Source organism: Streptomyces sp. NPDC044061, from assembly GCF_056434305.1.
Window position 1 is genome coordinate 1 of sequence record NZ_JBWKFL010000037.1, and the last position, 57,671, is coordinate 57,671.

At 70.1% G+C, this 57,671-nt stretch carries 37 protein-coding genes and 2 pseudogenes (1 of these 39 running past the window's edge); 20 read left to right on the top strand and 19 right to left on the bottom strand.

Annotation, left to right across the window (positions count from 1 at the left end):
- On the top strand, nt 1–2,496 hold a 2,496-nt coding region (locus AC07CM_RS39375), incomplete at its 5' end, for an FG-GAP-like repeat-containing protein (protein ID WP_478881337.1).
- Nucleotides 2,497–2,722: 226 nt separating this feature from the next.
- A pseudogene (locus tag AC07CM_RS39380) lies at nt 2,723–2,998 on the top strand (transposase); the annotation flags it as partial.
- A 1,369-nt stretch (nt 2,999–4,367) separates the two neighbouring features.
- On the opposite strand, the gene ribA reads toward AC07CM_RS39380, so the two are convergent.
- The gene (ribA, locus tag AC07CM_RS39385; protein WP_478881338.1) at nt 4,368–5,027 is read right to left on the bottom strand and encodes a GTP cyclohydrolase II; all 660 of its coding nucleotides are present in this window, start codon (nt 5,025–5,027) and stop codon (nt 4,368–4,370) included.
- Between the two features lie 38 nt (nt 5,028–5,065).
- Here ribA and AC07CM_RS39390 point away from each other — a divergent pair, with 38 nt between their 5' ends.
- Nucleotides 5,066–5,842, top strand: coding sequence for a creatininase family protein (locus tag AC07CM_RS39390; protein ID WP_478881339.1), 777 nt, complete (start codon nt 5,066–5,068; stop codon nt 5,840–5,842).
- A gap of 101 nt (nt 5,843–5,943) precedes the next feature.
- Here the strand turns inward: AC07CM_RS39390 and AC07CM_RS39395 are convergent.
- The 5 genes and pseudogenes from AC07CM_RS39395 to AC07CM_RS39415 form a co-directional block, all read right to left on the bottom strand.
- Nucleotides 5,944–7,017 (bottom strand): annotated as a pseudogene (locus AC07CM_RS39395) (lysylphosphatidylglycerol synthase transmembrane domain-containing protein); the annotation flags it as partial.
- A complete protein-coding gene (locus tag AC07CM_RS39400; RefSeq protein WP_478881340.1) occupies nt 7,014–8,135 on the bottom strand; it encodes a class I SAM-dependent methyltransferase in 1,122 nt (373 codons plus the stop codon). The pseudogene AC07CM_RS39395 and the gene AC07CM_RS39400, both read right to left, overlap by 4 nt.
- Nucleotides 8,132–9,298: a glycosyltransferase family 4 protein gene (locus AC07CM_RS39405; protein WP_478881341.1), complete on the bottom strand. Its 1,167-nt coding sequence runs from the start codon at nt 9,296–9,298 to the stop codon at nt 8,132–8,134. Before AC07CM_RS39405 ends, AC07CM_RS39400 begins: the two co-directional genes overlap by 4 nt.
- Before the next feature lie 20 nt (nt 9,299–9,318).
- Complete coding sequence (locus AC07CM_RS39410) at nt 9,319–9,717, bottom strand: 6-pyruvoyl trahydropterin synthase family protein (RefSeq protein WP_391321786.1); 399 nt, start codon at nt 9,715–9,717, stop codon at nt 9,319–9,321.
- A gap of 136 nt (nt 9,718–9,853) precedes the next feature.
- Nucleotides 9,854–10,843 (bottom strand): zinc-dependent alcohol dehydrogenase, encoded by a 990-nt coding sequence (locus tag AC07CM_RS39415; RefSeq protein WP_478881342.1) that lies wholly within the window; start codon nt 10,841–10,843, stop codon nt 9,854–9,856.
- A 108-nt stretch (nt 10,844–10,951) separates the two neighbouring features.
- Here AC07CM_RS39415 and AC07CM_RS39420 point away from each other — a divergent pair, with 108 nt between their 5' ends.
- Nucleotides 10,952–11,722, top strand: coding sequence for a CDP-alcohol phosphatidyltransferase family protein (locus AC07CM_RS39420; protein ID WP_478881343.1), 771 nt, complete (start codon nt 10,952–10,954; stop codon nt 11,720–11,722).
- Between the two features lie 169 nt (nt 11,723–11,891).
- On the opposite strand, the gene AC07CM_RS39425 is transcribed toward AC07CM_RS39420, so the two are convergent.
- The 8 genes from AC07CM_RS39425 to AC07CM_RS39460 form a co-directional block, all read right to left on the bottom strand.
- Nucleotides 11,892–12,980 (bottom strand): protein kinase family protein, encoded by a 1,089-nt coding sequence (locus AC07CM_RS39425; RefSeq protein ID WP_478881344.1) that lies wholly within the window; start codon nt 12,978–12,980, stop codon nt 11,892–11,894.
- A 57-nt stretch (nt 12,981–13,037) separates the two neighbouring features.
- Nucleotides 13,038–13,622, bottom strand: coding sequence for a GNAT family N-acetyltransferase (locus tag AC07CM_RS39430; RefSeq protein WP_478881345.1), 585 nt, complete (start codon nt 13,620–13,622; stop codon nt 13,038–13,040).
- Nucleotides 13,623–13,769: 147 nt separating this feature from the next.
- Nucleotides 13,770–14,489, bottom strand: coding sequence for a YcnI family copper-binding membrane protein (locus AC07CM_RS39435; protein WP_478881346.1), 720 nt, complete (start codon nt 14,487–14,489; stop codon nt 13,770–13,772).
- A 38-nt stretch (nt 14,490–14,527) separates the two neighbouring features.
- On the bottom strand, nt 14,528–15,142 hold the full coding sequence (locus AC07CM_RS39440; RefSeq protein ID WP_478881347.1) for a hypothetical protein: 615 nt from the start codon (nt 15,140–15,142) through the stop codon (nt 14,528–14,530).
- 83 nt (nt 15,143–15,225) lie between these two features.
- Nucleotides 15,226–16,311 carry a DEAD/DEAH box helicase gene (locus tag AC07CM_RS39445; RefSeq protein ID WP_478881348.1) on the bottom strand — a complete coding sequence of 362 codons (1,086 nt, stop codon included), beginning with the start codon at nt 16,309–16,311 and terminating at the stop codon, nt 15,226–15,228.
- Nucleotides 16,308–18,161 (bottom strand): DrmB family protein, encoded by a 1,854-nt coding sequence (gene drmB, locus AC07CM_RS39450; RefSeq protein ID WP_478881349.1) that lies wholly within the window; start codon nt 18,159–18,161, stop codon nt 16,308–16,310. Before drmB ends, AC07CM_RS39445 begins: the two co-directional genes overlap by 4 nt.
- On the bottom strand, nt 18,158–21,292 hold the full coding sequence (locus tag AC07CM_RS39455) for a helicase-related protein (protein WP_478881350.1): 3,135 nt from the start codon (nt 21,290–21,292) through the stop codon (nt 18,158–18,160). The genes drmB and AC07CM_RS39455 overlap by 4 nt, the downstream gene beginning before the upstream one ends.
- Nucleotides 21,293–21,348: 56 nt before the next feature.
- Nucleotides 21,349–24,573, bottom strand: a complete 3,225-nt coding sequence (locus AC07CM_RS39460; protein WP_478881351.1) for a sigma-70 family RNA polymerase sigma factor — start codon at nt 24,571–24,573, stop codon at nt 21,349–21,351.
- Between the two features lie 756 nt (nt 24,574–25,329).
- Between AC07CM_RS39460 and AC07CM_RS39465 the strand changes: the two genes are divergently transcribed.
- From AC07CM_RS39465 to AC07CM_RS39480, 4 genes are all read left to right on the top strand, one after another.
- Nucleotides 25,330–31,623 (top strand): protein kinase domain-containing protein, encoded by a 6,294-nt coding sequence (locus AC07CM_RS39465; protein WP_478881352.1) that lies wholly within the window; start codon nt 25,330–25,332, stop codon nt 31,621–31,623.
- A gap of 68 nt (nt 31,624–31,691) precedes the next feature.
- On the top strand, nt 31,692–34,658 hold the full coding sequence (locus AC07CM_RS39470; RefSeq protein ID WP_478881353.1) for a helicase-related protein: 2,967 nt from the start codon (nt 31,692–31,694) through the stop codon (nt 34,656–34,658).
- Nucleotides 34,658–38,692 (top strand): Eco57I restriction-modification methylase domain-containing protein, encoded by a 4,035-nt coding sequence (locus AC07CM_RS39475; RefSeq protein ID WP_478881354.1) that lies wholly within the window; start codon nt 34,658–34,660, stop codon nt 38,690–38,692. The genes AC07CM_RS39470 and AC07CM_RS39475 overlap by 1 nt, the downstream gene beginning before the upstream one ends.
- A 33-nt stretch (nt 38,693–38,725) precedes the next feature.
- Complete coding sequence (locus AC07CM_RS39480; RefSeq protein ID WP_478881355.1) at nt 38,726–39,868, top strand: EcsC family protein; 1,143 nt, start codon at nt 38,726–38,728, stop codon at nt 39,866–39,868.
- 53 nt (nt 39,869–39,921) lie between these two features.
- Here AC07CM_RS39480 and AC07CM_RS39485 read toward each other — a convergent pair whose 3' ends face one another.
- Together AC07CM_RS39485 and AC07CM_RS39490 are read right to left on the bottom strand one after the other, a co-directional pair.
- On the bottom strand, nt 39,922–40,107 hold the full coding sequence (locus tag AC07CM_RS39485) for a DUF397 domain-containing protein (protein ID WP_478881356.1): 186 nt from the start codon (nt 40,105–40,107) through the stop codon (nt 39,922–39,924).
- Nucleotides 40,104–40,970: a helix-turn-helix domain-containing protein gene (locus AC07CM_RS39490; protein WP_478881357.1), complete on the bottom strand. Its 867-nt coding sequence runs from the start codon at nt 40,968–40,970 to the stop codon at nt 40,104–40,106. Before AC07CM_RS39490 ends, AC07CM_RS39485 begins: the two co-directional genes overlap by 4 nt.
- A 184-nt stretch (nt 40,971–41,154) precedes the next feature.
- Here AC07CM_RS39490 and AC07CM_RS39495 point away from each other — a divergent pair, with 184 nt between their 5' ends.
- Together AC07CM_RS39495 and AC07CM_RS39500 are read left to right on the top strand one after the other, a co-directional pair.
- Nucleotides 41,155–41,631 carry an ATP-binding protein gene (locus AC07CM_RS39495; RefSeq protein ID WP_478881358.1) on the top strand — a complete coding sequence of 159 codons (477 nt, stop codon included), beginning with the start codon at nt 41,155–41,157 and terminating at the stop codon, nt 41,629–41,631.
- A gap of 456 nt (nt 41,632–42,087) precedes the next feature.
- Nucleotides 42,088–42,993 (top strand): YceI family protein, encoded by a 906-nt coding sequence (locus AC07CM_RS39500; RefSeq protein WP_478881359.1) that lies wholly within the window; start codon nt 42,088–42,090, stop codon nt 42,991–42,993.
- Between the two features lie 61 nt (nt 42,994–43,054).
- On the opposite strand, the gene AC07CM_RS39505 is transcribed toward AC07CM_RS39500, so the two are convergent.
- Complete coding sequence (locus AC07CM_RS39505) at nt 43,055–43,558, bottom strand: hypothetical protein (protein ID WP_478881360.1); 504 nt, start codon at nt 43,556–43,558, stop codon at nt 43,055–43,057.
- A gap of 33 nt (nt 43,559–43,591) precedes the next feature.
- Nucleotides 43,592–43,990, bottom strand: coding sequence for a hypothetical protein (locus tag AC07CM_RS39510; protein WP_478881361.1), 399 nt, complete (start codon nt 43,988–43,990; stop codon nt 43,592–43,594).
- Between the two features lie 184 nt (nt 43,991–44,174).
- On the opposite strand from AC07CM_RS39510, the gene AC07CM_RS39515 reads away from it, so the two are divergent.
- Nucleotides 44,175–46,283, top strand: coding sequence for an AAA family ATPase (locus tag AC07CM_RS39515; RefSeq protein WP_478881362.1), 2,109 nt, complete (start codon nt 44,175–44,177; stop codon nt 46,281–46,283).
- Nucleotides 46,276–47,514: an McrC family protein gene (locus AC07CM_RS39520; RefSeq protein ID WP_478881363.1), complete on the top strand. Its 1,239-nt coding sequence runs from the start codon at nt 46,276–46,278 to the stop codon at nt 47,512–47,514. Before AC07CM_RS39515 ends, AC07CM_RS39520 begins: the two co-directional genes overlap by 8 nt.
- A 51-nt stretch (nt 47,515–47,565) precedes the next feature.
- On the opposite strand, the gene AC07CM_RS39525 is transcribed toward AC07CM_RS39520, so the two are convergent.
- On the bottom strand, nt 47,566–48,132 hold the full coding sequence (locus AC07CM_RS39525; protein WP_478881364.1) for a tellurium resistance protein: 567 nt from the start codon (nt 48,130–48,132) through the stop codon (nt 47,566–47,568).
- 325 nt (nt 48,133–48,457) lie between these two features.
- Between AC07CM_RS39525 and AC07CM_RS39530 the strand changes: the two genes are divergently transcribed.
- From AC07CM_RS39530 to AC07CM_RS39565, 8 genes are all read left to right on the top strand, one after another.
- Nucleotides 48,458–49,948 carry a hypothetical protein gene (locus tag AC07CM_RS39530; protein WP_478881365.1) on the top strand — a complete coding sequence of 497 codons (1,491 nt, stop codon included), beginning with the start codon at nt 48,458–48,460 and terminating at the stop codon, nt 49,946–49,948.
- Nucleotides 49,945–50,439 carry a hypothetical protein gene (locus tag AC07CM_RS39535; protein ID WP_478881366.1) on the top strand — a complete coding sequence of 165 codons (495 nt, stop codon included), beginning with the start codon at nt 49,945–49,947 and terminating at the stop codon, nt 50,437–50,439. Before AC07CM_RS39530 ends, AC07CM_RS39535 begins: the two co-directional genes overlap by 4 nt.
- A gap of 45 nt (nt 50,440–50,484) precedes the next feature.
- The gene (locus AC07CM_RS39540) at nt 50,485–51,150 is read left to right on the top strand and encodes a vWA domain-containing protein (RefSeq protein ID WP_478881367.1); all 666 of its coding nucleotides are present in this window, start codon (nt 50,485–50,487) and stop codon (nt 51,148–51,150) included.
- 272 nt (nt 51,151–51,422) lie between these two features.
- Nucleotides 51,423–52,238 (top strand): protein phosphatase 2C domain-containing protein, encoded by an 816-nt coding sequence (locus AC07CM_RS39545; RefSeq protein WP_478881368.1) that lies wholly within the window; start codon nt 51,423–51,425, stop codon nt 52,236–52,238.
- A complete protein-coding gene (locus AC07CM_RS39550; protein ID WP_478881369.1) occupies nt 52,235–53,188 on the top strand; it encodes a hypothetical protein in 954 nt (317 codons plus the stop codon). The genes AC07CM_RS39545 and AC07CM_RS39550 overlap by 4 nt, the downstream gene beginning before the upstream one ends.
- Before the next feature lie 92 nt (nt 53,189–53,280).
- The gene (locus AC07CM_RS39555; protein WP_478881370.1) at nt 53,281–55,098 is read left to right on the top strand and encodes a DUF4357 domain-containing protein; all 1,818 of its coding nucleotides are present in this window, start codon (nt 53,281–53,283) and stop codon (nt 55,096–55,098) included.
- Nucleotides 55,095–56,306: an McrC family protein gene (locus AC07CM_RS39560; protein ID WP_478881371.1), complete on the top strand. Its 1,212-nt coding sequence runs from the start codon at nt 55,095–55,097 to the stop codon at nt 56,304–56,306. The genes AC07CM_RS39555 and AC07CM_RS39560 overlap by 4 nt, the downstream gene beginning before the upstream one ends.
- 40 nt (nt 56,307–56,346) lie before the next feature.
- Nucleotides 56,347–57,671, top strand: partial view of a UvrD-helicase domain-containing protein gene (locus AC07CM_RS39565; RefSeq protein WP_478881372.1) — the 5' portion only. Its footprint extends 808 nt past the window's final position; only the first 1,325 of its 2,133 coding nucleotides appear in the window; the start codon lies at nt 56,347–56,349; its stop codon lies beyond the right edge, outside the window.

Here is a 57,671-nt window from a genome sequence, read left to right on the forward strand (position 1 = left end):
GGAACTGCCCTCGGCGACGCCGGGGCAGGCGGAGGCCGCCGGATGAGCCCGCTGCGCCGGACCGCGAGCCGACTCGTGCTCGCCACCGCCGTCGTCCTGAGTGTCGTGGCCCTGGCGGGCAGGCCCACGACATCAACCGCCGCTGCCGGCAAACCGATCCCGCGCGGGAGCCTGCACACCGTCCCCGTGCCCGCCGGCCCCGATCCGGGCCGCCGCGTCCTGACCACTCGCAGCACCGCCCCCTTCCGCCTCGTCGGGATCACCTGGTCCGACGCGCGGGCCGAGCTCGGCGGTACGGCCCAGGTGCGCACCCGTGACGCGGCGACCGGCCGCTGGTCGGCCTGGCGCACGCTCGACCTGGAGCTGCACGCTCCCGAGGCGGGGCCCGACAACGCTGCCGAGGGGCTGCGCGGCGGCACCCAGCCGCTGTGGGTCGGCCCGTCGGACGGCGTGCAGGCACGGATCACCGGCACTCGGCTCCCGGGCGGCCTGCGGGTCGATCTGGTGGATCCCGCGGCCGGGGCCGAGGCCCCGGAAACCCCGGTGGACTCGGCCTTCTCACCCACGGCCGCCGGTCAGCCCGACATCGTGCCGCGCTCCGGCTGGGGCGCCGACGAGTCGCTGGTTCAGGACCCGCCGACGTATACGACCGACACGAAGGCGGTGTTCGTGCACCACACCGCGGGCACCAACGACTACACATGCGCCGAGTCCGCGTCGATCATCCGCGGGATCTTCGTCTACCACGTGCAGAGCAACGGCTGGAACGACGTCGGCTACAACTTCCTCGTCGACAAGTGCGGGACGGTCTTCGAGGGCCGCGCGGGCGGGGTGGACAGGCCGGTGCTGGGCGCGCACACCTACGGCTTCAACACCGACACCAGCGGGGTCGCGGTCCTCGGCGACTACAACACGGCGACCGCGTCGGACGCCGTGCGGGCCTCGCTCTCGAAGCTCGCCGCGTGGAAGCTCGGCCTCTACGGCGTCAATCCGTCCGGGACCGTGGTGATGGCCGCCGCGGCCGACAACGGGAAGTTCACCAAGGGTCAATTGGTGATGCTGAACCGCATCTCCGGTCACCGCGACGGCTATCCGACCGAGTGCCCGGGCGACAACCTCTACGCCGACCTGCCCGCCATCCGGACGCTGGCGACTGCGGCCGACTCCCCCGCCCCGACAGGGGACACGAACCGCGACGGACACGCCGACCTCGCAGCGGGCGTCCCGGACGCCACCGCCAACAGTCAGGCGGGAGCCGGGCAGGTCACCGTCGTGCCGGGGGCGCGCTCGGTGCCGTACACCGGCAACCGGACAGTGGTCACTCAGGAGTCGGACGGGGTGCCTGGCGGCTCGGAGGCCGGTGACGGGTTCGGTTCCGCGATCGCGTACGGCGACTTCGACCACGACGGCTACGAGGACTTGGTCGTCTCCTCGCCCGGCGAGGAAGTCACCTCCGGTGCGAGCGACGAGGGAGCGCTGAGCCTGCTGCGCGGCACGGCGAACGGGCTCGCCGGACAGGCCGGGATGATCAACGAGCCAACCGGTTCGCGCGCGAGCGGCGCCCGCTTCGGTGCCACCGTGACCACCGGCGACTTCAACGGCGACGGCGGCGACGACATCCTCGCGGTGGCGCCGGGCGCGGGGCGCGCATGGGCGATCGACGGCGCGGACCGTACGTTCTCCGCGGCCGTGCCGCTGTCCCAACTCGGCGGTGACAGCGGGGCGGTGACCGGTGCTGCCGTGGCGACCGGTGACTTCGACAAGGACGGGTACGCGGACGCCGCCCTGACCTTCCGCACCTCCGGCGGCGCCACGCCGCTCGTGGTGCTGCGTGGTTCGGCCAACGGGCTGCGCACCGACGCGCCCGCCGTGCTGCCCGGCGCGGGCGGCGAGGCGCTCGCCGCCGGAGACCTGAACGGCGACGGCTACGCCGACCTCGCCGTCGGACGCCCCGAGGCGGGTGACGGCGGTGAGATCGCCACGTTCCACGGCTCGGCCGACGGACTCACCGACACCGGCGCGCCCGTCGTCGGCCTCGGGTCCGCAGGTGACCGTTTCGGAGCCTCCCTCGCCGTGGCCGACGTCAACGGCGACGGCTACGCGGACGTCCTCGCCGGGGCGCCCGGCACGGATGTGACCGCCGCCGGTACACCGAACGCCGACGCGGGAACCGCAGTGCTGCTGCGCGGCGGTTCCAGTGGGCTCACGGCCACCGGGGCTCAGGTGTACGACGCCGAGCGCGCCGGAGTGCCCGGTGCCGCCGAGGCGGGTGACCGGCTCGGCTCGGCGGTGTCACTCGCCGACCTCACCGGCGACGGGGCCCCTGACCTCGCGGTGGGCTCCGACGGCGAGAACGCGGGCGACGGCACCGTCCTCACGTTGAACAGCGGCCCGGACGGGACGCCGGTGCCGGAGAGCGGCACGTACTACGGGCCCGTGGCGCTCGGCCTGGCCAGTGGTTCCGGTCTTGGCGTGGGCGATGTGCTGGCCAAGTGATGTTGACAGACCGTGGAGTCGACGTTCACGTCCCCGACGATCAGGCCCTTCGCGGCCACCTCCTGGAGCCGAGCGAGGATCCTCACCCAGGTCACCTCGCCATCGAGCAGGGGAAGAAGTCCTTGTCGGTGGTGATCACGGCCGGGCAGCGGGGCCGTCGTACGACGCCGATTCCCCATCCGCGACGTGACTCTCCCACGCGCCCACGTCACCAGTGGAACATCAGAAAGCCGCCGCCGGTACGACCACCGTCATCGCGGACGGCGGCTACCGAGGCACCGGGCTGGTCATCCCACACCGTCGAGAGAAAGGTCAGAGCGAACTACCGGCTTGGAAAGAGGAACACCACGCCTCCCACCGCAAGGTCCGCGCCCGCGTCGAGCACGTCTTCGCCCGCATGAAGACCTGGACGATCCTGCGCGACTGCCGACTCAAGGGCGACGGTGTCCACCACGCAATGCTCGGCATCGCCCGCCTGCACAGCCTCGCCCTCGCCAAGTAACCGAGAAGGCGTGCAGGACAGCCAGGACGCCGTAGATCATTTACGGGACAAGGCTCAGCCACGATCCTCGGAGACAACGCCCGCTGTCGCACGGTCGCTGTGGCCCGCGAAGTCATGCGATCCGTGCTGCAACCACTTCTCCATCCCTGGTGCCGGACTGGCCCGGCATGGAGCGCGGAGGCCCGCCGACGCGCAACACCAGCTACAGGGCGCCCGATCCCCCGTCACGCCGAACGCTGCCCAGTCCGCTCCCACTCTCACTTTTCCTAGGTCCGGGAAGGCTGCGAGAGGCGCATAGGGGGACCTACTTCAGGAGATGGCGCCATCCATCCAGGTCGGGAAGCGCCAACCCGTCTGCGCCTCGCCGAGTGCCACGGTCTGCCTGATACTGGGTTTCGGACCACGGGCGTGTCCCTGTCCCGGCTCCGACAATCTCGTAGCACTTGGTAGGCGACGCCCGCTGCCAGCCCTCTGTTGTGTCCTGCCGGTCGGCCAGATTGCTGCCCAATGTGCCGCAAAGGACTCCCGACCATGGTCTGGGACCGACGACGAGCTCTACCCCTCCGCCTGGCCGACGCGCCCCGCCCTCGGCAGGTCGGCCCACGACGCAGCCCGCCGCCTGATTGCGCAATCCGCCGGCAAGAGCGCAGGCTCTGTTCTTCGACACAGGGCTTGCGCAGCGATTCCAAACAGGATCCGCAGCCTGGTGCAGCTGACCATGGGCACGGCCAAGGCCATTGCGAGCCCCAACCACGGCGGGTAACCGGACTGCGCAGGATGGCTCTCCCAAGGCTGTGCAGCGTGCGCAGCGTCGTTCGGGGGGACGCTGCGCGAGCCCGCTGCTCGAGACGGTGCAAGCATGCGTACTGATCCTTGCCGCCACGCTTCTCGTCGTCGCCGTCGCCCTGTGGCATCAGCTCCGCGAGCGCGACCAACGCCGCCACCAACGGTCCCTGTCAGCACAGGCGGCCTGTGCCCAAGCCGCAGCCGCATTTCGCGCCCGCCTCGACCACGCCCGCTCAAGCACCGGTGGACCGGTGCATCGGCCACATCCGCCGGCGTGTGCCCGAGAACGTGGAGCAGATGCTCGAAGGCCGCGCCCTTCGACGCACGCCCTCACCGCCACACGCACCGACGCTGGACTGCAGGTCACGCCCGAGCGACTTCCTGAGCAGGCCGCCGAACAGCGTGCCTTCCACAGCCGCCGGCAGCCCCTGCACGGCGGCGCTAGCCGGAGAGACGTGGCCGAATGCTGTCTTCGAGGCGACTTGGCTCCACGACCTTCTCAAGCGCCCCTTGATCCTCTCCGGACGGACGCCCTCAGATGCAGAAGCGACGGAACAGGACCCGACGCATCGAGGCCGGCGAATCAGGATCCGTGGGCGACCGCGTCCAGATGGGGCAGGACGTGGTCCATCCGCTCGCGCTTGGTCCGCAGATACGTGATGTTGCTCTCGCACGGCTCGATCAGCAGCGGCACCTGTTCGGCGACCTGGATGCCGTGCCGCACCAGCGCCTCGCGCTTGCGCGGGTTGTTGGACATCAGCCGGACCGAGCGCACCCCGAGGTCGTGCAGGATCTCGGCGGCGACCCCGTAGTCGCGGGCGTCGACCGGCAGACCGAGCGCCAGGTTCGCCTCGACGGTGTCCAGGCCCTCCGCCTGCAGGGCCATCGCGCGCAGCTTGGCCAGCAGTCCGATGCCCCGGCCCTCGTGGCCCCTCAAGTAGACGACGATGCCGCTGCCTTCGGCGACCACCGCACGCAGCGCCGAGGCCAGCTGGTCGCCGCACTCGCAGTGCTGCGAGCCGAACGCGTCCCCGGTCAGGCACTCCGAGTGCAGCCGGACCAGAACGTTCTCGGTGCCGATCTCGCCGTGCACGAGGGCGACTTGCTCGTCACCGCGGTCGTGGTCCAGGTAGCCGATCGCCTGGAATTTCCCGTACACGGTCGGCAACGGGGTATTCACGACGCGTTCCGCGCCCGAACGCCGCGGGGACTTCTTGCCGAGGACGCCGATGTTTTCTGTCATGATCTGATTCCTAAGCAGAGACGAAAGGCCGGGAAAAGATGAGTGGTTCGGGCGCGCGTACGGTGGCATACGGGGTGGTGCCGGCGGACACTACGGAAGACGTACGGATGCGGGGGGCGGGCGTTTCAACACAGGTCGCCGTCCTTCCCGTCGGCAGCTTCGAACAGCACGGCCCCTTCCTTCCGCTGGCGACCGACACGCTCGTCGCCTGTGCCGTGGCGCGGGAGATCGCCGTCGCGTACCCGGTGCACCTCCTTCCTCCGGTGACGGTGTCCTGCTCGCACGAGCACGCGGCCTGGCCGGGGACCGTCAGCATCTCCGCGGCGACCCTCCATGCGGTGGTCCGGGACATCGCGGCGTCGCTGCGCCACTCCGGTGTCGACGCGCTGGTCGTGGTCAACGGGCACGGCGGCAATTATGTGTTGGGCAACGTCGTCCAGGAGGCCTCCGCGCGCGGCGAGAGGATGGGGCTCTTCCCTGCCGCCGAGGACTGGGAGACGGCACGGCAGCGGGCGGGGGTGTCCACCTCGCTGCTGACCGACATGCACGCGGGAGAAATCGAGACCTCGATTCTGCTGCACTCTCACCCCGAATTCGTCCGCCCTGGATACGAGTCCGCCGATTTCACCGCGGACGACCGTCGTCATCTGCTCACCGTGGGAATGTCCGCCTACACCGAATCGGGCGTCATCGGCCGTCCTTCCCTGGGTTCGGCGGAAAAGGGGAAGGAACTGCTGTCCAGCCTGGTGGAATCCTTCGGCGCGCTTTTCGCGCTGCTCACGTCCACCGACGACGCCGGAGAGGTACCGGAGTAGCCGCGCAGCCCGCTGTACCAGCGGGCGACGAGAACGACGGCGCCGGGCAGGCTCGCCACGAAGCTGAGCACGCCGTACACGACGGCGACGGCCACTCCGCTGCTCGCGCCGAGCCCGGCGGCGCCGAACGCCCAGGCGGTCACGCCCTCGCGGGGGCCGAAGCCGCCGACGTTCAGCGGCAGGCCCATGGCGACCAGGGCGAGGACCGCGAGCGGGAGCAGCACCGCGACGGAGGCGGCGGAGCCGGCCACCCGGGCCGCCACCACGAACATCGCGACGTGACCGGCCAGGACGACGGCCGAGGACAGCGCGACCCCGGGCCCGGCCTGACGGGACAGCAGCCCCTGGCGTGCCTCGCCGAGGACGGACCGCAGTCGCCCACCGCGGCGTGCGGCGGCGCGGTTCATCCGGACGGCGAGGGCAACGGCGAGAGCGCCCGCGGCGGCCAGGGCCACCGGCAGGGCGAAGGTGCGAACGTCGTCCCGGACGGGCGACGGCAGGCTCAGCAGCACCGCCGCGCCGAACACCGTCAGCGCGATCTGCCCGGCGACCCGCTCCAGGACGACCGCCTTCACCCCGCGCCGGAGGTCACCGGCGCTCTGCCCGTGCCGGACCGCCCGGTGCACATCGCCCAACACCCCGCCGGGCAGGGCCGCGTTCAGGAACAGCGCCCGGTAGTAGTCGGCCACCGCCGGGCCCAGCGGCAGCCGGATGCGCAGGCCGCGGGCCACCAACTGCCAGCGCCACGCGCTGAACACGGTGGTGACGACTCCGATGCCCAGGGCCGCCACCAGGGTCATGGTGTCGATCCGCCGCAGCCCGTCCAGCAGCACGCCGGTGCCGAGCCGCCACAGCAGGGCGGCGAGGATGGCCGCCCCGGCGACGGTACCGAAGTGGGTCCGCAGCGCACGGGACTTGAGACGGGCCCTGAGGGAGCGGGGGACGTTGCGCTCGGCCGGCTCGGGGGCGATGGGCTCCTCGATGCGCTCCGTCGCCTCAGAGGCGAAGGACTCCTCGATGCGCTCCGTCGTCTCGGGAACGGTGCGTTCCGAAATGCTTTCCCGCTGCCCGGGGACGCCCGCCCGGAGGGCCTCGCCCACGGGCGGTTCCAGCAACGCCGTCACGTCGTCCTGGGCGGCGACCGCGGCCGCTCCTCCCGCCGCCCTTCCGCTCATGACGCCCCTCCCGTCGGCCGGGGCAGTGCCAGCAGGTCGCTGTGGTGGACGACCACCTGCAACTCGCCTGCCTCGCAGGCGGCCAGGCGCTCACGCAGGTAGCGCTCGGCGCTCTCGCGCAGCTCGGGCCGCTGCTCTACGGCCGCGCCCACCCAGCCGCGCAGCCACTGGGCGGTCAGCGCGGACTCGTCGGGGCCGAACCGCCACGGGCTCGGGTGCACCCGTACCGTCGCGCCGCGCTCGGCGAACGCCTCGCAGGCCACGGTGGCCGCGTCCGGCCCGAGCAGACCCGTACGGCGCTGATGGGCGTTGAACGCCTCCGCGATCTCGGCGTCCAGCGGGTCGGACGGGGTGAGTTCGACGCGTCCGGCGACGGACAGCGTGAGCAGGGCCGGGCAGTCGGCGCCGACGCAGGCGGCGGCGAGGGCGTCGATCTCCTCGCGGGTGAGGACGTCCAGCAGTGCCGAGGCCGTCACCAGGGAGGCTCCGGCCAGCGCGTCCGGGGTGAGCCGGGCGACGTCGCCGCGGCGCGTCTCGACCGAGACCCCGCTGCCGTCGGCGGCGGAGCGCGGGGAGGCGACGGCGGCGAAGTGCAGCAGGTACGGGTCGCGGTCGTGCAGGACCCAGTGCTGGGCGCCGTCCAGGCGTGGCGCGAGCCAGCGGCCCATCGAGCCGGTGCCGCAGCCCAGGTCGTGAATGACGATGCTGCCCGTCCGGCCCGGCAGATCGGCCAGCCGTATCCGCAGCGGGTCCAGCAGCTCCTGCGCGCGGGCGGCCGCGTCGGCCGGTTCCCGCAACTGCAGCCACTCGGGCGCGTACCGGGGCGGCTCCTCCTGCCCGCCGTCGCGCAGCCGTACGGTGGCCCGCTCACCGGGGCGGACGACGGGGCCGGCACCGGCGATCACAGCGGACGGCTCGCCCGGCCCGGTATCGGCAGCGGCATCGGCATCGGCATCCGCAGGGACGTCCTGCGGCACGGCGGCCGCACCGGACGGCTCGCCCGTCCGCCTTCCGGCATCCACCCCAAGCCCCTCACTCCCGGTCTCCCGCGCGTACTCCGCCTCGCGCGGCCCCGGCTGCGCGGGAATCCCACCGGTCACCGTCGTAGTCTCCGTCATGCCGCCCTCCCAGGCGCCTCGGGCAGCCTGCCGAGGACCCCGGCCAGGCTGCGGGCGGTCGTCGCCCAGCCGTCGAGGGCCGCGCGGCGACCGCGGGCGGCGGCCTTCAGGCGACGCCGTACGTCGGGTTCGCCGAACCAGCCGCGCAGTTCGGATGCGAGCGCGACGGGGTCCTCCGGCGGGACGAGGATGCCGGGGACGCCGCCGTCGGGTGCGCGGCCGACCGCCTCGGGCACACCGCCGACATCGGTGGCCAGCACCGGGACACCTCGGGCGAGCGCCTCGGTGATGGCCATGCCGTACGTCTCCGCGTACGAGGTGAGGACCATCAGGTCGGCAGCGGCGTAGCTGGCGTCGAGTTCGGCGCCGGCCTGCGGGCCGACGAGACGCAGGCGGTCCTCGAGGCCGTGCTCGCGGATCAGGTCGCGCAGGTGGGCGACGTACTCCGGGTCGTTGGTGAGCCCGCCGACGCACACACAGCTCCACGGCAGGTCGGTCACCGTGGCCAGCGCCTCCACCAGCCGGTGCTGGCCCTTGCGCGGGGTGACCGCGGCGACGCACAGCAGGCGGGAGACGCCGTCGGTGCCGGGGGCGAGAGGTGCGATGTCGGCGCCGGGGGCGGCGACGTGCACCCGCTCCGGGGCGAGGCCGTGGTGGGAGACGAGGCGGCGCACCGCCCAGTCGCTGGTGGCGATCACGGCGGGCACCGCGCGCAGCACCGCCCGCTCGCGGGCGTCGAGGTCGGCGGCCACCATCGCGTCCAGGCCCGTCTCGTCGCCGAGGGGCAGGTGCACCAGCACCGCGAGCCGCAGCCGTTCGGCCTCGGGGACGACGACCTCGGGGACGCCGCAGGCCACCAGCCCGTCCAGCAGCACGACGGTGTCGTCCGGCAGCTCGCGCAGCGTGCGGGCGAGCACGTCACGGTCGGCCCGGGCGGGGCGCGGCCAACTGCCGGGCACGGCGTGCCGCACGGCCTGCCAGCCGAAGCCCGGCAGGTCCAGGCAGACCCGGCGGTCGTAGGCGTTGCCGCCGCTCGGCGAGGCCGGGTCGTCGACGCCGCCCGGCATGACGAAGTGCACGGTGCGCAGGGACATGGGGATGATCCCGGGCTTCTCGGAAGGGATGACCTGCGCGGGCACGTACGCGAGCCGTGTCTTGGTCACGGGCGTCACGGTCGTCTCGGTCACAGGCCACGCTCGTAACTCGCCCAGGCGATGTGCGACTCGTGCAGGGTGACCGAGATGGTCTTCAGGCCCTTGGCACCCTCGCCCAGGGCGCCCTTGTGGACGCGTTCGGCGAGCCGGTCGGCGATGACCTTGGCGAGGAACTCGGTGGAGGTGTTGATCCCGGCGAACTCGGGCTCGTCGTCGAGGTTGCGGTAGTTCAGCTCGGCGACGACGGCGCCGAGTTCCTGGGTGGCCAGGCCGATGTCCACGACGATGTTGTCCTCGTCCAGCTGCTCGCGGCGGAAGGTGGCGTCCACGAGGAACGTGGCGCCGTGCAGTCGCTGCGCGGGCCCGAAGACCTCGCCGCGGAAGCTGTGGGCGATCATGATGTGATCGCGGACGGTGATGCTGAACAACGGACGACCCTCCAGGTGCGGCGCGTCTGGTGCCCCCCGCGGTTCCCTGCCGGGGGATGCCGAGTAGTACGGCTCTTCGCTTCCCCGTGTTCAGCCTCCTCTCACCCTTTTCTCAGGTCAGACCGTCTGCCTTCGCTCAGGTCAGGCCATCCGCGCCGTAGGTGATGCGATGGCACAGGGCCGGGACCTCGCCGGAGGCGAGCCGCGGCATCAGTTCGGGCAGCTCCTCGAAGGCGTTTTCCCCGGTGACGAGGGCGTCGAGCGCCGGGTCGGCGAGCAGGTCGAGGGCGAGGGCCATCCGCTCGGCGTAGCCGCGGCCGGCGCGGGCGGCCGGGGAGACGGTGCCGACCTGGCTGCTGCGCACGGTGAGCCGGCGCGAGTGGAAGGCCTCGCCGAGCGGCAGGGCGACGCGCCGGTCGCCGTACCAGCTCAGTTCGACGACCGTGCCCTCGGCGGCGAGGAGTTCCAGGGAGCGGGTCAGGCCCTGCTCGGTGGCGCTGGCGTGGACGACGAGGTCGCAGTCGCCGAGGGCGTCTCCGGGCGCGGCGAAGTCCACACCGAGGGCCTCGGCGGTCTTCGCGCGGGCCGGGTCGGCGTCGACCAGTTGCAGCCGTACGCCGGGGAAGCGCGCGAGCAGCGCGGCCACCGAGCAGCCGACCATGCCGCCGCCGACCACCGCGATCCGGTCGCCGATCAGCGGCGCCGCGTCCCACAGGGCGTTCACGGCGGTCTCCACGGTCCCGGCGAGCACGGCCCGCTCGGCGGGCACCCGCTCGGGCACGACGGTCACGGCACTCACCGGAACGACGTAACGGCTCTGATGCGGATGAAGACAGAACACCGTACGGCCGACCAGCTCCCCCGGCCCCTCCTCGACGACTCCGACGTTCAGATACCCGTACTTCACCGGCCCGGGGAAGTCGCCCTCCTGGAACGGCGCCCGCATCACGGCGTGTTGGGACTCGGGCACCCCGCCACGGAAGACCAGGGTCTCCGTGCCACGGCTCACTCCGGAGTACAGCGCTCGGACCAGCACCTCACCCTCGGCCGGCCCCGCGAGAGTGACGTCGCGGATCTCGCCGTGCCCCGGCGAGCGGAGCCAGAACGCGCGGGCCGAGTGGTTCATCGGCATCCTCCTGAACGATCGGGAAGTTGTTCACGTACCGAGATGTGCACAGGCCGCGCACAGTACGCGGCGTTGATCGACTCTGTCACTCGGCCGGAGGAATGTGCGGTGGCCCTGAACAACACGTTTGACGCAAGGCTTCAGCAGGAGACCGCTGTGGGGGCGGGCGTGCAGATCCTGCTGCTGGCCCTGCTCGGCACGGCGATCGGCATGGGGCCGGCCGGCTGGCTGACAGGGCTGGTCTTCGCGTTCGCCACCTGGGCGGTTCTCTCCCGCGCCCTGCACCGCTCCCGGCTCAGCTCCTTCGGTCCCGCCAACCGGGTCACCCTCGGCCGGGCCACCCTGGTCGGCGGGGTGACCGCGCTGGTCGCGGACTCCTTCGAGAGTTCCCCGCCGGTCACCCTGCTGGTGGGCCTGACCGCCGTCGCCCTCATCCTGGACGGCGTGGACGGCAAGGTGGCCCGCCGCACCGGCACCTCCAGCGCACTCGGCGCCCGCTTCGACATGGAGGTCGACGCGTTCCTGATCCTGGTGCTGAGCGTCTACGTGTCCATGCAGCTGGGCCCCTGGGTGCTGCTGATCGGCGGCATGCGCTACGCGTTCGTCGCGGCGGCCCGCGTCGCCCCCTGGCTGAACGCCCCGCTCCCCCCGTCCTTCGCCCGCAAGACGGTCGCCGCGCTCCAGGGCATCTGTCTGCTGCTGGCAGGCGCGGAACTGCTGCCGCAGCCGGCCAACCTGGGCATCGTCCTGCTGTCCCTCGGCTCGCTGGTGTGGTCCTTCGGCCGGGACGTGCTGTGGCTGCGGCGGAACTCGCGCATGCCGCTTCACGTCCCGACGGAGCAGCCGCAGGTGCTGGAGCTGGAGCTGGCGGCACGCTGAACGGGCAGTGCCGGTGGGCCGTGAGCGGCGGTGCCGGTAGGCCGTGAGCGCCGATACCGGTGCCAGGTGCGCCGATACCGGTGCTCAGCGCCCCGACGCCCGGTACTCAGCGCCCTGCCGCCGGAACTCAGCACCCCGACGCAGGCACTCGGCACCCCTACGCCGGTACTCAGGGCCCAGCCCCCGGCACGGCGGCCAGTGCCCGCCGGACCTCGGCCGCGGGGAAGGGGGTGCGCTTGCTCTGGGTGAGCAGCCGGCGGTGGAAGTCGTCCAGGACGAGCGCGTGCGCGGCGTGCCGGTCGATGATCGCGGCGAGGCCGGGCGGAACACTGCCGGGCCGATGACCCGCGACCCACGTACGCAGGAAGTCCCCGGGTTCCGCACCACCCCGCACACTGTCGGGCAGATGATGGCGCAGCAGATGGGTGGGTACGTAGGAGCGGTCGTACACCAGGTGGTCGGCGAGGAAGCGGCCCTCGCGCACGGAGAGTTCGAAGTCGCGGCTCAGCGCCAGCCCCAAGTCCGCGAAATACACCTGCCGACCGTCGGTAAGCAGGTTACGGAAGTGGGCGTCGAAGTGCACCAGTCCACGGCCGCTCATGAACTCGGTGCCCCTCACCAACGCGTCCTCGACCCACTGGTACGGCGACGAGCCGTCCGCCGACCCGAACCCCACCGCCTCACGGGCATCACTGAGCCACTCGGCGAGCGTATGGGGCACATGCTCCAGGAAGAGAACCAGGCTGCAGGAAGCCCTTCCGATGGCCTCCAGCCGACGCCGGACAGCCGCTGATCCGTCCCAGTGCGCTACGGCTTTCTCGACGCCGCCGAGCGCATCGGCGAAGCCGGTCGGGGGACTGTCCGGCAGGACACGCCAGTGGTACAGCAGCGGGAAGCCCGCGTACTCGTTCCTCAGCACCCAGCTGGTGGTCATGAGGTGCGCGGCCAGCTCCCGCCAGGCGCCGAAGCCCGCAGAGCCCGCCCCGTACTGGTAGAAGAGGGGAAGCTCGAACAGGTTGGCGGTCGACCGCACATGGTCCGCCGTCAACTCCAGCTCCGTGAGCGGAACGCGCTTGACGAAGACGCGTGTCCCGTCGACGTCCAGCTCGGCCGACCGGCCGCCGACACCGGAGCCGAGCCCCTTCGCACCGGCCACCGCGTCCCGCAGCCGACGGTCGCTGAACAGGGCCAGCCGGGCACCCACGGCCGCGTAGGCGGACACGCGGGCGGCATGCCGTAATGCGTCGCCGGGCTCCATGGGCGCACCTTCCGTCGTACGCGCGGGCATCTCCTGCACTGGTTTCCCTCCCGGCGGTCACCAGAGTTTGTCGGTCTCCCCCGGGTACAGCTCGATGCGGCTGTCGTGGAACGACGCCTCGGCGCACCGGGCCCGCGCTGAGAAGAAGCCGGCCATGGTGACCTTGTCGAAGCCGGACCGGTCACTGGGGAAGGGGGCCCGCGGTGTCCCGCCGACGAGTACGGCACCGGGTACGACCTGCCAGCCCGCCCTCTCGTAGAACGCCCTGAGCGGCCTGTCACAGGTGAAGAGCCCCAGGTCCAGCCCACGACGGATCATCGCCTCCCGCCCCGCTGCCACCAGCCGCCGCCCGTGTCCACTGCCGCGCTCCTCCCGCCGGGTCACCACCGTGCTCAGCCCGCCGACGGCATACCGCACGCCGGCGTGGACGATGTCCTTGGAGAGGATGTCCAGGGCGGCGAGCACCTTCCCGTCGTCGTCCACGAGCAGCAGCGACCAGGGGCGCAACAACGGATCGTGGACCGGGGCGTCCAGGGGGACCGCCGCCCCGACCGGGGAGGGCCACGCCTGCTCCTGAATCGCGCGCACCTGCACGCGCAGTGGGACGGGAGTGGCTTCCTCGGGGAACGACAGGATCTGCACGTGCCCATCCTGGCGACCGCCGGGACGGAAGCAAGCGGTTTTCGAGCGCCCCCGTAGGCCCCGGTACGCCCCCGTACGGCGGCGGAGAGGGCCCGGCCCGACCGAAGTACGGATCCGGACCCTCCCCGTGCTCTGCCGCTCAGGGGGCTACGACCGTGCCGACCGCCCCCGCACGATCGCGAACGCGGCGGCGGCGAGGCCGAGCACGCCGACCACCAGCCCGGCGATGCCGAGACCACGGGCGGTGGAGTCGCTCGAGTCGGCGGCCTTGGACGTACCGGTCGAGCTGCTCTTCGCGGCCGCCGGGGCCGTGTTCTCCCCGCCCGCGGTGAGCTTCAGCACCGGGGCCGGGTTCTCCGGCTCGTCCCCTCCCGTCGGCGCCTCGATCCAGCGGACGACGTTGCCGTCGGAGTAGGTCTGCAGCGTCTTGAACGCCAACTGGCCGGTGTCCTCGGGCAGCTGACCGAAGGCGACGTCGAAGTCCTCGTACTGCCCGGCACCGATCTTCCCGCCGGTCCAGGTGATCTCTGAGACCGCGTCGGTGATGTCGCCGTCGTCGGTCTTGACCGGCGTCTTCAGCTTGGTGGTGGTCACCTTGGCGGTCCAGCCGTCCTGCGGGTGGACCATGACGCCGAGGACGGGGTGGTCGGTGGGCAGGAAGACCTGCACCTTGGTGGTGGAGGCGCTGTCCTCCTCGTTGGGCACGCGGAAGGTCAGCACACCGTCCGTGGCCCCCTTGGTGTAGCTCTCCGGGTGCACGGTGACATGCGCGGAGGCGACACCGGCGGCGCCGAGGAGCCCGGCGGCCGTAAGGGCGGTGACGGCCGCGGCGCGGCGCAGGTTGGTGCGAATGCGTGTCGTGGACATGAGTGAGTGGATCTCCGTACGAGTGATGTGTGGGTTGGTCAGACCGAGTACGGAATCGGAACGGGCGGCCCCCGTCGGCTCACCGCATGCCACAGCGCGGGTCGGCGAGGCGGCTCGGGGTCGGCCGGGACACGCAAGGTACGCCCGGCGGGGCTGGGCAGCGGGGCGTCCCGCCACCACGCGACGAGCCCCGGCACGAGCGCGACGGCACGGCGCAGCAACGACCACAGCGCGGCCTCGCCCCGCCGCAGCCACCAGGAGGCGAGCAGGGCGGCGAGGAGGTGGGCGGCGGTGGCGTGAGCCGTCGTGGCGTAGGCCGTCGAGGGGGCGTGCATCGCCGCCATGGCGTGCCCCGACATGGACGCCATGTGCATGGCGTGGGTAGGCCCCGGCCCGGCCGTCCGGTGGGCCGCGCCGAAGGCGAAGTGCAGCCCGGCCTGGGTGCCGAGCATGGCCGCACCGATACCGGTCAACGACCGCTCACACCGCCCGAGCGTCCACCCGAGCACGAAGACGGCTCCGAACCCGGCGCCGTCGGCCCACACCGGCGGCATGTCCCCCATGGCCAGCCCGTGCCCGGCAGCAGCGAGCAGCACGCACACCGCGGCGAACACGGCGGCGCGCAGGCTCCTCACTGCCGGGGATGCGCTCATCGTGAGGGATCTTCCCACGGTGGGGGGATACGTGCGGCATGGTCGGCGTGTTCAGCCGCCGCCGGTACGGGAGAGCACCCGGCTCAGCCGCGCACCAACTCCCCGGTCCCGATCTGAGCCAGCAGCGGCGGCTCGGTCTCGCCCTCGTAGGCCAAGTGCAGTTCATGGCGGGCACGGGTGGCGAGCACGTAGTAGGTCATCCGCAGGGCCGCCGAGGTGGGATCGACAGCCGCATCGGTGTGCGTGTCGGGGACGACGACCGTGTCGAATCCGAGCCCCTTCGCGCTGGCGCGGTGGACCAGGACGATTCCGGGGCGGGCGAGGTCCAGGGTGCGGTAGCGGCCCCCGACCGCCTGGGAGGTGTACAGCTGCGGCTTGAGCCGTGGTGCTCTCCGCTCCAGACTGCCGAGGATCGAGAACTGCGTGTGCTTGGAGTTCACGATCACACCGATGGTGTGGTCGGGATGCCGCTGGGTCAGCGTGACCAGCAGGTCGGCGGCGCCCCGGTCGGGCAGGCGGTGCACGCGCGGCGGAGGGCCGTCGCGTTCGGGCGGCACGGGCAGGCCGGCCCCGGTGTGGAAGCGGGCGGCGAAGGCGGCGATCTGTCGGGTGTTGCGGTGGTTGCCGTCGAGTTCCAAAGGTGTGCAGTTGCCGAGGCGCTGGGCGATCTCCGCCAGGGTGGAGTTCGTGTCGGTCAGACGCTGGCACTCGTCGGCGAACACCGTGATCCGAGCCCCGAGGAGCCTGCACAGCCGGTAGAACTCGGGCGGTAGGTCCTGTCCCTCGTCGACGACCAGGGTCAGAGCGGGGTCGGGTTCGGTCTCGGCGGCCCGCTCGTAGAAGGCAGGCCAGTCGTACCAGCCGTCCTCGGCGCGTGGAGCCTTCGGGCCGTACCATTCGGCGAGCCATGAGTGCGCCGTGGCCACGCGAACGCCTCGGTCCCTCGGCCCCAGTGCGTGGACGGTGGACGCCAGGGACTGGTGCAGCAGATGGGACCGGGTGAGCAGGAAGACCGGGGTGCCGGTGAGTGCGAGCATGACGGCGCGCTGGGCTGCCAGCAGGCTCTTGCCGCTGCCGGGCGGCCCGCTGATCAGGTGGTTGCCGTCGAACGGGAGACTGTCGAGCGCGTCCCGCTGGTCCGAACTGAGGTCGAGGTAGGTGAGCGTCATGGGGTGGGCTGCTCCAGGGCTGCGGCCGCCGCCGCCCGGGCGGCGGTGACAATGGGCTCGAAGTAGCCGGGCACCTGCTCCCCGCCCACGACGAGTGCACGGTCGAGCAGCGTGTTGCCGGACTCGCAGCTCGTCTCCGGCAGCAGGGCACACGCGTGGCAGGCGGCCCGGTTGAGGTTGCCGAAGCCCTGCCCGGAATGCTCGGCGCACAGCGGGTCGGCGGAGCACCAGGCGGCCGCTTCGGTCATGCGCAGCAGCGTCTCCGCCAGCCGCGCCGGTTCGCCCTGGCGCACGAGTCCGCCGAGCGTGCCCTCCGCGTCGCCGGCGGCGGTGTAGACGAGGATGCCGTACTGGTCCTGTTCGGGGCGGGCGTAGATCCGTTCGCGCAGGCTCGCCGTCGTGTAGCCGGACTCGAAGGAGAGCTGGCGGATGAGGAGATGCGCGAGCGTGTGCAGCAGGACGAACCTCGGGGAGAGCTCCGCTCCGGTGAGGGCCTGAAGCCGGTCCTTCTGAAAGGCGCGGTCGAGGTCGGCGCCCATTCCGGTGACGCGCCGAATCACCCGGTCGTCGGCTTCCCAGCTCCTCAGCGCGTCCTTGTCGAGGGTGAGGAAGATCCCTTCGCCGAAGACCTCCACGGCAGGAAGCCACTTCAGGCGCCTTGTGGTGTCGGCGGGTACGACCGTCGCGTCCGGTGAGACCCGTGTGAAGCCGGACAGGGCACGCACCTCGCGCAGCCGGTCGGCGAGCAGGATCCGTCCGATACCGCGCCGCAGACCCTCCCAGGGCTCCGTGGTCTCCTGGGCCAGGCCGAGCGTGGTCTCGCGCAACGCGAAGTCCCGTGTGGCGGGCGGGACGGGTGCCATGAAGGCCTCCCACTCCTCGCGGCTGAGGTCGGGGCGCGCAGGTGCGACCACCGATCCCTGAGCCGGCGCCACGGGCTGTCCGGTCTCCTCGGCCAGGAGCAGATCCAACAGGGCGTCGTCCGCTCCGGTGTCATCCTTGATCATTCCGCGGAAGACCTCCGCGCGCGGGGTGGCGGCGACCTTGCACAGGGAAACCCACAGGTCGTGCTCGCGCACCCGGCTCGCGGCCTTCTCGTCGGGGCATATCGGAGTTTCCGTCTCGGGTATGTCGAGGGCGGAGTGCACGACCGGGTAGTACAGATTGCCCGCGGTGCGCTGCACGATCTGCACGGGTTTGACGCACTCCACCGCTTCGTTCGCCCGCTGCCACGGGTTGCGTCCCGAGCAGCGCATGCCGTGGGTGCCGAGGATGTCGAGCAGGTCGCGGGATGCTCCGCAGCCCTTCGCCGTACAGACGACGGACAGGGCCTCGAGGCCGGAGGCCCGCTCGGAGACCAGGAACCGCAACTTCTGGCGCTCTGTGCACTCCCTGCGCTCGGCTGCCTCACGTCGTGAGTGGGCCCAGAACCACCAGTCGATGTCGCCGAGGTGGCCGGCGGAGCAGATCTGCACGAACCTCATGGGCGCCAGGGTGGGCCCGGTCGAGCAGGACGGGCAGCGCGGCGGCTGTCCCTGCTTCTCGTCCGCTGTGCGCCAACGCTTCATGCGTCGGCATGCCCCGCAGAACAGCCAGGCGGGGAAACGGATGTAGGGAGCGCCGGGGGCGTCCGGGACGTCGTACCGGTCGTTGGCGGTGGGCGGGGCGGCATAGAAGCCGCTGACCCCGAGGCGGGTGGCGAGCCGGGGCGACTCCACCCGCTGCTTGGCGCGCTGTGGCCAGTCACCGATGCCGGTGGCCACGAACGACTCGCCCTGGATGTCGAAGACGGCTCCGACCCCGAACGGCAGGACGGTCTGCGACTGACGTACCCGTAGTGTGCGGCTCACAGATCCGCTCCCTTCACCATGACCTGGCATTCACGGTCGACATTGCGCATGGAGTTGGGTGTCTCCCACAGGCCGTAGCGCTGCTCGAAGCTCTTGATGAGGTTGGACTGGCCCTTGCCCTGGTTGCGGTAGTACAGCTCCCGGCCGTCCTTGCGCGCCTCGCGGGCGGCTTCCTCCCAGTCGGCGAGGAGTTCACCGAGTTCCTTGCGCACGGCGTCGGCCGAGGCGGACTCGCCGGCGGTCACCACCCGCGCCGACAACTCTTCCGCCAGCGCCTCCGCCTCGGCCATCCGGTCGAGGATCCGGCCTGCCTGGTTCTCCGCGGCCAGGCCGAGGCGATGCCGTACGAGGATGACGAGCGCTGCGTGCAGTGCTCGGCGGCGCGAGGGTACGGACCAGGGTGTGACGCTGGTCGGTTCGACATGCCGGTACAGCGACCGGTGATAGACGTCGAACGTCTCGTAGTGCGAACGGTCGCGGGGGCGGGTGGCGTTGAAGAACGTGACGACGAGGCCGGGCACGGTGTGCCGGCCCACCCGGCTGGTGGCCTGGATGTACTCGGCCGTCGTCTTGGGCTGGCCCTGCATGAGCATGAGTGCGAGCCGCTTCACGTCGACGCCCACGGACAGCATGTTCGTGCAGGGCAGGAAAGACACCGACTGCTCGTCCTTCCAGCCCTTTTCGAGCCGGTCGAGCAGGACGGGTTGCTCCGCCCGTGGCAGGTTGCTGGTCAGCTCCTGAACCTGATGGTCACTCAACTCCCGTATGCCCGCGCCGGACCCCGAGTCCAGGCCCTTGAGCTGGGCCGGGATGTCGTCGGCCGCGGCTGTGACGGTACGTCCCAGTTCGCGCAGGCTGTGGTGGTAGGCGACCAGGGTCCAGTAGTCGTCGCGATGTTCCAGGGGCAGTTCCCAGGCGCCCTGGAGCATGGCCGCGGCGGTGGCCACGGAGGCGCGGCCCGCGGTGTGGCCCTGGGCCATCACGCCGAGGTAGAGCCGACCGGGCCTCGACCTGTCGGGTTCGGCGAAGTACGAGTGCCGGGCGTCGAGTCCGGCAGGCGGGAAGAGCTGCACTTCGCTGCCGTACAGCGCGCGGATCTGTTCACCGGAGCGGCGGATGGTCGCCGTGGACGCCACCACCTTCGGCCCGACGCCCTCGGGCGTGGTGCACAGGCCGAGCACGGCCGACTCGTACAGACCGACAGTGCTACCGAGGGGGCCGGTGAGCAGGTGCAGCTCGTCCTGGATGACGAGCGACGGCGGCAGGTTCCCGGTCCCGGCGCCGAAGAGCCGCCCGGCGCGCGGCTCCCAGGCCAGCCGGGCGAACTTGTCCACGGTGCCGAGGACGAACGTGGGCGGCCGGTCGTAGAGCTGCTCGTCCACGACGCCGACGGGCAACTCGTCGTGGAAGGCGCAGTCGTCGCGCGGGCAGTGGAAGGCGAAGGAGTCGGCGGTCGCACGCACGCCGTAGTCGCCGATGTCCGGCGACTTGTGGGAGGGAACGATGCGCGTGCCGCACCAGGGACACCGGTCCAGGATGAACACGTCGTCCGGCTTGGCGGCCCCTCGTACCTCCTCGAACTTGGTACGGGCCGTGTCGTAGGAGTTCGGAGACGTGGCCTCGCCCACCCAGAGGCCGATGGAGAACGGTTCCTCTCCGTACGCCTCCGGGGCGGCGCGGCGCAGGGTCTCCAGGGCACAGACAGTGGTGGCCGCGCGCTGGAACTGCTGCGTCGTCAGCAGACTGAGGGTGTAGCGACTGAGGACGGCGGTCCCGCCTCCGTCGGGTGCGGCGCGGCGCAGGACCATGACGAAGGCGGCCAGCAGCAGGTACGCCTCGGTCTTTCCACCGCCGGTGGGGAACCAGATGAGGTCGGTGACGTCTCGGTCCGGGTGTCCCGGGTCGGCGACGCCGTCCACGGCGAGCAGGAAGAACGCCAGCTGGAACGGACGCCAGGTCGCGTCCGGGTTCGGCGTCGGGTCGAGCAGTACGGGGGCACGGCGTGCGCGCCGCTCGCCGGCCTGGTCGCGAGCGGAGTGCCGCATCTGCAACGCCATGGCACGGTTCGCGGCCCGGAAGGCGCGCAGGAGTTCGGGGCGGCGCGGGTCGCAGAGCGTGCGCACACCGGACTCGATGCGGGTGACCGCGGCGTCGATGCGGTCGAGGATCCGGTCGGCGGCCTCGCGCCCCCACTCGGGGATGTCGGTGTTGAGCTGTCCCACGTACCAGGCCCGGTAGTGGGCCGCGAACTCGTGCAGTTCCTCGCGGAGTTGGTCCACGGAGACGATGGAGTCCGCGAGGTGCAGTACGTTGAGGACGGGCGAGTCGGTGAGCCCGGCGGCCCGGGTGCCGCTGACCTCGGCCTGCGGCATGACGGCGGCCTTGACGGCGGTCACCCGCCCGGAGTCCTCGTCGCGCTGCTCCTCGACGGCGCACCCGTGCCCGACGGCATGTGTCTGGACGTGCCGGTACTGCAGCCGCAGTTCCTGTTCCTCGGGGTCGCGGCTGGCCAGGCGGACGCTCGGGTACGGCAGCACGGTCCCGTCCACGGGCCGTGCCTCCAGGCCCACCTGGAACAGCATGCGGTCCCACTGCGCCGCCTTGCCGAGCGCCTGCTCGTGGTGCGCGGCGTTGACCAGGGCCACGGTGACCAGGTGCCCACTCCCGAACGTTCGGCGACGCACGCGGATTTCAGCCCTGCCGTCGAGTACGCGCACGCGGTCACGGTCGGGCCCGAGCGTGTGCGTTTCCAAGAGGAGCGGAACCCGCTGCCAGCGCCGGCCCCGTTCGCCGGTCGCCGCCCTGGTCTCGTAACGGGCACCGGAACAGCTGACGGTGACCGTGGTCGTGTCGGTGTAGAAGCTCAGCCCGAGGGAGGACGGCAGCCAGGAGTTGGCCTCGGGAACGGGGTCCGTGGACGGCGCCGTGTCGTCGGCCCGCGCTTCCGTGCCCGGTCCGTCCGGCTCCTCCGCCGCGAGGTCCAACTGCCTTTGCAGATCGGCTTCCTGCGGATAGAGGGTGCCCATGAGGTACTGCCGGTCGGGCGGGGCGTCGAGAGTCTCGTGCTCCCCGGCCGCCGGGCCGACGAGTTGGCGGTGCAGATAGTCGACGAGCTCTTGCCGGGCGTCCATGGTGCTCCTGGGAACTGATCGAGAGGTACGAAAGGCAGAAGGGGCGAGGCACGCCCTCAGGACCGGCGCCGGCGATCCCGCAGGGATGCCCGGCCCTCTGCCGGTGCCGGCAGGGCGGCGAGCTGCGCCTGCAACTCGGCGATGCGGGCCCAGGCGTCGTGTTCGACCTGCGCGAGGCGTGCGGCGGCAAGCTGCTGTCCCTGCACGGCCCGGGCTTCCGCCTGGTCGGCGGCCGTAGCCAGGGCTTCGGCCCGCTGCTCCGCCGCCTCGGCCCGTTGCTGGGCCTGCTCCACGTCGGCGGCGGCACGCAGCCCGGCCTCGTACATGGCTCGGTCCCGGGCGATGAGCCGGGTCTCGGCCTGTCGCAACCGGGCCTCGAGGTGCGCGACGCGTGCCTCGGCCTCGTCGCGGTACTGACGCAGGCGCTGCTCCGCCTGCTCGGCCTGCGCCCGGAACGCGGAGACTCGCTCGGCCGCTTCCGTCGGGGCCGCGGTCTCGGCCTGCCGCAGGCGGATCTCGAGGTCCACGATGCGTTCCTGTGCGCGACGCATGACTGCCGTGTTCGCCTCGCGGTGCTCCTCCTTGAGCCGCGCGATGCGCTCGTCGGCCCGACGCCGCAGGTGCTGCTCCTGCCGTGCCAGCGCCTTGTCCGCACGGTTCAGCAGGATCTCTTCCCAGCCGTCGAGCTGTTGTCCGGCCTGCGCCAGGGCAGCCGCGACACGCGCGTCGGCCGCCTGCCGCGCCTCGGCGAGCCGACGTTCGTGGGTCTCGGCCAGGCGCGCGACTTCTGTCTCGTGGCGGGCGCGGGCCTCGGCGAGCAGTTGGTCGACGTCCAGTGGTGGCTGGGCGGGAAGCGCCTGATCGGCATGGTCGTCGGCAGAGTGCGTGGGCTGCGGGACGGTCTCCCGCGCGGATTCCGCCGATCCCTCCACGGTTTCAGCCGGAGCGTCCTCCGAAGTACCCGCGTCCCCTGTCTCCGGATTGGCGTCGCTCCGTGTCACATGCGCCGTCACGAATTCGTCCAGTGCGCCACGGATGGCAACACGCGACTCGTTTTCCACCAGGGGCTTCGCGGCCAGGTACGCACGGGGTGTCATCCCGCCCAACGCCTTGGACGTCCACTCGAAGAAGGGCTCGGGCCGGAGCCCGAGCTCCTTGAGCGCGTCGAAGACACTCTCCAGTACCTCCAGGGCCCTGACCACGTGACGGTTGAGCATGCCCCGCTCCCGTCCGGCCCTGACCACGGCATCCGCGGCGGGCGCGCCGAGCAGCACGGCAAGTTGCAGGTGTCCGACGGCGAGCAGCGCGTACTCGGCGAGCCAGGCCACTCCCCCGCCGAAGGGCGGCGGGGCCAGCTCTCGTGCCTTGTCCCAGTCGGCGGTGTAGTGCGGCCGCGCCGGCATGTCATCGGTCTCCGCGGCACTCGCAATTGTCCGGCTCTGATCCGGCTCGGTCGCCTCTGCGGCGGGCCCGCCGGTAGCGGTCGCCGGCTCATCGCACGACAGCGGGGCGGATGCACGCTCCGGCTCGACCAACTCCTGATCGGTCGACGTCGGCTCGACCGGCACCTCTTCGGCCGGCTCCGGCTCGACCGACACCCCTTTGACCGGCTCCGGCTCGGCCAACGCCTCTTCGGCAGGCTCCGGCTGGGCCGGCGCCTCCTCCTCGCCTGCCACCGGCGCTGCCTCCGGGAGCGCCTGCGGTGCGGCCAGAAACTCCTTGAGAGCGTCACGCATCGCCAGCCGGGGCTCGCCGTGCACCAACGGCTTGCGTGCGAGGTAGGCCCGCGGCGTCACGCCGCACAGCGCCTCGGAAGGCCGGTCGAGGAAGTCCTCGGGCCGCAAGCCGAACTTCGCAGCGCCGTCGCAGACACGGCGCAGCACCTCGAGTGCCGACAGCACGGTGTGGTCGGCCGGCTCGCGCTCGCGCGCGATCCTGAGCACCGCGTCGGCCGCGGGTTGTCCGAGGATCTCGGCGAGCCCCGGGCCTCCAAGGGCGGCGAGCGCGTAGTTCGCGAGCCACGCCTGTCCGGACGGCTCCTCGGCCAACCGGCGGGCCCTGTCCCAGTCCGGTGCGTCCACGGACGCCGCTATGCCTGCCGTCGTCCCGTCATCCGAATTCACCGGGGCCTCCGTTGGGGGTCGGCCGCTGGGCGGTGTGACCACAGACAAAGCCGGCGCGTTCCCGGCACGGACGCGACGAGCCGGACGGGCGGTACGGGCGGTACGGGCGGTACGGGCGGTACGCCTACCGGAACCACTCCTCGCGTTCCCGGACTCCTCTTGCCCCGACGAGGCACCAACACCGAGAAGGCGCGCACGGCGCAGGCGCTCCCGCAGCTCGGGCAGCAGCTTGATCTCCAGCTGCCTGATGCGCTCCCTCGTCACGCCGAACTCGCTGCCCAGTTGATCCAGCGTCGACGGCGCCTCGTCGTCGAGTCCCAGACGCCGTACGAGAATGCGGTGGTCGCGGCCCGAGAAGGTGTCCACCACGGCCATGGCGTCTTCCAGGAACAACGCGTTGTGCACCCGCTCCTCGAAGGACGGCACGGAACGGGTACGTGCTACAAAGTCCCCTAGAGTCGCACCATCCCCGATCACCCGGTCCAGGGAGTCGGTCCGTTGACTCAGCCGCCGCGCCTCTTCGACCTTGCTCAGACTCACGTCGCACAGGACGGCGACGTCCGCCGCGGTAGCCGGTCGCCCCTGCGCCGCAAGGGACCGTTCGGCGTTGGCCACCTTGCGGATCTGCTCGTGCATGTGGACGGGGACACGGATGATGGCCCCTTCGTCCGCGATACCCCGGGTGATCGACTGCCGCACCCACCAGGTCGCGTACGTCGAGAACTTGAACCCCTTGGCCGGGTCGAACTTGCGCGCTGCCCGCATCAGCCCCAGCGCTCCGTGCTGGAACAGGTCGTCGTAGTCGAGCCCCTGCTCCAGGTACCGGGGAACGATGCTGTGCACGAGTCTCTGGTTGTGCACGACCAGGCAGTCCCGCGCGCGAATCCTGATGTCGTCCGACGGCAGGGCGCCGAGCGTCTCCTGGTCGGGCTCCTCGTCCGTGCCGCCTCTCACGAGCACGGCGAGCCCTACCTCCTCCTGCGCGGTGAGCAGGCGATTCTCCGGCCGACGCCGGATGCGGTCCTCGCGCATGACGGCCCGGGCCGCGGCCACTGCGGCGGCCAGGTCCGCGTCGGTCCGCACGACCGTTTCGGACGGCTCGGGCAGGAAGTCCTCCGCCGGTTCGCCCGTCTGCTCCGGTGCGCTTCGCTCCCCCACGACCGAAGGCTCCTCGGAGGCCGACTTCTCTCCAACGGCCGCAGCATCACCGGCCGTCTCGGGCCTCTGGCGCGCTTCTTCGGGCGTGGCCCCGGCCGTCGTGTCCGCCGACGGCTTCTCGGGCCGCACCCGGGCAGTCTCTCGCAGGGCCGCCGCCTCACGTGAGTTCAGCCCCGCGAGCCGTGCGACTCCATCCAGGGCCCGTGACGTCACGTATCCCTCGGCGTCGGCATACCGCTCGAGCAGCCGCATCACTCGATCGAGGCGAGGGAACACAATTTCCACACGCTTCCGTGCAACCTTTTCCACATCTGGAATGTCGATGCCTGTATGCACCACGTTCCTCTGGACAGGCACCTTCAGCCTGAGCAGTTCGCGCCGCAGACGCTCCCGCTCGCCCTCACCGAGTCCCAGCCTGCGCGTCTGCGCCAGGAACACCGCCTCCGGCACGACTCCTCCGACAGCGGCCCGGCGGAGATGAGCCATCAGCTCCGCCAGGGCGGCTCGGGTGACGGAAGCCCCCTGCTCCCCGGCTTCCTGATGCCCCGCCATACCACCCACCCCCAACACGGTTACACGCCAGACAGTAGAGGCGTTGCGTTAACACTGTCAACGTAACTTCCCCCTAGGAATGTTGAAGCTCCTCGTGTACGGTGACGGCGTCCGCACTCTCCGCTTCGGAACCAGGCGGTGGGACGGCGGCCACAGGGGCAAGTCCCTTGACGGGACAGGGAAGTAGAGGGCAGGGGAGAAGCCGTGGGCCACGAGCTGATCGATAGCAGGTTCCGCGTCGGGCAGGTCATCGGCAAAGGCAACATGGGGGAGGTTCACCGGGCGGAGGATCTCCAGGCCACGGAGGGCAGTGCCGAACGCCGTGTCGCCGTGAAGACGATCCTGCGCCGTCGCACGGGCGGCCTGATCGACACCGGAACGGACAACAAGGCCGTGGACAGGTTCGCCCGTGAGGTGCGCATCATGCGCCGTCTCGAGCACCAGAACCTCACACGGCTGATCGCCGGCGGAATCAGCGCGGACTCCGGACTGCCGTACCTGGCCATGGAGTTCCTGGACGGCGAGACACTGCGCGATCTCATCGAAGAAGAGGGCCAGCTGCCCATCTCCTGGGTGGCCGCGATCGGCGCCCAGATAGCCGACGGCCTCTCCGCCGCCCACGCGGCCGACGTTGTGCACCGCGATCTGAAGCCCGCGAACGTGATGCTGACCCGCGGCGGAACCGTCAAGGTCCTCGACTTCGGCATGGGCCGCATCGTCGACGACCCGGACGAGGCACGGCTGACCAGCACCGGTGTCAGCGTCGGCACCGCCCGCTACATGGCGCCCGAGCAGTTCGAGGCCCGTCAGGTGACCCAGGCCGCCGACCTGTACGCGCTCGGCTGTGTGCTGTACGAAATGCTCGTCGGCGTACCGCCCTTCGTCAGCGAGTCGCCGTTCGAACTCGCCCGCAAGCACCTGGAGGCCGAGCCGACTCCCCTCGGCGTCATCCGCGGCGAGATTCCCGCCGAGCTGCTCCGTCTCGTCGGCCGGCTGCTCGCCAAGGACCCCGCCGACCGTCCGGCGAGCGCGGCCGACGTCCACGATGCCCTGTGCCCGCTTGCCGTGCGAGCCGGAGACACGCCGCAGCTCCCCCACTGGAGCGCTCTCGACCCGACCCGACCCCTGGCCGCGACCGCCGCCCGCACGGCCGCTTCCCCGTCCACGCCCGCCCCGCGTCCGGCGCCCGTCACCGCCTCCGGCACGGCCATGGACGTCTTCGGCGTGCACCGCGCCCTCATCAAGGACTACCGCGACTTCACCGAGGGCGGCACCGTCATACGCGACGACCGCATCAACGCGTTCGTGGAGAAGGACCTCGACAACAAGTCGCAGTGGCCCGATCCATGGCTGTCGCTCAACCCGTTCTTCCAGAGCGGCGGCACGGTCGCGGAACTCGTCGGGGAGAAGGTCCTCCACCCGGAGTGCGCCCGCATCTTCCAGGCCGGCAAGACGGAGGGCGGCACCGCCCCGGACGGGCGGCCGCTCACCCTGCACCGGCATCAGCGCGAGGCCATCGACGCCGCCGCGCAGGGTGCCTCGTACGTGCTGACAACCGGCACCGGTTCCGGTAAGTCGCTGTCGTACATCGTTCCAATCGTGAACCGCGTCCTTCATGAGCGGGACTCCGAGGGTCCGAAATCAGCCAAGCGGGTGCGCGCTGTAATCGTCTACCCGATGAACGCGCTGGCGAACAGTCAGCTCAAGGAACTCGAGAAATATCTTCGTGACGGCTACGGCGCGGGCCGCGAGCCGGTCACGTTCGCCCGTTACACGGGCCAGGAGGACGACGAGAAACGCAAGGAGATCCGCGACAACCCGCCGGACATCCTGCTCACCAACTACGTGATGCTGGAGCTGATGCTGACCCGGCCCGCCGACCGGGCCAGCCTCATCAAGATGGCCAAGGGCCTGGAGTTCCTGGTCTTCGACGAACTGCACACCTACCGAGGCCGGCAGGGCGCCGACGTCGCCCTGCTCATCCGGCGGGTACGCGAGGCCTGCCAGGCGCCCGACGTGCAGTGCATCGGCACCTCGGCCACCATGTCGACCGAAGGCACCGTCGAGGACCAGAAGAAGGTGGTCGCCGACGTGGCGAGCAGACTGTTCGGCACGACGGTCAGGCCGGGACACGTCATCGGCGAGACGCTCGTACGCGCCACCGAGGAAGCCCCCGACACCGTCCCCGCCGATCGCCTCACCTCACCGGCCGCGCCGCGCGCGTACGCCGATCTGGTGCGCGACCCGCTGGCCCGCTGGATCGAGACGCGCTTCGGCCTGGCCACGGACGAGGCGACGGGCCGGCTGGTGCGCCGCAGGCCCACGAAGATCGAGGTCGCGGCAGACGAACTGGCGGAGCGGTCGGGGGTGTCCAAGGACGACTGCGCCACGGCCATCGAGGCGACCCTGGAAGCCGGCTCGCAGGCCCGGCACCCGGTCACCGACCGTCCCCTGTTCGCTTTCCGGCTGCACCAGTTCCTGTCCAAGGGCGACACCGTCTACGTCACCCTGGAGGACAAGCTCTCCCGCCACCTGACCCGCTCCTACCAGCTGGAGCAGCCGGGCAGCGGCGGCAAGTTGCTGATGCCGTTGGCGTTCTGCCGGGAGTGCGGCCAGGAGTACCTGACCGTCTGGCGCACCGAGAAGGACGGCGAGGTCCGCTACGAGGCCCGCCGCGACACCTCCGCGACGGGCGGCCGCCAGGGCGACGGCTACCTCTTCATCGACCGGGAGCGCGCCTGGCCGTCCAGTGTCCAGTACGCCGTCGACGACCGCCGGCTGCCCGAGTCCTGGCTGGAACTGGACGACAGGGGCCAGGAGGTGGTCAGGAAGACGTTCCGCGACCGGGTGCCGCGCGCGGTCACCGTGGACCCGCTCGGCTACGAGGGCCGGGGCGAGTTGCAGGCCGCGTTCATCCCGTCGCCGTTCCTGTTCTGCCTGCACTGCGGTGTGGCCTACGAGCAGACGCGCGGCCGGGACTTCGCGAAGCTGGCCACGCTGGACCAGGAGGGCCGGTCCTCCGCGACCTCCCTCATCTCGGCGTCCGTGGTGCGGTCCTTGAAGTCGGTGCCGGAGGAGGCGCTGGACAAGGAGGCCCGTAAGCTCCTGACCTTCGTCGACAACCGCCAGGACGCCTCCCTGCAGGCCGGTCACTTCAACGACTTCGTGCAGATCACCCAGTTGCGCGGGGCCCTGTACCGGGCTGCCCTGGACGCGGGCGAGGACGGCCTCACCCATGAGGAGCTGGCCTCGGCGGTGACGAACGCGCTCGGGATCGGCCCCGTCGACTACGCCGGAGAGGCCGACCAGCCCCCGTCACTCGCCCGCGCCGCGGCCAAGACCCTGCGCGACGTGGTCGCCTTCCGGCTCTACCTCGATCTGGAGCGCGGCTGGCGCATCACCATGCCCAACCTGGAGCAGACGGGTCTGCTGGAGATCGACTACGCGGACCTGCACTGGGTCGCGGAGAAGCAGGACCGCTGGGCACACACCCATGCGGCGCTGCGGGACGCCGACCCGGCACTGCGGGCCGAGATCATGAAGGTGCTGCTCAACGACATGCGCCGTTCGCTCGCCATCGACGTGTCGTACTTCCGCGACGACTTCGACGCGTTGCAGCGGGCGAGCGAGGAGCGTCTGGTGGACCCGTGGGTGCTGTCGGCCTCCGACCGGCCGCGCGTGGGCACCGCCTACCCGCATCCGTCGGGCCGGGGACTGGACCGCTCCGGCCTGTTCCTCTCGGCGCGCGGCAAGTTCGGCAAGTACCTCAAGCGCGCCGACGCCACGTTCAAGAACCTCCCCCCCGACGATCTGCAGCTCGTCATCGCGGAACTGCTGAAGGTGCTTGCCGCCAACGGCATGGTCAAGGAGGTGTCGGAGGCGCCGCAGCAGGCGGGCCGGTACCGCCGGCCGACGACGGCGGCCAGGACCGGCTACCGGGTGGCGGCCCAGTCGCTGATCTGGCGTGCCGGCAAGGGTGAGACGGGCACGCACGACCCGCTGACCCGCACCTACCCCAGCGGGGACGGCCCTCGCGTGAACACGTTCTTCCGGGACCTGTACCAGGAGGCGGCGAGCGCGCTGTCCGGGCTGTTCGCCCGCGAGCACACCGCCCAGGTCGCTCCGGAGGAGCGGGAGCGGCGCGAGGAGGCGTTCCGCAAGGCGGAGTTGAAGCTGCTGTACTGCTCCCCCACGATGGAGCTGGGCGTGGACATCTCCTCCCTCAACGCGGTGATGATGCGCAACGTGCCGCCCACGCCCGCCAATTACGCGCAGCGCTCGGGCCGCGCCGGCCGCAGCGGCCAGCCCGCGCTGGTGACGACGTACTGCGCGACGGGCAACAGCCACGACCAGTACTACTTCCGGCGCTCGGAGCGGATGGTCGCGGGCGCCGTGGCTCCGCCGCGCCTGGACCTGGCCAACGAGGACCTGGTCCTCTCGCACCTGCAGGGCATATGGATCGCCGAGGCCGGCCTGAAGCTGGGCCGCGCGATACCCGACGTCCTGGACGTGTCGTACCCGGACACCGGTGACCGCCCAGATCCCGCCCTGGAACTGCTGCCCGACATCCTCGACGCCTCCCTGGACGAGACCGCACAGCACCGCACGGTGGACGCGGCTCTCAGGGTCCTCGGCCCGCTGCTGCCGGACTTCGCCGACACGACGTGGTGGCACGACGACTGGATCCAGGACAGGGTGCGCACGGTGCCGGAGCGCTTCGACCGGGCCTTCGACCGCTGGCGGCAACTGTTCCGCGCCGCGCTCGACGACCAGTACATCCAGAACAAGCGCCGCCTGGACTACAGCCTCACCGAGAGCGACCGCAACCGGGCCAACGCCCGCCGCCGCGAGGCGGAGACGCAGCTGAACCTGCTGATGAACGAGAGCGTCGACAGCAAGTCGGTCCTCTCCGACTTCAACCCCTACCGCTACCTGGCCTCCGAGGGCTTCCTGCCCGGCTACAGCTTCCCGCGTCTGCCGCTTGCGGCCTACATCCCGACGATCGGCCGCCGCCGGGGCGACGGCGACTACCTCCAGCGCCCCCGCTTCCTCGCCATTCGCGAGTTCGGCCCCGGCGCGCTCATCTACCACGAGGGCGCCCGCTACCAGGTGACCCGCATCCAGCTGCCGCCGGACTCCTCCGGCGACCTGGCGACCAGCGAGGCCCGCCGCTGCACGCACTGTGGCTACCACCACGACCCGGCCGAGCGCCAGGACCGCTGCCACATGTGCGACGAACCGCTGGGCGCGGCAACCCACGGTCTGCTCCAGCTGCACACCGTGTACACCACGCGCCGGGAGCGGATCTCCTCCGACGAGGAGGAGCGCCGCCGGGCCGGGTTCCGGCTGGAGATGTCGTACCGCTTCCAGGACCACGGCGCCCGCAAGGGCCGCCTCAACGCGTCCGTGACGGACGCTTCCGGCGCACCGCTCGCCGACCTGGCGTACGGCGACTCGGCGACGGTCCGCATCACCAACCTCGGTCGGGTGCGGGCCAAGAAGGAAGAGCCCGCGGGCTACTGGCTCGACCTCGCCGACGGCCGCTGGATGAACGACAAGGACGCCGCGGAGGCGTCCGGCGACTCCAGCGAGCTGCCGGTGGTCGACGAGGACGGCAAGGAGCGGCGCCGCAAGAAGCGGGTCATCCCCTACGTGGAGGACCGCCGCAACATCCTCGTCGTCACCCTCGACGAGGCCCTGCCCGAGCCCGAGGCGCTGTCCCTCATGTACGCGCTGGAGCGGGGCATCGAGGCCGCGTTCGAGCTGGAGGACGCCGAGCTGTCCAGTGAACTGCTGCCGCCGGACGGCGGACCGCGGAACCGGTTCCTGTTCATGGAGGCCGCCGAGGGCGGCGCGGGCGTGCTGCGCCGCCTGCAGGCCGAGCCGGACGCCCTGGCCAAGGCCGCCCAATACGCCCTGTCCATCTGCCACTTCGACGAGAACGGCACCGACCTCGGCGGCCCGCACCCGGACCGCCCGTGCGCCCTCGGCTGCTACGAGTGCCTGCTGACGTACGGCAACCAGCTCGACCACGCGCTGATCAACCGGCACGCGGCAAGCCGCCTCCTGGTCCGGTTCGCCTCGGGGACGGCGGAGCGCGAGTCGCGGGGTGAGTCGCGGTCGGAGCAGTACCGGCGGCTGCTGGAGAAGGTTCCGGCGGCCCCGACGGCGGTCGAAGTGTCGGCCGCGGCCGAACTGGCCGCACGCGGCGACTTTCTGGGCTGGGCGAAGGCACGGGGGCTGAACCTGCCGGACGAGGCGGACCCGTTCCTCACCGAGGCGAACGCGCGGCCCGACTTCGTCTACCGGCTGCCCGGCGGCAACGTGGCCGTCTTCGTGGACACCCCCGAGAAGGAACAGGACACCTTCCGGGACGAGGACGCCGAGGACCGTCTCTTCAACGCCAGCTGGGACGTCGTCCGTTTCCCGCACGACGGCGACTGGGACGCGATTGCCGCCGCCCACGCGCGGTACTTCGGTAGTTCTGCCGCCAACTGAGCCTACGCACCCCCTTTTTCTTCACTCTCTCTTCCTTCTTCACTTTCTTCGAGGATCTGAAGACACACATGGCACTCACGTACTCAGCGGGTTCCCTGGTTAAGGCCCGCGGCCGCGAATGGGTGGTACTCCCCGAGAGCGAGCCCGACCTGCTCGTCCTGCGCCCGCTGGGCGGCTCGGACGACGACATCGCCGGCGTGTTCCCGGCGTTCGAAGCGGTCGAGGAGGCCCGGTTCGCCGCCCCGGAGGCGAGCGACCTCGGCGACCAGCGGGCGGCCGGCCTGCTGCGTACGGCCCTGCGGGTCGGCTTCCGCTCGGGCGCCGGTCCGTTCCGCTCGCTGGCCGGCATCGCGGTGGAGCCGCGCGCGTACCAGCTCGTCCCGCTGTTGATGGCGCTGCGCCAGAAGACGGTCCGCATGCTGATCTCCGACGACGTCGGCATCGGCAAGACCGTCGAGGCGGGACTGATCGCGAGCGAACTGCTCGCACAGGGCGAGGCGTCGGGCCTGGCCGTGCTGTGCTCCCCCGCGCTGGCGGAACAGTGGCAGCATGAGCTGCGCGGCAAGTTCGGCATCGACGCGGAGCTGGTACTGGCGTCGACGGTCACCCGCCTGGAACGCGGCCTGGACCTCGGCCAGTCCCTCTTCGACCGCTACCCGAACGTCGTCGTCTCCACGGACTTCATCAAGTCCACCCGGCACCGGGACGACTTCGTACGGCACTGCCCCGACCTGGTGATCGTCGACGAGGCCCACACGTGCGTGGCCGCCGAAGATGCCAAGGCCGGCACGCAGAACCAGCTGCGCTACGAGCTGCTGCGCCGGGTGGCCGAGGACGCGGAGCGGCACCTGCTGCTGGTGACGGCGACCCCGCACAGCGGCAAGGAGTCCGCGTTCCGGAACCTGCTGGGCCTGGTGAAGCCCGAACTGGCACACGTGGACCTGGAGTCGGAGAGGGGCAGGAAGCTGCTGGCCCAGTACTTCGTGGCCCGCAAGCGTGCGGACGTACGCCGGTACCTCACCAAGGAGGACGGCCTGGCCGATGACTCGCTCGCCGAGCGCACCGCGTTCCCCTCGGACCGCTACTTCAAGGACGAGACGTACAAGCTGTCCCCGGAGTACCGGGCCCTGCTGGACGACGCGATCGCCTACGCGAGTGAGCGGGTGGAGGAGGCGGACAACCGGGGTCGGCGCGAGGTTCGTATCGCCTGGTGGTCGGCGATCGCGCTGCTGCGCTCGCTGGTGTCATCGCCGCGTGCGGCGGCGCAGACCCTGCGGACGCGGTCGGCCGCGGCGATCGCGTCGTCGGCGGAGGAGGCCGACAAGCTGGGCGCCCCGCTCAACAGCGATGCCGCCGACAGCGACTCGATGGAGGGCATGGACGTGGCGCCGGGTGCGGAGATCGAGCCCGACGATCCGCGCTCGCGCCTCGCCGAACTCGCCGACCGCGCGGAGGAGCTGGAGGGCCCGGCGCAGGACCTCAAGCTGAAGGCCCTGATCAAGCACCTCAAGGCGCTGCTCGCCGACGGCTACAACCCGATCGTCTTCTGCCGCTACATCCCCACGGCCAAGTACCTGGCCGAGCAGCTCTCCAACGACCCCGAGACGAAGAAGCGCGGTCCGCTGGGGGCGAAGACGGTCGTCAAGGCGGTGACGGGTGAGCTGTCCCCGCAGCAGCGCATCGACAACATCGAGGCGCTGGCGGCGGAGGCCGGCGAGGACGCAGCCGCGCGCCGCGTGCTGATCGCCACGGACTGCCTGTCGGAGGGCGTGAACCTCCAGCACTACTTCGACGCGGTGATCCACTACGACCTGGCGTGGAACCCCACGCGCCACGACCAGCGCGAGGGCCGCGTCGACCGCTACGGCCAGCGCCGCGACGAGGTCCGTGTCATCACCCTCTACGGCGACGACAACGGCATCGACGGCAAGGTCCTCGAAGTCCTCATCAAGAAGCACCGCCAGATCAAGAAGGACCTGGGCATCTCGGTGTCGGTCCCGGACGAGCTGTCCACGGGTGTCACGGACGCGATCGTGGAGTGGCTGCTGATGCGCGGCCGCGAGAACGAGGACGCCTTGTTCAGCGCGGACGCGTTCAAGGTGAGCACGGCCAAGCTGGACAGCGACTGGAACTCGGCGGCGGAGCGAGAGAAGCGGTCCCAGTCCCGGTTCGCACAACGCGCGATCCACCCGGAGGAGGTGGCGCGCGAGGTCGCTGCGATCCGGGATGCGCTGGGCGGCACGGGCGAGGTGGAGACGTTCGTACGGGAGTCGCTGGGCGCGCTGGGTGCGGTGCTGCGGGAAGTGGGTCTGTCGGAGGACTTCACGGCGCAGGTGGGTGGCACACCGGCGGGCCTGCGGGACGCGCTGGCCACGGCTGTGGGCGCGGAGGTGATCGAGCGGGACCGCCCGATCCCGTTCCGAAGCGATCCGGCGGTGGCACGGGGTGAGGCGGCGCTGGTGCGTACGGACCCGGTGGTGGGCGCGCTGGCGTCACATGTGTTGAACGCAGCCCTGGACACCCAGGCGGACGGCGCCCGCCCGGCCCGCCGCTGCGGTGTGGTGACGACGGACGCGGTGACGACGCGTACGACGCTCCTGCTGGTCCGTTACCGCTTCCATCTGACGCTGCCGTCGCGGAGCGGTGAGAAGCAACTGGTCGCGGAGGACGCGCGGCTGCTGGCCTTCGAGGGTTCCCCGAAGAACGCGGTGTGGCTGTCGCAGGAGCGCGCGGCGGCGCTGCTGGACGTGACGGCGTCCGCGAACACGGATCCGCATTTCGGCGAGCGCATGATGCAGCGGGTCCTCGACCAACTCCCCGATGTGTACGGCCACCTGGAGTCGTACGGCGAGGAACTGGCCGCCGAGCTGGACTCATCGCACCGCCGGGTGCGCCAGGCCTCTGGCGAGATCGTCCGCGGCCTGTCGGTGACGGCCCAGAAGCCGACCGACGTCCTGGGCGCGTACCTCTACCTGCCCGCGAACCCCTCCGCTTCCTCCCCCGCCCCTGCTGCCGTCTCTGGAGCGTCCGCCTGATGTCCGCCACGACTCGCAACCAGGTGTTCACCGCCGCCCACACGGTCGGAGGTCTGCTGCCGGCCGACATGCTGCTGCGCATCTCCGAGGGCAAGGACGTTCCGGGTTCGAAGCCGGCCGACTACGGCCTGCCGTCGTCCCGTTCGGTACGGGACGAGGCGGAACGCAGCTGGGAGTACCTGAAGCCACTCTGGCGCGAGCTGCGCAAGCACCTGCCCGAGGACGGGGAGACGGGCCTGCCCGCGACCGACCCGACGGGCCGCGCGGGTGCCGACTGGCTGGCACCGCTATGGCGAGAGCTGGGCTTCGGCCGCCTGACGCCGATCGGTACAGAGGGGGTCACGGCCGACTCGGATACGGAGAAGCGGTTCGAGGTCTCGCACCGCTGGCAGCACGCTTTGATCCACCAGGTGCCGTGGAACGCCAACCTGGACAAGCGTCCGGGCGGCGCGGGGACGGTGCCGCCGCAGTCGATGCTCCAGGAGTGCCTGAACCGGACCGAGGCCCACCTGTGGGGCGTCCTGACGAACGGCCGCCAGGTGCGGTTGCTGCGGGACTCCAGCGCGCTGGCCACGGCGTCGTACGTCGAGTTCGACCTGGAGGCGATCTTCGACGGCGAGCTGTTCAGCGAGTTCGTGCTGCTGTACCGGCTGCTGCATGTTTCGCGGTTCGAGGTGGCGGAGGATGCGGCGCCGTCCGCGTGCTGGCTGGAGAAGTGGCGTACGGAGGCGATCGCGTCGGGGACGCGGGCGCTGGACCAGCTGAGGAAGGGTGTGCAGCGGGCGATCACGACGCTGGGTACGGGGTTCCTGAAGCACCCGGAAAACCGGGAGTTGAGGGAAAGCCTGGAGGTCAAGACCTTCCACTACGCGCTTCTGCGTCTTGTCTATCGCCTGCTGTTCCTCTTCGTAGCGGAGGACCGAGAGGTCCTGCTGTCCCCGTCGGCGGATGAGACCTCGAAGGAGCGGTACGCGACGTACTTCTCCTCGGCCCGTCTGCGCCGGCACGCCCTGCGACGCCGGGGTACGGCGCACGGTGACTTGTACCAGGCGCTGCGCTTCGTCTTGGCCGGCTTGGGCAATGACGGCGGTGTGCCTGAGCTGGGTCTGCCGGGCCTGGGCGGCATCTTCGACGACTTTGAGGCGGACAAGATCCTGCACGGCCTTTCGCTCTCGAACGAGCCTCTGCTGGACGCTGTACGGGCGCTGTCGGTCGTGCGGGACACGAACAGCAAGCGGAACCGGGTGGTGGACTACCGGCACCTGGACGCGGAGGAGCTGGGCTCGATCTACGAGTCCCTGCTGGAGCTGGTCCCCAAGCACAACGCGACCGAGCGAACCTTCGAGCTGGTTGAACTGGCGGGCAATGCGAGGAAGACGACGGGCTCGTACTACACCCCGTCCTCGCTGATCGAGTGCCTGCTGGACTCGGCGCTGGATCCGGTGATCGACGATGCGGTGAAGCGGGGCGAGATCCGGGCGACGCGTTCCGGCCAGCCGGACCCCCGTGAGGCCATCGAGCAGGAACTGTTGTCGCTGACGGTGTGCGACCCTGCTTGCGGCTCGGGCCACTTCCTAGTGGCCGCGGCGCGGCGGATCGCCAAGCGGGTCGCTGCGGTGCGGGAGCAGAACCCCGAGCCGACGATCGACGCGGTGCGGCATGCGCTGCACGAAGTGGTCGCGCGATGCATCTACGGCGTGGACCTCAACCCGATGGCGGTCGAGCTGGCCAAAGTGTCACTGTGGCTGGAGGCCCTCGAACCAGGCAAGCCGCTGGGCTTTCTGGACGCCCACATCAAGCATGGCAACGCCCTGATCGGGGCTACGCCGGCGCTGCTGGCCAAGGGCATCCCTGACGACGCCTTCAAGCCAATCGAGGGGGACGACAAGAAGATCGCTTCCGCTGTGAGGAAGCGGAACGCTGCGGAGCGCGGCGGGCAGCTGAGCTTCCACACCGAGGAGCGCATCTGGGTGTCGAACGCCGCCTTCGCCGAGAGCCTGCGGGAGATCACGGGGGGCCGCGCCGACACCCTCCCGGATGTCCGCTTGCAGTCCAGCCGCTTTCGCGAACTGGAGCAGTCGGCTGACTACCTTCGCGCGATGCACATCGCCGATGCGTGGTGCGCGGCTTTCGTCTGGCCGAAGTGGCATGGGGCGCCTACGCCGGTGACGGAGGGGGTGTTCCGAGACCTTCAGAGCCCGGGGGCCGGGGTTCCCGTCACCACGAATGAGGAGATCATCCGGCTGGCCAAGCGGTACAGGTTCTTCCACTGGCACCTGGAGTTCCCCGAAGTCTTCGGGGTCCCTGAGACGGCGCAGGCTGAGGTGAGCCCCTCCGTGGGGTGGTCCGGCGGATTCTCCTGTGTGCTGGGGAACCCTCCGTGGGAGCGCATCAAGCTCCAGGAGCAGGAGTTCTTCGCGCAGCGAGACCCCACTATCGCCAATGCTCCAAACGCCGCTGCCCGCAAGAGGCTCATTGCCGCCTTGCCGACGACGAGCCCCGAACTCTTCGCTGATTTCACCTCGGCTAAGCGCCGCTCGGAAGGCGAGAGCCAGTTCCTCCGCTCCTCGCTGCGCTATCCGCTCACGGGAACAGGCGACATCAACACGTATGCACTGTTCGCGGAAACCGCCCGTGACGTGATTGCCCCCACGGGTCGTTCTGGTCTCGTTCTCCCCATTGGCATCGGTACGGACGCGACAACCGCACCCTTCTTCTCGAACCTGGTCAGGCGGGAACGACTTATCTCCTACCTTGGGTTCGAGAACGAGGCCTATCTACTCAGCCGGGATGTCGATCACCGTGTCAACTTCTGCTTGCTGGCCGTCGCCGGCCGAGCAGAGCGGGCCTCCCAGGCATTCTTCTCGTCAAAGGTTCGATACATGGACGAGTTGCCGAGCCGGAGATTCGCGATGAGCCCAAAGGACATCCTTCTCGTCAATCCGAACACCGGCTCAAGTCCCACCTTCCGCACCCCTCGCGACGCCGAGATCACACTTGACATATACCGTCGCGTACCTGTCCTCATCAAAGAAGGTAGCCCGAATGGCAACCCATGGGGACTGTCATTCATGCGAATGTTCGACATGTCGAACGACTCGTCCCTCTTCCGGACTGGAGACCAGCTTGAAGCCGACGGCTGGTCTCTAAACGGCAACATCTTCAACCGCGACGATGACAGCATGCTCCCGCTCTATGAAGCAAAGATGGTGCACCAATTCGATCACCGGCTTGGCACATATGAAGGCCAGACCGCAGCTCAGGCCAATATGGGCACACTACCCCGGTTGACTCCTCACCAGCAGGGCGACCCCACGGTCACCGCCCTGCCCCGCTACTGGGTGCCAGCCTCCGAGGTTCACGCTAAGCGCGCCGCGAAATCTTGGGACCGCGAGTGGCTTCTTGGCTGGCGCGATATCTGCAGGGCAACGGATGCGCGCACCGTCATCAGCACAGTCATTCCGGCTACCGCAGTAGGCGACAAGTTTCTCCTCGCACTACCACGCGACCACGGTGAACTTCTCCAGGCGAACCTATCGAGCCTTGTTTTCGACTATGTCGCTCGACAAAAGATCGGCGGGACAAGCCTCAAGTACTTCACGATGAACCAGCTTCCCTCCATTCCCCCAGGTGAGCTCATCCGACACCAAGGGTTCATCACTGGTCGAGTCATCGAACTTACCTACACTTCGCACGACATGACCCCCTTCGCCAGGAACCTCGGCGATAGTGGTCAGCCCTTCCGCTGGGACGAAATTCGCCGGGAAATCATCCGAGCCGAGCTGGACGCGCTCTTCTTCCACCTCTATGCGATCTCCCGTGACGACGCCGACTACATCCTCGACACCTTCCCCATCCTCCGCCGCAAGGACGAGGCCAAGTACGACACCTACCGCACAAAGAACCTGATCCTCGCCGAGTACGACCGCATGGCCGCAGCCGGCGTCAGCCTCGAAAACCCCTTGGTGGACGGCGAGAACTACACCTCCACCCTCACCCCGCCCCCGGGCCACGGCCCCCGCCACCCCGCCTGACAGCTCGCCCCAGAGACAGGAGCGCCACGGACCATGAGCGACCCGCAGTACCCACAGCAGCCCGATCGGCTTCCCTCGGACTACGAGCTTGAGGCATGGCGTGCCATCCAGCAGTTCAAGGGCCGCCCACTGTCACGAGCGATGACCAACGCCGGCGAGCACGTGGCCAACGGCGTCGCGAAGCTCGGCAAGCGTGCCGCGAAGCAACTGGAGAACCACCCCCGGGCCCAATCGGCGGTTTCGCGTGGACAGGCATTCGTTGCCAAGGGAGCTCAGAAGGTCGGCACCGGAGCTCGCGGAGCCGCCGACGCCCTGCCGGACTGGAGCGGAACGGCCATTCAGTCCATACGGCAGACCCTGGGGCGGGTCTCGCGAGCGGGACTCTCCTCCAAGCGCGTGGTGGCGCTTCACAAGAAGCGCGGGCACGAGGTCGAGTCGCTCTCCGACCTGCGCCACCTCGACCTGGAGCAGGTCGACGCTGTCCGTGGACGGAAGGCGAGCTGGTACTACCCGGCCGCCGCGGCACTCTCGGGAGCGGGCGCGGGACTGGTGATCTCCGGAGGAGAGCTTGTCCTCGCCGCCTCCGCCGGCGCCGCGGCAGCGCCTTCGGGAGGTGCGATCGCGGGCGCTTTCGCCGCCGATACCGCAGCCGTCCTCGGACTCGCGTCCCGCGCCGTCGGCCAGGTCTCGCTGTTCTACGGCTACGATCCCGAACAGCCAGCCGAGAAGCTCTTCGTGATGTCTGTCGTCAACGTCGGCACGGCAAGTTCGGCCACCGCCAAGAATGCCGCGATGGCCGACATCTCGCGGCTCACCCAGGCGCTCTTCCGCGGCAAGACCTGGGAAGTCCTCAGCGAGTCGATCGTGACCAAGGTCTCCGCGCAGTTCGCGAAGGCGTTCGGCTTCCGCCTCACCAAGAAGGGCCTCGGCAAGGCCGTACCCGCATTCGGGATCGTCGTTGGAGGCACCCTCAACTGGACCACTCTGGAGGGGATCGTCGACGCCGCCGAGATGGCGTACCGGCGGCGGTTCCTGCTGGAGAAGTACCCGCATCTCGCTGACGAGGAGGCACCGGCACCGTTGTTCGGCGACGACCCCGACGTGCCGGACGACGCCGACGAGGAGATCAGCGTGCTCGGCGAGATCGTTGAGGCGGGCGGACCCGACCTCCACTGACCCCTTGTGTCCCGGCGGTGCACGGCATCAGGCGACCGCCGGGACGACGCGCCTCAGGACCCCGCCGCGAACCCCACGAATCGGGACCACCCCTGCCGTCCGACAGCGAAGTGAGGGCGCGTCATGTCCTTGGAGTCCCGCACATGGACGAGCTGTTCGGTGACGGCGACCTCCACGCAGCTGTCACCCTGGCTGCCGCTGTAGCTGGACTTGAACCAGGCCAGTTCCGTCGTGCTCATAGCTCTCCTCGGAGTCGCCCCAGCAGACCCCGCGAGTCCTGGGCGTTCAGGGCCTGCGAGCGCAGTGTGTCATAGCGCTGCTGAAGCAGGCTCACCTCTTTGGGATCGGAGATGAGACGGCCGTTCTGTTGCCCCTCGGAGTATGCGAGCCGCTGCCCCTTCGAGGTCTCCAACAGTTGGAGGGGACCGTCGAGGCAAGCATGTAACCCCGCTGCCAACGGCACGATCTGAAGCGTCACGTTGCGTGGTGCGCTCAACTCCAGCACGTGATCGAACAACCCCCGCATCTGCCCCGCGTCTCCGAACCGGCGGCGGAACACATGCTCCTCGACGATGAAGCTGAACGGGATCGTCGGCCGTTCCAACAGCATCCGCTGGCGCTCCATCCGCCGCTCCATGAAGCTCGCAAGCTGGTCATCCGGCGCCACGGGAACGGTTCCCTCGAACACTGCCCGCGCATACCCCTCCGACTGCAACAGCCCCGGCACCAACCGGCACTCATACGTACACAGACTCACCGCCACCCGCTCCAGCCGAGCCCACCGTCGGAACCAAGCCGCCAGCCCCGCCTCCCCTCGCGTCAGAAACCGCGCCGACCTCCGTAACGCCCCCGTCTTCCCCAATACCTCCTCCGCCCGCTCCACGAACGACTCGTCCGGCATCCGTCGCCCCAGCTCCACCGACTCCACGGTGTGCTTGGAGAACCGGACCAGCTCCCCGAACTCGGCCCGGCTGAGCCCCGCGTTCTCCCGTAACGCCTGGACGACGGCGCCGAAGGTCCGCAAACTGTCCGACGGGTCCGGCTCCCGTTCCGCCTCGCACACCATCAGCTCGTCACTCGCCCCCACGCCACCGCCCGTCATACGCGGTCACCTCCAGATGCCTGCCTGCGTGGCCGTGGATGGCCATCGCCGTCGTCCCCGCCCTGGACAACACCCAGCGTGACCGCAGGTTTCGCGTACCGTCCACAGAATGTGCCCGTACGCTGACGCACCGTACGGGCCACAACCCTGGATCGCGCTCCCGCACGCCCGTCACCGTGGCCCCATGAACGCGACCACGCCCCAGCTGCGCTCCACATTCCGCCAGTTCGCACAAAACCTGTCGTCAAGCCGCCGCGGAGCCCGCCTCGCCCGCCTGCTCACCTACGAGCAGCTGCGCACCTGGGAGGTGTCCCCCACCGTCACCGAACGTGCCGAGCAGATCGTCGCCGAGTTGGCCGCGAACGCGATCCTGCACGGACGCGTCCCAGGCCGGGACTTCCGCCTCGCGCTGACCCTCGACCACTCGTCCGCCGGCGTCCTCCGCATCGCGGTGAGCGACGCCCGCGGCGACCGACTCCCCAGAGCAGTTGCCGACTCCGCCATGCCGTCCGACAGCGAGACAGGCCGTGGCCTGCTCCTCGTCACCGCCCTGGCCGACCGCTGGGGCACGGAACCGTACCCGCCGAGTGGCAAGACCGTCTGGGCGGAACTCGCCAACCCCACCACGCAGGGGCCCCGGCAGATGGACGGAGGCGCCTGACACCCGCGCGGGCGTCTCGGACGCGCGCGGCGGGCGGCGCATCCGGTGCCTGCGGGGCCGGACTGTGCCGAATCACCGGACCTGCCCCGGGTCCCGGCCCGGCCCCGAGCCGTCCCGACGTGCGGGGGATGTGTGGGTCGCGTGAGGGAACGGCGAGCCGTGCGTAAACCTCGCGGAATTCTGGGCGCTGTTCGCCACAGCGGTGCTGCAAAGCATGAGACCAAGCAGTCGCCATGTCGACCCGGGAATACGGCCGTTGGCGGTAGCCGGACGCGTTGCAACACCTTGCCGCACGTCGCCATCACTGAGGAACCGCTCGGCACCGCCTGCTCTATGATCGTTGAAAATTTGACCTAATCGCGTCTGCAACCAGTCTCCGAAAGGTCTGGGCCGCCCGTGGACGGCGGCACGTTCCCGAGGCTCGCGGTCGTGATGCGGTGAAGAAAGGTGAAGAGCATGGCCTTCGGACTGCTCCGGCGTCGGCGATCCCGAACCGCCGCGTCGGGCCTCTCGGTACCCCTGCCGGCCGGCGCGGGCGCATACGGCTGCGAGGTCGTCGATCCCGTGGGACAACCTCTGGCGGGTGCCGAGGTCACGGTGACCGCGTTGGACAGCCACCGCGTCGTCGCCCGCGGCACCACCGATCCGTACGGCCTGTTCGTGGCGATGCTGCCACCCGCCTCCTACAGCGTGATGGCGACGGCGGAGGGGCTCACACCAGCCCGCGAGAACGTCGACATTTCAGCCGGAGCCGTCGTCTCCCCGGCGCGCATCGCGCTGCTCCCCGCCCGTCAGCCGGAACTCCCGCCGCCCGGCACCTGGTTGTTCGACCCGCCGCACACCGCGATCCGGTTCATCGCCAAGCACGTGGGCATGGCGCACGTCCACGGCCGCTTCACCCGTTTCACCGGCGGCATCCGCGTCGCGTCGGACATGGCCGACTCCCAGGTGTCGGTGCGCATCGACGCCTCCAGCATCACCACGGGCAACAGGACCCGAGACAACCACCTGCGTTCCGCGGACTTCCTCGACGTCGAGCGCTACCCGTACATCGACTTCACCAGCACCCGGTTCGTCTACCGCGGCGGCGCCAGGTGGACACTGAACGGCACGCTCACCATGCACGGCACCAGCCGCTCCGTGGGCCTGGACACGACGTACCTCGGCACGGTGAACGGCGGTTACGAGCAGGAACTGCGTTGCGCGGCACTGGCGAAGGCGGAGCTGCACCGCGAGGACTTCACCCTCAACTGGCGTTCCATGCTGGCCCGTGGCATCTCGGTCGTCGGGCCGACCGTGCAGCTGGAGCTGGACGTCCAGGCGATGCACCGCACCCCCGAGACCCCCACGCCCCCGGAGTAGGCGGCAGGCCGGCCCACCGCGCTTCGCCGAACCCGGGGGCGCCGGTCGCCGATGCCCCCGACTAACTCGGCACAGGCTCCTTCCAGCTGTAGCCCTCGGCCGCGTCGTCGTAGGGCCGCAGCAAGGGCTCCAACTCGGCGCGCACCAGGTCGGCGTCAGCAGCAGGCAGCGTCAGCGACGCACGCCGCATGCGGACGCTCCACGTGGCCGGGTCGGGGAACACCGACAGGCGCGGAACCAGGTCGCGCAGGACCAGCCCGTCGCGGAAGCGTGCCAGACCGGACACCTCCAGGCGGCAGCCCTCCGGAAAGGTCCGCTCGCCGAAGACGACCGGCTCGTCCAGGGCCCGCACCGGACTGGCGATCGTGGCCCGACCGACGACCCGCCCGAGGTCCCGCGTCGGATTACGGAAGCAGCCCCGCGTCGTGTAGAGGAAGATCTCGTCGCCTTCCTCCAGCGCCCGGGCAGCTTTCGCCCGCCCCGCCGGGAACGCCATCCGCTGCTCGGTAACCACCCTGCTCAGGGCAGCACGATCTCCGATGATCAGCAGGTGCGACGACGGCATGCCGATCACGATAGCCCTCGCTGCCACGCCGCTTCAGAGGCCCGCCCGCGCAAGCAGAACCGGCAGCGCCTCCGGCTTCACCTTCTGCACCGACCGCACTTGCCCCAAGCCCAGCTCATCCCGCCTCACCGGGTTGCGGTACAGCGCCTCCGTCTCCTCCGGCAGCAAGGTCACCTCGACCCGGAACGAGAAGTCGGGATCGTCAGGATCCTCGTACGGCTCCCCATCGATCTCAGCCACGGCCGCGACCGCCGCTTCGGGCTGGCTGAAGAAGAACCACAGACGGTCGCCCCCCACCATCCGGTTGCGCCGACTGAGCCAGAGGTCGAGTTCCGGCTCCTCCTTGGCCAGTCTGCGCATGGTCTCCTTGTCGGAGGGCTCCCCGTCCAGCGTGTCCCGGTTCGGATTGAGAATGTAGATCCAGTCCGTCATCGTTGCCCGTCCCCTCGACCGTGCTGCTGGCCTTCCCGGAGCGTCTCACCACGCCCTGGTGTCCGCCCTGTTCCCCGACGTCCCTGCCAAACCATGCTGCCAACTCGCGCCGCCGTCCGCAGCCGATCCCCCTGCCTCGGCCAACGAGGCCCCCGGCTCCGCCCGGTCCGGCATGATGATCCCCATGACCGCTGGGGTGGACGTATGGGCGGCTGCGGCCGGGTTCGACCGGAACACTGTCGCCGACGACGAGACCATGGCCAACGCCGAGCGCAAGCAGGTGCTCGCGCAGTTCCCGCTGGAGGACTGGCCGGAACTGCCCCTCGAGCGGTACGCCCTTGGGCAGGATGCCCAGACCGGCGCGGCGGCGGGGACGACGTACTGCCGACTCATGGAGTTCGGCACCCCGCATCTCGGCAGCATCAAGGGCGGCAGCGCGGCCAAGCACATCATGTACCGCCACAACTCGGGCGAATGGCGGCTGGCGGCTCCGCTGCGTGGGATGGACCCCCAAGAAGCGTGGGGGCACCTTCGCGGTCAGTTCGTCAAAGCCTTCGAAGCCGTGGCCGCAGGGGACTTCGACGGAGTGGACGATCTACCTGCGCTGCGATTCGGTCCGGCGCTCGTGACCAAGTCACTGGCCGTCTACTTCCCGGAGCATTTCCTGCCCATCTCCTCCGCAGAGCATCTACGACGGTTCCTCGTGTTGCTGGGCGGGACCGCTGAGGCAGATGCGCCGGCCTGGCGCAGGAACCGCCGACTCCTCGAACTCATCCGTTCACGGCGGGAGTTCGCTGGGTGGTCCGGCTACGAGGTGATGCGCTTCCTCTACCAGGACTTCGACCCTCGTCCCCGGCAGCGCACGATCTGGAAGATCGCTCCTGGAGAACGCGGTCGTCACTGGGACGAGTGCCGTGACGGCGGGTTCATCTGCGTGGGATGGGACGACCTTGGTGACCTCGGCCAGTACCAGAGCGACACCGAACTGAAGGAAGCCTTCGACAGGCACTATCCCGGCAGCAGTGGTGGCAGTCTGACCACGGGGCGGAGATTGTTGGCGTTCCGGGACTTGGAGGCCGGTGACCGGATCGTCGCCAACCGCGGCACCGAGGAGGTCCTGGCGACCGGCACGGTCTCCGGGAGCTACCACTTCGCTTCTGACCGACCCGAGTACCAGCACGTCGTACCAGTGACGTGGGACGTCTCCCGCGCACAGAGACTGCCGAAGCCCCAGCACGGCTGGCGGTCCACCTTCGCCAAGGTCGATCCGACTCTCTTCGCCAAGCTCACCGCCCCGTCGGCCGCCACTGCAACGGACGATGAGTCCCCACCCCGGAGTGCGCCTGTTGCGCTGCCCGAGGACGTGCAAGCCGTACTGGACGCGCTGGAACGCAAGGGCCAGGTGATCCTGCACGGCCCTCCCGGCACCGGCAAGACCCGGCTCGCTCTCGGTGCCGCGCTCGCCCTCAGCGGCCGGGCAGAAGCCCTCGGTCCCGACCAGGGCCGGCGTGCCGAGGCGCAGGCCGAGATGCTGCGCGGCGACCAGGTCCGGCTGGTCACCTTCCATCCTTCCTATGGATACGAGGACTTCGTCGAGGGCTTCAAGCCTGACCTCGGCGCAACTGGCCCGGGGCTCACCCTGGCCCTCGCCGACGGTCTCTTCCACGCCCTGTGCAGCCGCGCCACCGCCCACCCCGAGCGGACGTTCCTGTTGGTCATCGACGAGATCAACCGAGGTGACCTGCCACGGATCTTCGGTGAGCTGATCACGCTCCTGGAACTCGACAAGCGCAACCTGCCCGTCGATCTGCCCGTGAGCAAGCGAAGCTTCTCCGTGCCGCCCAACATTCGGATCATCGGCACCATGAACACCACGGACCGCAGCATCAGCCACCTGGACGCCGCCGTCCGCCGACGCTTCGCCTTCCTTCCCGTCACCCCTGACCCGGACGCTGTATCCGGGACGGTCGGCCCGCTGGACCTGGCGGGGTTCTTCGAGTCCCTCAACACGCGCATCGCCCGCCACCTCGATGTCGACCATCAGATCGGCCACGCCTATCTGCTGCGTGACGGTGAACCGGTGGCCACCGAGGACGACTTGGCCGCCGCGTTTCACCACGACGTGATCCCGCTCCTGGAGGACTACTGCCTCGGCCGCGCGGACCTTCTGCACCGCGTCCTCGGCGACCTCGTCGACCCGGACACCGGGCGGCCCGTGCTCATGTCGCCGCAGGACCTCGCCGGTGCACTCGCGGCCGAGTTCACCAGCGGCGCGCCCGACCTCGATGCCTGACCGCGCGGAGATACAGCTCGGCGAGTACGAGTCCGCCGAGTTGGGCAGCGACCAGCTCACCGCTCGGGACGTCGATCGCCTTCACGCCCTCCAGGCAGGACGCCACCTCGCCATGACACCCGGCCGGTCCGGGTGGCGGCTGAAGGCCGACTCCACCGTCGGCGTGCTGGTTCTCGATCGCGTACGGCTGGTCATCCGGCCCAAGTTCGCCATTCCCGGAGAGCAGTTGATGAGCTGGCTCGCCTACGCCCTTGGCTCGCCCATCCCGACGACGGCACGACGCTGGAGCACCGGCCCGGACGGGTACGCCGACCTCCTCGCGGCCGCCCTGCTCGAAGAGTGCGAGAAGCTCGTGCGGGAGGGGCTGAGTCGCGACTACGTCCGCCGCCAGAGCCTCGAACCGGTGCTGCGGGGACGCCTGGACGTCGCCGCCCAGGTCACCCGGCGCTACGGGCAACTGGATCAACTGCACGTGCGCACCTTCGACCGCGAGACGAACATCTCCGACAACCGCGTCCTCGGGTCCGCACTTCGGCAGGCGCGCGCCTTGACCGACGACTCCGCGTTGTCTCGCGATCTGCATGGCATTTCAGCCGCCTTCCCACACGCCGCCACCCCGAACGCCGCCCTGCGCGCACTCGACCGCACCCGGTACACGCGCCTCAACGCCCGCTACCGTCCCGCCCACACGTGGGCCGGGCTGCTGTTGCGTGGCGGTGGTGTGACGGACCTGCTCACCGATCACGGCACCACCGCGGGCGGCCTGCTGTTGGCCATGCCCGCGCTCTGGGAGGTCGTTGTCCGGCGTCTCGCCACCGAGGCCGCCGCTCCGCACGGCGGCCGGCCCGTGTCCAGTAGCGGCATGTCCGGCATCACCGTACGAGGCGACCTGGGAAACATGTCGACATTCCGCCCGGACCTGCTGCTCAGCCTGCCCGGCCCCCAGGCGGACAGCCGCTTCCTGCTGCCCGTCGACGCCAAGTACAAACGGTACGACCGGCACAGTGTCGGCGCCGGTGACCTCCACCAACTCCTGACCTACAGCGCCGGATACACGCCTGCCAACGTGCGGTGCGCGGTGATCGTCCACCCCCACCCACTCGGGTACGCCCGACGCACCCTCCAAGTCGGCAGCCCACAGGGCAGTCTGGGGGTCATTCATCTTCTCGGCGTCGACACTCGTGCCCGCCCGGACCGAGCGCGCGCGTGGCTACGAGACGCGTTGCTGTGACGAAGCCGCTGGAGTCGGCTCGTCGCGAGTACGCTCCGGAGCAGCCTCGCCTCACAGGGCGGGCTTGCTTCCCGGCACCCAGTCGAAGCCGAATCCGTACGCCTGGTCGATGAGCTGCTGGTTCGGCAGCCACGGCTTCGCGGTGAACCACCGGACCTCGCGCCGCAGGTCGAGCGTGTCGCGCCCCGGGGACAGGAGCGCGATGGCACACGCGGTGGCGCCTGCCGGGGAGTCGTCGAGATGGATGCGCCAGGTGCCGCTCGGGGCGCCGACGGTGACGACCCCTCCGAGTGTCCGGAAGTCGGCCGCGCCCTCGTAGATGTACACGTAGACGAGGAGTTTGGTGAACTCGCGGCGATGCTCGAGGCTGATGCGGAGGGTTTCCCCGTCGGAGGTCTCGCCGGTCCGGTCGTCCTGGTCGATGCTGACGTACGGCCAGGCGTCCAGGCTCCCCCACTCCTCACCGAGGGGCTGCACCGCGGCGCCCATTCCGTCGCGGGTGAGGACCATGCAGCCCAGATCGAGGTCGGCCTCCGAGGCGACCGACCAGTTGAGGTTCACCTGCACGATGCCTCGGCCGGTGATCTGGGCGCGCGGCGTCTGCTTGGTGAGGTCCACCGTGCGCGTCTGCGGATCTCGCGAGCGCCGCGTCTCAAGCTCCGGTTGGACAGGCGCCGCTCCTCGGCCCAGCTGGATGACACCCCGCTGCCTTCCGTCACCGCTCAACGCAGCCCTCCCCCTACATCACTGATCGGTATCAATGGTTCCTGACACGCCGCACCAACCATGTGATTCTCGCCTATTGTTGCGCAGGCAGTGAAGAAGATGTGAACATTGTAGGCACCATGTTTGTCCACACGCAGGCGTGAACGGCAAGGCACCGCCACGCTGCGTGCACTTGTATCTGCACAGACGGCCCGGTACCGCCGGGCAGGGGTAGGGAATGTTCGCGGGGACTCAAATCGACAACGGGGTGGCGGCACGTCATCTCGACGACATGGCGCAGGAACCGTTGCTCGCGCCGCGCGCCGACGAACTGCGCGCACTGGCCCAGGCACTGGACTCCGACGACCCGGAGGCCCTCGACCCGTGGGCCGACCTTGATCTGATGGGGCATTTCGCACGGCCCGAGAGCATCGCCGAGACCTCGGAGGAGAGCCGCCGGACGCGGTTCAACTCCCTGCTCGACTGGGTTCTCGGCGCCCTCGTCTTCTTGCCCCTGCTCTTCACGTGGTTCGGTCTCTGGCAGGCCTCGAGCGCGTACGGAGCACTCACCGGGGACGACCCCAAGGCGGCGGGCCGGCCGTTCCTCCAGCTGTGGCAGTCCGGGTTCGACGGGCACCTGGGCAACGTGTTCCGGTTCGGGCACGTCGCCGTGACCGGATGCATTGCGCTGGGGATGTTGTTCGTCCTCACAGCGGTCCACGGTTACCGTCGCACCGCCGCCGAACGCAGCGAGGAGCAGGCGCGCCACCTCACCCGGGCGGTTCTCGCGCGCCTCACCCCGGTCCTGACGCGTTCGCAGCTCTGCCTCAACCGCCATCGTGTCGCCTCTCCTCAGCGGTTCGCGGCAGAGCTCAACTCGGCGGCCGGGCGACTCCAGCGGATGCACTCCAAGGCCATCGCCACGCAGGAGGAACTCACCCGCGCCGCCGAACTGGTGGGGGAGGCCATGGACAAGGCGGAGCAGCGCCTCTCCCAGGCCGAGTCGTACGTGCGGCCGATCGAGCAAGTGGTGAGGCAGATCGAGGTGACCGTCCGGGACAGCGGTACGGCCATCCAGACCGCCGTTCAGGATCTCGCCGACCCGGTGACGCAGGCGGGACGGCAGTTGGCCGACGCGGTCAGCGGGCAGACCGGCGTACTCGACAAGGCGGTGGAAGACCTGCGAGCGGCCGGCGACGCCATGCGCGACGTCCTCGCTCGTGCCGCGGACCGGCTGGAGTCGGCGGTCGGGGGCAACGGCGACCTTGTTCGCACCGCGCTGTCCGACGCGGCTCAGCAGGTCGAGGAGTCGCTGACCGTACTGGCCGCCTCGCAGCGTGGGTTCACCACCGGCATCGAGGTGGTCTCGGACGTCAACGGCCGGCTGCTGGACGACCTCGGCACGGTGGCCGAGCGCTCCAGCGAGGCCGCGGAGGCCTCCCGCGAGGCGCTGCTCGGTATCGAGGCCCGCAGCCGTGCACTGCACGACGCTGCCGACCGCTTCGCGAGCGTCAGCGACGCCTTGGCGCGGGCGCTCAGCGAGACGGAATCCGCGCGGGCCGACGTGGCTTCGGCACGAGCGGACGCGGAGGCTGCGCGGGCCGAAGCCGAGGCAGCGCGGGTCGGCGCCGAGGCAGCTCAGCGGCGTGCCGAGGATGAACTGCGGCGCGCGGAGGAGGAGCTGCGGCAGGCGAGGGAGCTGCAGGCCGGGATCGGATCGGCACGGTGAGCCCTCGCAAGCCGAGCTTCAGGTTCAACCCCCTGCACCTTGCCGGGTGGCTCTTCGCCGACATGCTGCTCGTCCTCGCTCTGGTGTCCATGGGCGACCGAGGGGATCCGCTGGCGGCCCAAGCCGCCGCCCACCCTTCCCCGTCGGCGGACGCCAAGCCGTCGCCCACGCCGAGCCCGACGCCGGCGGGACCGCGGTCGGTGGAGCGCAAGCCGGTGAAGCTCCATGTGACGGCCGGCCCGGGTGACACCTCGCGGATGGTGAAGGAGCTGCGTGCAGCCACCGCCCGGTACAAGGCGCGCGACGCGGCCTTCGTGCTGACCTTCGGCAAGGCACCGGAACCCGGCACCGGTCAGGCTTACGCCCGCGAGATCAACAAGTCCCTGCACAAGGCACGACCGGACATGTTCATCGACGCCACGACGCGGGACTTCTGGAACGGCGGCGTCTCCGGCGCGGCCGACCTGGAGATCTACTTCTACACCCGGTGACGGCCACGCCGTCTCCACGCCGTCTTTTTGAGCTCAGGAGAGTCCATGCAGATCCTTCCCTTCTACATGGTGTGTGACGAGTCCGGTTCCATGGCCGGAGGTGGTGTGGACGCCATCAACTCGGCGCTGCCCGACCTGCACCATGAGATCAGCACCAATCCGAGCGTCGCGGACAAGACCCGTTTCGCGCTGATCGGTTTCTCGACGCAGGCCTCCGTGCTTCAGCCGCTCGCCGACCTGAGCGAGCTGACGCAACTGCCGTCCCTGTCAGCCGGCGGAGTCACCTCCTTCGGGGCCGCCTTCCGCCTGCTGAAGAACACCATCGAGAAGGACGTCGCGGAACTGAAGGCCGACGGCCACGACGTGTACCGGCCGGTGGTCTTCTTCCTCTCCGACGGCATCCCCACGGACGAGGGCTGGCGCACGGACCTGAAGGAACTGAACTCGTTCCGCTACGCTCCGAAGATCATCGCCTTCGGTATCAGCGACGCCGAACGGTCCACCATCACGGAGGTGGCCAACTTCAAGGCGTTCATTCAGCAGGACGATTCCATCTCCCCGGCCATGGCCATCCGGGAGTTCGCCTCGAGCCTCACCCGTTCCATCGTCAGCTCGGCGACCAGCATGGCAGCTCAGGGCGGCGAGGGCTTCGAGCTCCAGGTCGAGGAGCAGATCCCCGGCTTCACCAGCCTCTCCCTGGACAAGCTGTGAGCGGCCCGGTGAGTTTCGAGAAGTCGGGCGACGCGGCGCAGGGTGCCGGGAACGCAGGCCGGCTTCCCCACGGCAACGACGTCGACGCGTACTATGCGACCCTGCCGCCCGGGCTCGTCGCACACGAGACAATGTCCCGGGTGGAGGCGCATGAGTGGCCTGCGCCCCAGGCCCCGGATCGCCTTGTGACGACTCCGGATGCGGGGGCCGGCATCCTGCGCGGAGCACCCGAACACGTCGGTCACCGTCCTCCCAGCTATCCGCCGCATCCCTTGTCACGTCCGACCCTCAGGGACGGGGACGAGTTCGCGGCGTTCACCCCTGCGGTTCAAGTGGACGGAGCCCAGGTAGGACGCATCACCGTGCGGGCCGCTTCGGTGCGCGGGGACTCCCACAACTGGGAGGGCAGTTGCCGCCAGGACGCCATGGCCGTGGTACGTATCGGCCCTCCGGAAGCCGAGCTGCTTCTGCTGACGGTCGCAGACGGGGTGGGTTCCGCGAAGTCGTCGCACATCGGTTCCTTCCGCATCACTCGCCAAGCGGCCATGCACCTGGACCGGGAGGCGGAAAGCATTCATGCGGCCCTGAGCGCCCAGGACGAAGGGGAGCTCCGCGCAAGCGCCAACAAGGCGATCGCCGGCGCAGTCAGCGCATCGCGTCTCGGCCCGGAGCACGCCACCACGCTGCACGTCCTGCTGGTTCCGACGGACCCCGGCATCCGCGAGCGCGTCGTGTTCAGCGTCGGCGACGGCGGCCTGTTCGTCCTGCGGGGCGCTCACTGGGAACACGGCAACCCGGCCGGGGACAGCAGCCTCCTGGACACTCGCACCGAGGCACTTCCGCACGCCTACCGCAGCGTCAAGTCCATGATGCTGCGGACGGTCCCGGGCGAGGTCCTGCTCCTCGGCAGCGACGGCATCACCAACCCCCTGACCCAGAAGGACCCCGAGTTCGCCAACCACCTCGCGCACGCCTGGGGCGGCCCTGAGGTTCCATCGCTGTCCGACTTCCTTTGGCAGGCGCAGACCCGGGCCAAGTCCTACGACGACGACCGCACCGTCATCTGCGTGTGGGAGGAGGGAGCATGAGCGCGGAGGACGGGGCGGACATCGCCCGCGCGTCGCTCGCTCTGACGGACCGGGTCGGCAGTGGCGGCCAGGGTGACGTGCACGCTCTGACCGACGGACCACTGCTCTTCAAGGAGTACAAAGACCCGTCCAAGGTGAACGGCGGCGCCCTCGCCGATCTGGTCGCGTTCCGTCAGAGCCTCGGCCAGTCCGACCGGGGCCGACTGGATTCCCTTGCCGCCTGGCCGCTGTGCCGGGTGGTCGAGGGCAACCGGGTGCTCGGCTTCCTGATGCGGCGGGCCCCGGCCGACATGACCTGGCGGACCGCTGTCGGGTCCACGAAGCTGCTCGAACTGCAGTATCTGATCAGGCAACCCAAGGTGGCCTGGCAGGAGGTGGTCCAGCCGACGCCGGAGCAGCGCAGGGCGCTGGCTGTGGCCTGTGCGGAGGCCATCGGCTGGTTCCACAGCGCCGGGCTCGTGATCGGGGACATCTCGCAGGCCAACGTCCTGTGGTCACTCGCTCCGGAAACCGCCGTGCACTTCCTGGACTGCGACGGCTTCCGCCGGGTGGGGCGTGCGCCCGTGCAGGCCCAGGCCGGCACTCCCGACTGGAACGATCCGCTGGTGCCGTCGACCGAGGCGTCGGTGGACACGGACGCGTACAAGACTGCCCTCGTGGTGGGACGCATCCTCACTCAGGAGCCCTATCTCACACCGGGACAGGAGTTGAAGCTCGTCGCCGGGTGCCTGAACGACCGGCAGGATGCCGGAGTACGGCGACTCTTCGCACAGGCCGCCGGTGAGCGCGGGACCCGTCCCCGGCCGAGCGAGTGGCAGACCGCGTTGAGCGACCGCGGCACGATCACGCTGACCGCGGCCGCGCCGAGGCCTCGGCCCGCCATCGACCATACGGTCTTGGACGGGGCGCGGGTCCGAACCCCCATCACCCTGCGAGCACCTGGGCAGTAGTGAGACGTCTGGCGCTCCCCCAGCGCCGGGCGCGTGTCAGTCCGAGACTCTAACCTTTGCATCCGGGCCTTCTGCTGGGGGAAGCGATCAGTATGAACGACGAGGACACGCAGTACCCTGAATTCCGGCTCCGCCTGCCGAACGGGGGGCCGGTCGCGCATGGGCGCCCTGCGAAGAGGCTGGGTGACAACGGGAGCCGCAGATTCGTCGTTTATGCCGGCGAACCCGTGCGGCCAGACGTTGTGCCGTCGTTCTCCACCCGGGTCATCGGTGCGCACTTGGAGCGGGAGGAGTTGATCCGGCAGGGGCGGATCAAGCCGTCGGAGAAGTGGCCCGGCTGGCTCGAGACGGCAGAAGCCATCACCTTCGACTCCTCCTCCAGGGCCGCGGCGGTACTGAAAGGTCACAGTGCCAATGGCTGGGTCAACTGGAAGACGGAAGATGGCCGTCCCCTTGGCGATTTCATGCCCGGCATGTGGCCTGGACCCAACCGCCCCTGGCTGGTTCGCGGTTCGAACGTGAGCGGCCTGGACCTGGTGCAGCGGATGTGGCTGCCCGAGGGACGCCTGACGCTTGCCGCCTCCCGGCTGCGCCAGGGTGTGGAGCAGGGGACCAGCAAGGACCAGTTGCGGATCTTGATCCAAGAGGACTATGAATCCTCCGCCACCTACAGCCAGAAGCAGCAACTGGCGGAAGAAATACATGCGTTTCTTTCTCGCATGAAGCCTGGTGACACCGTCTGCACCATTTCCGGTGGTCAGCTGTACGTAGGTGAGATCACCGGAGGAGCTGAGCAGACCGAGTCCGAGGGCGGGCGGTCCAATCTGCAGCGGCCCGTGGAATGGCAGCCTGACGGCTACCCGTACGACGAACTACCGGAAGAGTTGCAGCAGAAGCTGTCCGTCCAGCACGACGTGGTCGATCTGTCCTCCATCCAGGCCCTGGTGGATGGCCTCGGTCTCAGCGACGAAGAACTCGCCGAGGAAGCGCAGGCCACAGAGCGCGACCCTAGCGTGGAGTTCCAGGTCGTGGCCGCCCGCCGCGAGCTCGAACTGCCCGAGCCGACCGACGAGCTGGCTGCCGAACTCCTCGCGCACGATGTCGAATGGCTTCACGAGGTACGCGACCTGCTGTGGGACGAACGGCAGTTGGTGTTCTACGGCCCGCCCGGCACCGGAAAGACCTATCTCGCCCTCAAACTCGCCGAGTTCCTCGGCGGCGGCCCCGAGCAGGTCAAGCTCGTGCAGTTCCATCCCTCCTACGCCTACGAGGACTTCTTCGAGGGCTTTCGGCCCCAAGAGGACCCGCAGACCCGGGAGGTCGCTTTCCGGCTCACCGCCGGACCGCTGCGCGAGCTGGCCGACCTCGCCTCCCGCGAGGGCAACCGGCACATCCCGCACTTCCTGATCATCGACGAGATCAACCGGGCCAACCTCGCCAAGGTGTTCGGCGAGCTGTACTTCCTGCTGGAGTACAGGAACAAGTCGGTCCGGCTGACGTACTCGGGCGACGACTTCGCGCTGCCGCCGAACCTGTTCGTGATCGGCACCATGAATACGGCGGACCGGTCCATCGCGCTCGTCGACGCGGCCATGCGGCGGCGGTTCGCTTTCGTGGAGCTGTCGCCCCGCACCGAGCCGACGAGCGGGCTGCTGCGCCGATGGCTGGCCAGGGAGGGCAAGGACGCCGAGCCCGCCGATATCCTCGACGCGCTCAACTCCCGTATCGACGAACCCGACTTCCGGATCGGGCCCTCGTACCTGATGAAGAAGGGCGTCTACCGGGAAGGTGGTCTCGAGCGGACCTGGCGGACCAAGATCCTGCCGCTCCTGGAGGAGCACCACTACGGCGAGGGCGTGGACGTCGAGAAACGGTACGGGCTGGCCGCGCTGCGGGAGTCGCTCGGGTGAGGTCGGTCGTCGATCTCGTCGAACACGCGCCCGCGGTCAGCCTCGCTCTGCCGGACGCGGTCGGCCGTGCACTGGCCGCCGGGGGCATCCTCGACGCGGCCCCCGACCCGTACGCGGCGGGGCGCTGGTCGTTGCGGGCCGGAAGCAAGGTGGGCTCGGTGGCCGTCGGAGTGCCGGGCGTGGATGAGGCAGTCACCGTCCGGATCATCCCCAAGACGCCGATCGCCCGGCTCTTCTTCCTCCTCGGCTACAGCCTCGACCCGAAGGGTGCCTGGCGGGACGGCGAAGTCGAGGTGGCCGAGCACCGCGATCTATTGCCTGCGCTGGCCCACACCGTGGAGCGGCAGGTGGACCGGGCACTGCGCCAGGGTCTGTTGCAGGGATACCGGGTCACGGAGGAGTCCGCCCTCGTCGTCCGCGGGCGGATCCGTGAGGCCGAGCAGATCCGGCGCCACTTCGGTGCCACCTTGCCGGTGGAGGTGACGTACGACGAGTTCACCACCGACATCGCGGAGAACCGTCTTCTGCGGGCGGCCGTCGACCGCCTGCTGCGGCTGCCCGGCGTACCGCGCGACGTACGCCGCAGGCTGCTGCATCAGCGTGGGCGGCTGGCCGATGTGACCGCCGTCGTGCGCGGACAGCCTCTCCCTGACTGGCGGCCCACGCGTCTCAACGCCCGTTACCACACGGCCCTGCGCCTCGCGCGTGTCGTCCTGGAGAACGCGTCAGCGGAACACGCCCACGGCGGGCTCCGCATCGACGGGTTTCTGTTCGACATGAACAAGCTCTTCGAGGACTTCGTGACGGTCGCGCTGCGGGAGGCCCTGCGCGGCTCGGGGCGGACCTCGCGGCTTCAGGACGTGCACCACCTCGACGAGGCAGCAGCGGTCCGGATGCGTCCCGACTTCGTGCTGTACGGAGCGGACGGGGCTCCGGCCGCGGTGGTGGACGCCAAGTACAAGGCGGAGAAGCGCGGCGGCTTCCCCGAGGCCGACCTGTACCAGATGCTGGCGTACTGCACGGCGCTCGGGCTGCGGGAGGGCCATCTGGTGTACGCGAAGGGCAACGCGTCCCACGCCGCGCACCGGGTGCGGCACGCCGGCATCCTCATCCACGAGCACGCACTCGACTTGGACCAGCAACCCGCCGGGCTGCTCGGTGACATCGCCGCCGTAGCCAGGCAGATGGTGCCCGACCTGCGCGTATGATCGACGCGGAGGGGTCCGTTCAGGGGTGGGAGAGCGTCACGTGCCACAGCTCGCGTTCGCCAGCAGTTTCTGGGAGAGCTACGACGTCCTGGAGAAGCCCGTCAAAGCCGGCGTGCGCAAGGCAATGGAGAAGTTCCAGCGGCTGACCGTGGCCGAGCTGCACGCCGACAAGGGGCTGCACCTGGAGTCCGTCGACAAGGCACGTGATCCGCGGATGCGCACCATCCGCATCAACGACTTCTGGCGGGGCGTCGTGCTGGCTCCCGACGACGGCAGCGACGTCTTCCTCCTGGTGAACGTCGTACCGCATGACGACGCCTACACCTGGGCCGCCAAGCGGCTGTACACCACCAACTCCGCCACCCGCGGCCTCGAGGTGCGCAACGTCGTCGCCATCGAGCAGCTGACACCGGCCCTGGAGAAGGCGGCCGCCACCGCCGGCTCGCTGCTGTTCGCCAAGTACTCGGACAAAGTGCTGCGCGAACTCGGCATCGACAGCCAAGTGCTGCGCGCGGTGCGGACCATCGTCGACAAGCCCCAGCTCCAGGCCTTCGAGACCCTGCTGCCCGAGGACCAGTGCGAGGTGCTCCAGTACCTTGCCGAAGGGTTCAGTCCCGACGAGGTGTACCGGGACGTGGTCGCCGTACGCCGGCCCGTCGACGCGGGGCCGGACCCGGACGAGAGCCTGGCCGTCGTCATCGCCAACACCGCGAGCCGTATCACCCTGGTCACCGGGCCGGAGGAACTCGCGGACATCCTGGAAAAGCCGTTCGCGGCCTGGCGCGTCTTCCTGCACCCCTCGCAGCGGCGGGTCGCCTACCGCGTCTCGTACGGCGGCCCGGTACAGGTGACCGGTGGCCCGGGCACGGGCAAGACGGTCGCCGCCCTGCACCGCGTCAAGCATCTCCTCACCCGCTCGGCCGACGCCCGGGTGCTGCTGACCACCTACACCAATGCCCTCGCCGCCTCGCTGCGCGAGAACCTGTCCGTGCTGCTGGACGGGGACCCGTCGCTCCTCGACCGGGTCGACGTGACGACGGTCAATGCGTACGCGCACGCCGTGGTGACGCGCCACGACGGCAAGGCCCTCTCCCCCGTCAACGATCGTGACGAACGGCAGCTGTGGCAAAGGGTGGTGAAGCAGCTCGGGCTGCCTTGGACGGAGCAGTTCCTGGCTCAGGAGTACCGGCACGTGGTCCTCGCCCAGGACCTGCGCACCCTCGACGCCTATCGCGCCGCCTCCCGGCGTGGTCGTGGCAGCGCGCTGTCGCCCGCACGGCGGGAGCAACTGTGGTCGGGTGTCGAGCTGTTCGAGTCCCTGCTCCGGGAACGTAAGGCCACCACACACCTCAAGGTGTGCGCGCG

Bases quoted from the DNA above. Each gene is read 5' to 3' on its own strand.
- AC07CM_RS39480 (WP_478881355.1), top strand. From the start codon at position 38,726: ATGAGCGACCCGCAGTACCCACAGCAGCCCGATCGGCTTCCCTCGGAC.
- AC07CM_RS39540 (WP_478881367.1), top strand. From the start codon at position 50,485: ATGCAGATCCTTCCCTTCTACATGGTGTGTGACGAGTCCGGTTCCATG.
- AC07CM_RS39425 (WP_478881344.1), bottom strand. From the start codon at position 12,980: ATGGAGCCCGGCGACGCATTACGGCATGCCGCCCGCGTGTCCGCCTAC.
- AC07CM_RS39435 (WP_478881346.1), bottom strand. From the start codon at position 14,489: ATGTCCACGACACGCATTCGCACCAACCTGCGCCGCGCCGCGGCCGTC.
- AC07CM_RS39475 (WP_478881354.1), top strand. From the start codon at position 34,658: ATGTCCGCCACGACTCGCAACCAGGTGTTCACCGCCGCCCACACGGTC.
- AC07CM_RS39455 (WP_478881350.1), bottom strand. From the start codon at position 21,292: ATGGACGCCCGGCAAGAGCTCGTCGACTATCTGCACCGCCAACTCGTC.
- AC07CM_RS39490 (WP_478881357.1), bottom strand. From the start codon at position 40,970: ATGACGGGCGGTGGCGTGGGGGCGAGTGACGAGCTGATGGTGTGCGAG.
- AC07CM_RS39440 (WP_478881347.1), bottom strand. From the start codon at position 15,142: ATGAGCGCATCCCCGGCAGTGAGGAGCCTGCGCGCCGCCGTGTTCGCC.
- AC07CM_RS39555 (WP_478881370.1), top strand. From the start codon at position 53,281: ATGAACGACGAGGACACGCAGTACCCTGAATTCCGGCTCCGCCTGCCG.
- AC07CM_RS39530 (WP_478881365.1), top strand. From the start codon at position 48,458: ATGTTCGCGGGGACTCAAATCGACAACGGGGTGGCGGCACGTCATCTC.
- AC07CM_RS39415 (WP_478881342.1), bottom strand. From the start codon at position 10,843: ATGAACCACTCGGCCCGCGCGTTCTGGCTCCGCTCGCCGGGGCACGGC.
- AC07CM_RS39500 (WP_478881359.1), top strand. From the start codon at position 42,088: ATGGCCTTCGGACTGCTCCGGCGTCGGCGATCCCGAACCGCCGCGTCG.
- AC07CM_RS39550 (WP_478881369.1), top strand. From the start codon at position 52,235: ATGAGCGCGGAGGACGGGGCGGACATCGCCCGCGCGTCGCTCGCTCTG.
- AC07CM_RS39520 (WP_478881363.1), top strand. From the start codon at position 46,276: ATGCCTGACCGCGCGGAGATACAGCTCGGCGAGTACGAGTCCGCCGAG.
- ribA (WP_478881338.1), bottom strand. From the start codon at position 5,027: ATGACAGAAAACATCGGCGTCCTCGGCAAGAAGTCCCCGCGGCGTTCG.
- AC07CM_RS39390 (WP_478881339.1), top strand. From the start codon at position 5,066: ATGAGTGGTTCGGGCGCGCGTACGGTGGCATACGGGGTGGTGCCGGCG.
- AC07CM_RS39495 (WP_478881358.1), top strand. From the start codon at position 41,155: ATGAACGCGACCACGCCCCAGCTGCGCTCCACATTCCGCCAGTTCGCA.
- AC07CM_RS39445 (WP_478881348.1), bottom strand. From the start codon at position 16,311: ATGACGCTCACCTACCTCGACCTCAGTTCGGACCAGCGGGACGCGCTC.
- AC07CM_RS39400 (WP_478881340.1), bottom strand. From the start codon at position 8,135: ATGACGGAGACTACGACGGTGACCGGTGGGATTCCCGCGCAGCCGGGG.
- AC07CM_RS39510 (WP_478881361.1), bottom strand. From the start codon at position 43,990: ATGACGGACTGGATCTACATTCTCAATCCGAACCGGGACACGCTGGAC.
- AC07CM_RS39485 (WP_478881356.1), bottom strand. From the start codon at position 40,107: ATGAGCACGACGGAACTGGCCTGGTTCAAGTCCAGCTACAGCGGCAGC.
- AC07CM_RS39505 (WP_478881360.1), bottom strand. From the start codon at position 43,558: ATGCCGTCGTCGCACCTGCTGATCATCGGAGATCGTGCTGCCCTGAGC.
- AC07CM_RS39470 (WP_478881353.1), top strand. From the start codon at position 31,692: ATGGCACTCACGTACTCAGCGGGTTCCCTGGTTAAGGCCCGCGGCCGC.
- AC07CM_RS39515 (WP_478881362.1), top strand. From the start codon at position 44,175: ATGACCGCTGGGGTGGACGTATGGGCGGCTGCGGCCGGGTTCGACCGG.